The 57,671-nt window shown below is 73.2% G+C and carries 37 protein-coding genes, 2 tRNA genes and 1 pseudogene (1 of these 40 running past the window's edge); 22 read left to right on the top strand and 18 right to left on the bottom strand.

Annotated elements, in window-relative coordinates:
- Both GNZ18_RS44200 and GNZ18_RS24220 read left to right on the top strand, forming a co-directional pair.
- Positions 1 to 93: pseudogene (locus GNZ18_RS44200) on the top strand (IS982 family transposase); the annotation flags it as partial.
- Positions 94 to 163: 70 nt separating this feature from the next.
- Positions 164 to 358, top strand: coding sequence for a DUF397 domain-containing protein (locus GNZ18_RS24220; RefSeq protein WP_156218866.1), 195 nt, complete (start codon positions 164 to 166; stop codon positions 356 to 358).
- Between the two features lie 4 nt (positions 359 to 362).
- Here GNZ18_RS24220 and GNZ18_RS24225 read toward each other — a convergent pair whose 3' ends face one another.
- From GNZ18_RS24225 to GNZ18_RS24235, 3 genes are read right to left on the bottom strand one after another with little or no spacing between them, the layout of a single operon-like run.
- Complete coding sequence (locus GNZ18_RS24225; protein ID WP_156218867.1) at positions 363 to 620, bottom strand: hypothetical protein; 258 nt, start codon at positions 618 to 620, stop codon at positions 363 to 365.
- Between the two features lie 10 nt (positions 621 to 630).
- Positions 631 to 1,731: a hypothetical protein gene (locus tag GNZ18_RS24230; RefSeq protein ID WP_156218868.1), complete on the bottom strand. Its 1,101-nt coding sequence runs from the start codon at positions 1,729 to 1,731 to the stop codon at positions 631 to 633.
- A gap of 38 nt (positions 1,732 to 1,769) precedes the next feature.
- Entirely contained in the window at positions 1,770 to 2,207 is a 438-nt protein-coding gene (locus GNZ18_RS24235) for a YbaB/EbfC family nucleoid-associated protein (RefSeq protein ID WP_173390879.1), read from the bottom strand.
- Positions 2,208 to 2,660: 453 nt separating this feature from the next.
- On the opposite strand from GNZ18_RS24235, the gene GNZ18_RS24240 reads away from it, so the two are divergent.
- The 8 genes from GNZ18_RS24240 to GNZ18_RS24275 all read left to right on the top strand — a co-directional run bounded on the left by GNZ18_RS24240 (position 2,661) and on the right by GNZ18_RS24275 (position 11,909).
- The gene (locus GNZ18_RS24240) at positions 2,661 to 3,329 is read left to right on the top strand and encodes a DoxX family membrane protein (protein WP_156218870.1); all 669 of its coding nucleotides are present in this window, start codon (positions 2,661 to 2,663) and stop codon (positions 3,327 to 3,329) included.
- 107 nt (positions 3,330 to 3,436) lie between these two features.
- Entirely contained in the window at positions 3,437 to 4,021 is a 585-nt protein-coding gene (locus tag GNZ18_RS24245) for a sigma-70 family RNA polymerase sigma factor (RefSeq protein ID WP_156218871.1), read from the top strand.
- Positions 4,018 to 4,722, top strand: a complete 705-nt coding sequence (locus GNZ18_RS24250; RefSeq protein WP_156218872.1) for an anti-sigma factor — start codon at positions 4,018 to 4,020, stop codon at positions 4,720 to 4,722. The genes GNZ18_RS24245 and GNZ18_RS24250 overlap by 4 nt, the downstream gene beginning before the upstream one ends.
- A gap of 165 nt (positions 4,723 to 4,887) precedes the next feature.
- Positions 4,888 to 6,231 (top strand): CHRD domain-containing protein, encoded by a 1,344-nt coding sequence (locus GNZ18_RS24255; RefSeq protein WP_156218873.1) that lies wholly within the window; start codon positions 4,888 to 4,890, stop codon positions 6,229 to 6,231.
- Positions 6,232 to 6,306: 75 nt separating this feature from the next.
- On the top strand, positions 6,307 to 7,578 hold the full coding sequence (gene aroA / locus GNZ18_RS24260) for a 3-phosphoshikimate 1-carboxyvinyltransferase (RefSeq protein ID WP_156218874.1): 1,272 nt from the start codon (positions 6,307 to 6,309) through the stop codon (positions 7,576 to 7,578).
- A gap of 71 nt (positions 7,579 to 7,649) precedes the next feature.
- The gene (gene rsgA, locus GNZ18_RS24265) at positions 7,650 to 8,636 is read left to right on the top strand and encodes a ribosome small subunit-dependent GTPase A (protein WP_312874697.1); all 987 of its coding nucleotides are present in this window, start codon (positions 7,650 to 7,652) and stop codon (positions 8,634 to 8,636) included.
- 220 nt (positions 8,637 to 8,856) lie between these two features.
- The gene (locus tag GNZ18_RS24270; protein ID WP_156218875.1) at positions 8,857 to 10,407 is read left to right on the top strand and encodes a serine/threonine-protein kinase; all 1,551 of its coding nucleotides are present in this window, start codon (positions 8,857 to 8,859) and stop codon (positions 10,405 to 10,407) included.
- Positions 10,407 to 11,909 (top strand): FAD-binding oxidoreductase, encoded by a 1,503-nt coding sequence (locus GNZ18_RS24275; RefSeq protein WP_156218876.1) that lies wholly within the window; start codon positions 10,407 to 10,409, stop codon positions 11,907 to 11,909. The genes GNZ18_RS24270 and GNZ18_RS24275 overlap by 1 nt, the downstream gene beginning before the upstream one ends.
- Before the next feature lie 6 nt (positions 11,910 to 11,915).
- Here GNZ18_RS24275 and GNZ18_RS24280 read toward each other — a convergent pair whose 3' ends face one another.
- On the bottom strand, positions 11,916 to 12,767 hold the full coding sequence (locus tag GNZ18_RS24280) for a hypothetical protein (protein WP_156218877.1): 852 nt from the start codon (positions 12,765 to 12,767) through the stop codon (positions 11,916 to 11,918).
- A 126-nt stretch (positions 12,768 to 12,893) separates the two neighbouring features.
- On the opposite strand from GNZ18_RS24280, the gene hisN reads away from it, so the two are divergent.
- The 3 genes from hisN (at position 12,894) to lhgD (ending at position 15,254) form a co-directional block, all read left to right on the top strand.
- Positions 12,894 to 13,697 (top strand): histidinol-phosphatase, encoded by an 804-nt coding sequence (gene hisN, locus GNZ18_RS24285; protein ID WP_214616768.1) that lies wholly within the window; start codon positions 12,894 to 12,896, stop codon positions 13,695 to 13,697.
- 124 nt (positions 13,698 to 13,821) lie between these two features.
- On the top strand, positions 13,822 to 14,013 hold the full coding sequence (locus GNZ18_RS24290) for a tail-anchor membrane protein (RefSeq protein WP_156218879.1): 192 nt from the start codon (positions 13,822 to 13,824) through the stop codon (positions 14,011 to 14,013).
- A 32-nt stretch (positions 14,014 to 14,045) separates the two neighbouring features.
- Positions 14,046 to 15,254: an L-2-hydroxyglutarate dehydrogenase gene (gene lhgD, locus GNZ18_RS24295; RefSeq protein WP_308165932.1), complete on the top strand. Its 1,209-nt coding sequence runs from the start codon at positions 14,046 to 14,048 to the stop codon at positions 15,252 to 15,254.
- Between the two features lies 1 nt (position 15,255).
- Here lhgD and GNZ18_RS24300 read toward each other — a convergent pair whose 3' ends face one another.
- The 3 genes from GNZ18_RS24300 to GNZ18_RS24310 are packed head-to-tail and all read right to left on the bottom strand — an operon-like array spanning position 15,256 to position 19,967.
- Entirely contained in the window at positions 15,256 to 16,611 is a 1,356-nt protein-coding gene (locus GNZ18_RS24300) for a cytochrome P450 (RefSeq protein WP_156218880.1), read from the bottom strand.
- A 39-nt stretch (positions 16,612 to 16,650) separates the two neighbouring features.
- A complete protein-coding gene (locus GNZ18_RS24305; RefSeq protein WP_156218881.1) occupies positions 16,651 to 19,587 on the bottom strand; it encodes an AMP-binding protein in 2,937 nt (978 codons plus the stop codon).
- Between the two features lie 23 nt (positions 19,588 to 19,610).
- On the bottom strand, positions 19,611 to 19,967 hold the full coding sequence (locus GNZ18_RS24310) for a DUF3054 domain-containing protein (protein ID WP_312874698.1): 357 nt from the start codon (positions 19,965 to 19,967) through the stop codon (positions 19,611 to 19,613).
- Between the two features lie 733 nt (positions 19,968 to 20,700).
- Between GNZ18_RS24310 and GNZ18_RS24315 the strand changes: the two genes are divergently transcribed.
- From GNZ18_RS24315 to GNZ18_RS24325, 3 genes are read left to right on the top strand one after another with little or no spacing between them, the layout of a single operon-like run.
- Positions 20,701 to 22,347 carry a phospholipase D family protein gene (locus tag GNZ18_RS24315; RefSeq protein ID WP_156218882.1) on the top strand — a complete coding sequence of 549 codons (1,647 nt, stop codon included), beginning with the start codon at positions 20,701 to 20,703 and terminating at the stop codon, positions 22,345 to 22,347.
- 8 nt (positions 22,348 to 22,355) lie between these two features.
- Complete coding sequence (locus GNZ18_RS24320; protein ID WP_156218883.1) at positions 22,356 to 32,420, top strand: hypothetical protein; 10,065 nt, start codon at positions 22,356 to 22,358, stop codon at positions 32,418 to 32,420.
- 27 nt (positions 32,421 to 32,447) lie between these two features.
- A complete protein-coding gene (locus GNZ18_RS24325; protein ID WP_156218884.1) occupies positions 32,448 to 41,045 on the top strand; it encodes a LamG domain-containing protein in 8,598 nt (2,865 codons plus the stop codon).
- 251 nt (positions 41,046 to 41,296) lie between these two features.
- Here GNZ18_RS24325 and GNZ18_RS24330 read toward each other — a convergent pair.
- The 3 genes from GNZ18_RS24330 to GNZ18_RS24340 form a co-directional block, all read right to left on the bottom strand.
- Positions 41,297 to 41,370, bottom strand: a tRNA-Met gene (locus tag GNZ18_RS24330).
- A gap of 224 nt (positions 41,371 to 41,594) precedes the next feature.
- A complete protein-coding gene (gene pruA, locus GNZ18_RS24335) occupies positions 41,595 to 43,226 on the bottom strand; it encodes an L-glutamate gamma-semialdehyde dehydrogenase (protein ID WP_156218885.1) in 1,632 nt (543 codons plus the stop codon).
- Positions 43,227 to 43,243: 17 nt separating this feature from the next.
- Complete coding sequence (locus tag GNZ18_RS24340; RefSeq protein ID WP_156218886.1) at positions 43,244 to 44,158, bottom strand: proline dehydrogenase family protein; 915 nt, start codon at positions 44,156 to 44,158, stop codon at positions 43,244 to 43,246.
- 112 nt (positions 44,159 to 44,270) lie between these two features.
- Here GNZ18_RS24340 and GNZ18_RS41475 point away from each other — a divergent pair, with 112 nt between their 5' ends.
- Positions 44,271 to 45,383 carry a PucR family transcriptional regulator gene (locus GNZ18_RS41475; protein ID WP_216651439.1) on the top strand — a complete coding sequence of 371 codons (1,113 nt, stop codon included), beginning with the start codon at positions 44,271 to 44,273 and terminating at the stop codon, positions 45,381 to 45,383.
- 276 nt (positions 45,384 to 45,659) lie between these two features.
- Here the strand turns inward: GNZ18_RS41475 and GNZ18_RS24350 are convergent.
- The 4 genes from GNZ18_RS24350 to GNZ18_RS24365 form a co-directional block, all read right to left on the bottom strand.
- A tRNA-Met gene (locus tag GNZ18_RS24350) sits at positions 45,660 to 45,733 on the bottom strand.
- A 45-nt stretch (positions 45,734 to 45,778) separates the two neighbouring features.
- A complete protein-coding gene (locus GNZ18_RS24355) occupies positions 45,779 to 46,828 on the bottom strand; it encodes a YlbL family protein (RefSeq protein ID WP_156218887.1) in 1,050 nt (349 codons plus the stop codon).
- Between the two features lie 28 nt (positions 46,829 to 46,856).
- Positions 46,857 to 47,321, bottom strand: coding sequence for a molybdenum cofactor biosynthesis protein MoaE (locus tag GNZ18_RS24360; RefSeq protein ID WP_374225432.1), 465 nt, complete (start codon positions 47,319 to 47,321; stop codon positions 46,857 to 46,859).
- A 76-nt stretch (positions 47,322 to 47,397) separates the two neighbouring features.
- Positions 47,398 to 47,922: a PPA1309 family protein gene (locus GNZ18_RS24365; RefSeq protein WP_214616776.1), complete on the bottom strand. Its 525-nt coding sequence runs from the start codon at positions 47,920 to 47,922 to the stop codon at positions 47,398 to 47,400.
- Between the two features lie 117 nt (positions 47,923 to 48,039).
- Between GNZ18_RS24365 and GNZ18_RS24370 the strand changes: the two genes are divergently transcribed.
- The gene (locus tag GNZ18_RS24370) at positions 48,040 to 50,967 is read left to right on the top strand and encodes a UPF0182 family membrane protein (protein WP_156218888.1); all 2,928 of its coding nucleotides are present in this window, start codon (positions 48,040 to 48,042) and stop codon (positions 50,965 to 50,967) included.
- A gap of 41 nt (positions 50,968 to 51,008) precedes the next feature.
- Here the strand turns inward: GNZ18_RS24370 and GNZ18_RS24375 are convergent, their stop codons facing one another.
- On the bottom strand, positions 51,009 to 52,091 hold the full coding sequence (locus tag GNZ18_RS24375; RefSeq protein ID WP_214616778.1) for an NAD-dependent epimerase/dehydratase family protein: 1,083 nt from the start codon (positions 52,089 to 52,091) through the stop codon (positions 51,009 to 51,011).
- 89 nt (positions 52,092 to 52,180) lie between these two features.
- Here GNZ18_RS24375 and GNZ18_RS24380 point away from each other — a divergent pair, with 89 nt between their 5' ends.
- The 3 genes from GNZ18_RS24380 to GNZ18_RS24390 are packed head-to-tail and all read left to right on the top strand — an operon-like array spanning position 52,181 to position 54,302.
- On the top strand, positions 52,181 to 53,572 hold the full coding sequence (locus GNZ18_RS24380) for a zinc-dependent metalloprotease (protein WP_156218889.1): 1,392 nt from the start codon (positions 52,181 to 52,183) through the stop codon (positions 53,570 to 53,572).
- A complete protein-coding gene (locus GNZ18_RS24385; protein WP_156218890.1) occupies positions 53,569 to 53,745 on the top strand; it encodes a hypothetical protein in 177 nt (58 codons plus the stop codon). Before GNZ18_RS24380 ends, GNZ18_RS24385 begins: the two co-directional genes overlap by 4 nt.
- The gene (locus GNZ18_RS24390) at positions 53,742 to 54,302 is read left to right on the top strand and encodes an NUDIX hydrolase (protein ID WP_312874699.1); all 561 of its coding nucleotides are present in this window, start codon (positions 53,742 to 53,744) and stop codon (positions 54,300 to 54,302) included. Before GNZ18_RS24385 ends, GNZ18_RS24390 begins: the two co-directional genes overlap by 4 nt.
- Here the strand turns inward: GNZ18_RS24390 and GNZ18_RS24395 are convergent.
- The 3 genes from GNZ18_RS24395 to GNZ18_RS24405 form a co-directional block, all read right to left on the bottom strand.
- Positions 54,292 to 54,927 carry a hypothetical protein gene (locus GNZ18_RS24395; protein ID WP_214616779.1) on the bottom strand — a complete coding sequence of 212 codons (636 nt, stop codon included), beginning with the start codon at positions 54,925 to 54,927 and terminating at the stop codon, positions 54,292 to 54,294. The two genes, GNZ18_RS24390 and GNZ18_RS24395, sit on opposite strands and share 11 nt — an antisense overlap.
- Complete coding sequence (locus GNZ18_RS24400; protein ID WP_214617382.1) at positions 54,924 to 55,502, bottom strand: M48 metallopeptidase family protein; 579 nt, start codon at positions 55,500 to 55,502, stop codon at positions 54,924 to 54,926. The genes GNZ18_RS24395 and GNZ18_RS24400 overlap by 4 nt, the downstream gene beginning before the upstream one ends.
- Positions 55,503 to 55,688: 186 nt before the next feature.
- Positions 55,689 to 56,489: an enoyl-CoA hydratase/isomerase family protein gene (locus tag GNZ18_RS24405; RefSeq protein ID WP_156218891.1), complete on the bottom strand. Its 801-nt coding sequence runs from the start codon at positions 56,487 to 56,489 to the stop codon at positions 55,689 to 55,691.
- A 142-nt stretch (positions 56,490 to 56,631) separates the two neighbouring features.
- On the opposite strand from GNZ18_RS24405, the gene GNZ18_RS24410 reads away from it, so the two are divergent.
- Positions 56,632 to 57,671, top strand: the 5' portion of a protein-coding gene (locus GNZ18_RS24410; protein ID WP_312874700.1) for an ABC1 kinase family protein. It continues 352 nt past the right edge of the window; the window shows 1,040 of its 1,392 coding nt (coding positions 1–1,040); the start codon lies at positions 56,632 to 56,634; its stop codon lies off the right edge, out of view.

The raw sequence follows: 57,671 nt of genomic DNA on the forward strand, positions 1-57,671 counted from the left end.
TGCCAACGCATCTGCGCCCTCAACGCCGCGATCTGGCACAACTGGCTGACCCACGCCCCGATCAAACGATCACTGACCGCCTACGACCACTGACCAGACCACACCACAACCCCCATCAACGATCTAGCGCTTGTTTCACGGTGGTGCAGGGCATCTACCAGAGATGAAATCCATCGCGTGCACGGCACAGCCTGCCTGGCGCAAGAGCAGCCACAGCACCTCCACCGGAGGCGAGTGCGTAGAACTGACACGCCTTCGCGGGGGCGTCGCCGTCCGGGACTCCAGGGATCCGGACGGGCTCACGTTGATCGTCAGTCGTGACGACTTCGCCTCACTGGTGACCAGCCTGAAGCAGTAGCCCATCAGGTCCGCCAGGGGGACTTTCGCCAACGCCACCAGGCCCGGCCGACCGCAAACGCGCTCACCGGCAGGAGAACCGGCACCACGAGCACTGTCATCATGCGGTTGATAAAACCGAACTTCGTGGAAGTGTCAAAGAAAACACTGAGCACGACCATTGCGAGGCACAGCGCGAACACCAGTACAAAAGTGATCGATTCTCGTCGGAGTTCTTTTCGCAACACCTCTGGTTCTTTATATACCTTGCGATAGTGCCCCACGTCGCACCACCTACCCTTGAGGGAGTTCGCTCGGTTCGTCCCAGGTAATCTGCTTCGTGTCGACGAAAACGCCGCCCTGTGGGCTGACCTTGAGGCTGGCCCAGTCAAGCGAGCCCGAGATCATCAGGGCAGACCCTCCGGCCGCGACAGAAGCCAGGATGGCGAGCGTCCGAGCCACCGTAGCCCCTGTTCCGACTCCCAGAATAATGCCTTGAATCATGGTGAGTACTTTGAAGATGGGCCCTACGAACGGAAGGAACGAGGCGACATAGTAGGCGATGATCATGGCGAGGTTCGCGATCGCGAATCCGAAGGCGACGAGCTGCATGGTCAGCACCGCCTTGGTGAGCGTGTCGAGCGTCTCCTTATTCTTCGCCGCAGCGTCCTGGAGCTTCTTCGCGGCGGATTCGAACTTCGTCACCCATGCGTCGAATGCATCTTTCGAGCTTCCGCTCCAGCTCTTCTCTTCCTTGAAGGTGTCTTTGGTGTCCTCGCCGATACTGACCTTCTCTAGATGTCCGTGGGCAGCGTCCCACGCGTTGACCGACTTGATGAGCGCTTCGTCATCAGCCTCGGTCAGCAGCCAGATCACAATGGCGAGGATGGCCGTGGGCGCCATCGCCCTCGCGGAGGTCAGCGCGGTGAGCGTAGCGTAATGCCTGGGCTTCAGGGCCGGCAGCACAGGGAGGCTCCGGCTGAGAGGAACCGCCGCACCGATGCCGCCGACCGCCATCGCCTTGGCCTGAAGGCCGGAAAGCCCGGAGAGGGAACCGGAAGGAGTCTGATAGGAGAGCGCGGAGCTGGGAAACTTCGTGACCGAGCTCCTGTCGTCCGCACCGGCGAAGTTCTTGGCGACTGCGAGAAGGCCGTCGGAAGCGGCCTGCACGATGCTCGCCGCCTGCTTGGTATTGCTCGACACCGCGCTGCGCGAAGATTCGTAGGGGCCCGAGACCACGGCACCGAATGCCAGACCGAAGGCGTGGAACGGAAGCGGACAGTCCTGGTCGATATACTTCAACGCGGCATCCACGTTGGGCTTTGATCCGGCAAGAATCCTTCCACCTCCTTCCAGAATCTTGTCGCGATCCCCTTTGAACTGCCCTTCGCCCATTTACTCGTTCACCTTCCTGATCGACTCTAGGGGACCACCTAGAAGCGGTAGTTCGACTTCAGGTATTTGAGAGCGTCCTGGAGCGGGTCTCCGGACTGGCTGAGGTCGGGGACGGCGGATTGCATATCCGCGGAGACGCCCGGGAGGTTGCCGGTCATCATCTGGGCCAGATTCTCCCCGGCCAGAAGCGGCTCGGTCAGCTCATTGATCTTTTCCACGGCGTTCGCGGTCGCCGACCGCGTGGCATCGAGAATGGATTCCGTCAGGGCCTCGGCCCCCAGCCGCATGGCCTTCGGCTCAATGGCCAGTGACATCAGGTTGCCGGTCGGCCCCACGGTGGCCCTGACCTGTTCATCAGCCGCCGTCCCCTCCCCGGTGAGCTCCGCGAGCTGAGACTGGACATCCGTCGCATGCTGCAACTGCTCCTGGATGACCTTCATGTAGCGGTCGATTTCGGGGGTGCCCGTAGGTTCCATCGGAGCTCCAGAACATGACATCGCCGGAGGGTTCCAGCTCCGGTGGCGGCGGCAATTTCAGAGAAGGAATACTCTCACAGGCCGTTCCGAGTCGGACTCCCGACCTGCGCCGGCCCGCCTATCGAATAGTGAGCCGGATTGGGAATCAAGTTAGCATATTGGTTTGGGTCAAGTGGGCGTCAACCGATCTGAGGAGCGACGCATGTACCGTCCCACCTGGGGCGACGGACCGGAGGACGATATCTGAGGTCGATTTCGGTCTTTAGGAAGGCCGATAGAGGGCCGCAGGTCGGAGGATATAAACCATGGCACACCGCGCCATTCTTGGATTTTGGCCGTTATGTCGGAATGATCCATGGCGCGGGACGCCCACGGGGGCTGCCGGGGCGGTGGTCTTGGACGGGGTGGGGGTTGGTTTGCTTGAGGTGCGGTGCGGTGGGCATGTAGCGGAGCATGCGACCCATCACGACGTTGGCCCGTCCGTTCGTGGCGGCGCCCTTCATCATGTCCGGGCTGGACGCGCTGCGGGATCCGCGGGAGCGGGCCGAGCGGGTGGGCCCGGCGGTGAAGCCGCTCGCCGACCGGATCGAGTGGCTCCCGAAGGACCCCGAGGCGCTCGTCCGGCTGGAGGGGGCGGTGAGCCTCGGGACCGGCGCGCTGCTCGTGACCGGCAGGTTCCGGCGGCTGACGACGCTGCTGCTCGCCGCGCAGCTGCTGCCCGCGCTGGCGACCGAGCACCGGTACTGGACCGAGGACGACCCGGAGCGCCGCGCGAACGAGCGGTCCCACCTGCTGAAGAACGCGGGGCTGTTCGGGGCGCTGCTGATGGTGGCGGGCGAGCCGCGCCGGGCGCCCCGGCTCGCCGAGCTGCGGCGGCACGCGAGGGAGACCCAGATCAAGAGCAGCGCGGAGGCGAAGGCGCTGCGGCGGGAGGCCGCCGCGACGCTGAAGGACGCGCGGCGGGAGGCGGCGCGGCAGGTGCGGCAGGCCCGCGTGGAGGGGGCGCGCAAGGCGTCGAGGTCGGGCACCAAGGTGGCGAAGGGCGCGAAGGCGGCGCGGGCGGGCGCCACGGGGAGGGCCGCCAAGGCCGCCGCCAAGGGCAAGGCGCTGGCGGGGCGCTGACTTCCCGAAGAAAACCTTAAAAGAACCTCAAATCCGTTGAACCGCGCGTCGGTGTGGTCCCGTACTGCCCCCTGACCACACCATCGACGCGACGGAGACGCCCGGCCATGGCAGCACCCGGATCGACCGGACGCCGGACCGGCGGCCTGCGGAGCCTGATCCGCGGGCCCGTGACACCGGTGGACGACCACGACGCGGTCGTCGGCGCCTTGTACCGCGAGTACCAGCGGCCGCTGCTCACGTTCGTCTTACGGCTGACCGGCGACCGCCAGTGGGCCGAGGACGTCGTCCAGGAGACGATGATCCGCGCGTGGCGGAGCGCCGACCAGCTGGACGAGCGGGTGTCCCTGATGCCCTGGCTCGCCACGGTCGCGCGGCGCATCGTCATCGACAACCGGCGGCACCGGGAGGCCCGGCCGGTCGAGGTCGGCGACGGCCCGCTGGAGAACCTCCCCACGACGAGCGGGACGGACGGCATGGACGGTCTCCTGCGCAAGGTCGTCATCGCGGAGGCGCTCGCCTCGCTCTCGGACGCGCACCGCGAGGCGCTGACGGAGACGGTCCTGCGCGACCGGACGGTGAACCAGGCCGCCGAGGCGCTCGGAATCCCGGTGGGGACGGTCAAGTCCCGGGTGTACTACGCGCTGCGCGCCTTGCGCGTCGCAATGGAGGAAAGGGGCGTGACGGCATGAGCTCTCAGGTCGAGCACACCGATGTCGGCGCCTATGCGCTGGGCCTTCTGGAGGAGGCCGATCGCCGGGCCTTCGAGGAGCATCTCGGGGAATGCGAGGCGTGCGCGGCGGAACTCGGGCAGATGACGGGAATGGCCGACGCGCTGACCGGGATCGGTCCTTTCGTCGAGGCGGCCGAGGAGGGGCCGCCGGCGCCGGTCGTCGATCTGCGCCGGCGGCGGGCGGAGCGCCGGTTCCGGCGGGGGACCTACCTCATCGGCGTCGCGGCGGCGGGCGTGCTGCTGGCGACCGGGGTGACCATCGGGTCGGCGCTCGGGGGCGAGAGCCCGGGGGGCGATCAGCATTCCGCCCATTCTCCGGCGAGGGCCCTGGTCATCTGGGGTGAGCGCCATCAGGCGGCGAACCCGGGGACGGGCGCGTCGGGTGTCGTCGGGCTGGAGAGCAAGGGGTGGGGCACGCACGTCGGGCTGGAGTTGAAGGGCGTGAAGGGGCCGCTGAACTGCCACCTGGAGGCGGTGTCGCGCACCGGTGCGCGGAGCGTGGTCACCGGCTGGCGCGTTCCCGTCAAGGGGTACGGGGTGCCCGGTGCGCCCGATCCGCTGATCACCCACGGCGGCACCGGCATCGTGCGGGGCGATCTCAGCCGGTTCGAGGTGGTGGTGGACGGCGGTGGCCCGACCCTTCTCACCATTCCCGTCTGACCTTTCAAGCGACGCGTTTCCCGGCATGGCGCCCGCCATGCCGGGTCTTTTTTGCTGCACTCCAGGAAATGCGCGAAAAATGTTCTGGATCGGCTGAACCGTGCGGGGGCCCGCCGTCGTGCGACTGGGTGAAAGCACGATAAGAGCCGAGAATCGGAGCAGGACATGACCATTCGCAGAATCGCGATCCCGGCGGTCTCCGCCACCGCTCTCGTCGCCGCGGGGGCGACCGTGGCCGCCGCGGCGATGACCGGGGGCGCCCACGCGAAGGCGCCCGCGAAGCAGACGATCTTCCTGGCCGCGAGCCTGAACGGCGCCAACGAGGTGCCGGTCAACGGCGGGCCCGCCGCGGGCGACCGGGACGGGCGGGCCGTGGCGGTGCTGCGCGTCCAGGGCGACCGGCTCTGGTACGCGCTGCGCTGGCAGGACGTCGCGGCGCCGACCGCCGGGCACCTCCACCTGGGCGCCGCCGGGACGAACGGCGCCGTCAAGGTGCCGCTCTTCGCCGGGGCGCTGCCCGGAACGGCGAGGGCCGTGACGGGCACCGTCCGGATCACCGACAGGGCCACGCTGGACCGGCTCCGCGACGACCCGGGCGGCCTCTACGCCAACCTGCACACCGGCGAGTTCCCCGGAGGAGCCGTCCGGGGGCAGTTGCACAGGCTGAGCCGCCCCGTGGACCTGAACGGGGTGCTGAACGGGTCGGCGTCCCCGGAGCTGCGGTCGCTCGCGGACGGCGCGCAGGAGGTCCCGGCGGCGGACGGCAAGGCGACCGGCGACCCCGACGGCCAGGCGACCGGGTTCGCCCGCACCCGCGACGGGCTGCTGGCGTGGGGGTTCACGTGGTCGTCGATCGCGCCGCCGACGCTCGGTCACATCCACGAGGGCGCGCGGGGAAGCAACGGCGCGGTGGTCGCGGACCTGTTCGCGGCGCCGTCCGGGCTCCCCGCGCCGGTCACCGGCCTCGCCGGGGTGTCGCATGTCGAGCCCGGCGTCGCGGAGCGGATCGCGCGGCGGCCCGGCGGCTTCTACACCAACCTGCACACCGGCGAGTTCCCCGGAGGCGCGGTGCGCGGGCAGCTCGCCCCGGCCTCGGACCGTCCGGCCCGCGCGTTCGTCCGGCGGGTCGTCGCGGGCGCGCAGGTCTACCGCTGCACACCGCAGCCGTCCGGCGGCTACGCGTTCACCCAGGAGAACGTGGACGCGGTGCTGGAGGGCGGCATCCGGCACACGTTCGCGCGGCCGGGACCGGCCGGGCCGCCGCGCTGGGCCGCGGGCGACGGCAGCGCCGTGACCGGCACGGCCGTGGCGAAGACGCCGAACGGCGCGGGCAACATCCCCGAACTCGTCCTGGACGCGACCCCGACCGGCGACGGGCTGCTGTCGGGCACCGCGCAGATCCTCCGGCTGAACACCGCCGGCGGGGTCGCGCCGTCCGGGGCGTGCGACCCGTCCGCCACGCCTCTGGCCAAGGTTCCTTACAGGGCCGACTACGTGTTCCTGGGGTAGGCGTCACCGGGCCGGCGCGCCACGGGGTCACGCGCCGGCCCCGGCGTTCGGGGCGGGCCCGATAACCTTGTGAGCATGTCCTCACCGCACTGGCCGGCCCCGGTCGCGCACGGCCCCGTCGACGCCACGGTGCCGCTGCCCGGATCCAAGTCGATGACCAACCGGGCACTGATCCTGGCCGCGCTGGCCGAGGCGCCCGCGACCATCACGCGCCCGCTGCGCAGCCGCGACACCGAGCTGATGGCGGGCGCGTTGCGCGCGCTCGGCACCGGCGTCGGCGGGGACTCCGGAGACTGGCAGGTCGCCCCGGGCGAGCTGCGGGGCCCGGCGCGGGTGGACGTGGGGCTCGCCGGGACCGTCATGCGGTTCCTGCCGCCGGTCGCGGCCCTCGCGTCCGGCGAGATCGCGATCGACGGCGACCCGCGCGCCCGCGAACGGCCGATGGGCCCGATCGTCACCGCGCTGCGGGCGCTGGGCGCCGAGGTCGAGGACGCCGGACGCGGCGCGCTCCCCTTCACGGTGCGCGGGACGGGCGCGGTGCCGGGCGGGGTGGTGACGGTCGACGCGTCCGGGTCGTCCCAGTTCGTCTCGGGACTGCTGCTGGCCGCGCCGCGCTTCGAGAAGGGCGTGGAGGTCCGGCACGAGGGGGCGCCGGTGCCCTCCGCGCCGCACCTGGCGATGACGGTCCGGATGCTGCGGGACGCGGGCGCCACGGTCGAGACCGGCGAGAACGTGTGGCATGTCGCGCCCGGCGCCGTCCGGGCGCGGGAGTGGCCGATCGAACCGGACCTGTCGAACGCGGCGCAGTTCCTCGGCGCGGCGCTGGTGACCGGCGGCCGGGTGACCGTGCCGGGCTGGCCGCCCGAGACGACGCAGCCGGGCGACGCGCTGCGCGGGCTGCTCGGCGCGATGGGCGCCGAGGTGGCGCTCGGCCCGGACGGGCTGACCGTGCGCGGCCCCGGCGGGTTCGCCGGGCTGGAGGCCGACCTGCACGAGGTCGGCGAGCTGACCCCGGTGCTGGCGGCGCTGGCCGCGCTGGCGGACTCCCCGTCCCGGCTGACCGGCATCGCGCACCTGCGCGGCCACGAGACCGACCGGCTCGCGGCGCTGGTCACCGAGATCAACGGGCTCGGCGGGGACGTGCGGGAGCTGCCGGACGGCCTGGAGATCCGCCCGCGCCCGCTGCACGGCGGCGTGTTCCACACCTACGACGACCACCGCATGGTCATGGCCGCGGCCGTGCTGGGCCTCGCCGTCGACGGCGTCGAGGTGGAGAACCCGGCCACCGTGGGCAAGACTCTTCCGGGTTTCACCGATCTCTGGACGTCGATGCTGGCGAGCGGCTGACGCTCCACGACACAGACGGGACTGGACCACTGGCACGACGAACGCGCGACTACGACGAGGACGACGTCCGGGTGCGGCCCGGCCGCCGGGGGACGCGGCCGCGGACCCGGCGGCGCCCCGCGCACGAGGACGCCTCCACCGGGTTCGTCACCGCCGTGGACCGGGGCCGCTACCGCTGCCTGGTCGGCGCCGGGACGTCCGGCGAGCGCGCCGTCACCGCCATGCGGGCCCGGGAGCTCGGCCGCAAGGGCGTCGTCGTCGGGGACCGGGTCGCGCTGGTCGGGGACGTCTCGGGTGACGCCGACACGCTCGCGCGGATCGTCCGGGTCGAGCCGCGGACCTCCTCGCTGCGCCGCACCGCCGACGACACCGACCCGTTCGAGCGGATCATCGTCGCGAACGCCGACCGGCTGGTCATCGTGACCGCGCTCGCCGACCCCGAGCCGCGCCCCCGCATGATCGACCGGCAGCTCGTCGCCGCCTACGACGCGGGGATGGAGCCGCTGCTCTGCCTCACCAAGGCCGACCTCGCCGACCCCGCCGCGCTGGTCGCCGAGTACGCGCCGATCGGCGTCCCGTGGGTGGTGACGCGGCGCGGCGACGACCCGGCCGAGCTGCGCGAGCGCCTCGCCGGACGCACGAGCGTGCTGGTCGGCCACTCCGGCGTCGGGAAGTCGACGCTGGTGAACGCGCTGGTCCCGGACGCCGAGCGCGCGGTCAGCCACGTCAACGCGGTCACCGGGCGGGGGCGGCACACCTCCTCGTCGGCGATCGCGCTGGAGCTGCCCGGCGGGGACGGCTGGATCATCGACACCCCGGGCGTGCGGAGCTTCGGCCTCGCGCACGTCGAGCCGGAGCACGTGGTCAACGCGTTCGACGACCTCGCCGAGGGCGCCGCCGAGCGCTGCCCGCCGCACTGCGACCACCGGCAGAACGACTGCGGCCTGGACGGCTGGGTCGAGGACGGCCACGCCAGCCGCGCCCGCCTGGACTCCCTGCGGCGCCTGCTCGCCAGCCGCGACCCCGAGCAGCCCGGCACCCGCGCCGAGGGCGGCTAGCCGGCGCGTCAAGGCCCCGGCCCACCGCCCTCGCCTGGAGGCTTGTGCGGTGGAGGTGCCCAGGCGGGCGCGGCATCGTTTCGCGATCTTTCCGCCGCGGCCCGCCCCGCCGGTCGGCCACGCGCCCGCGTGACCGGTGAGGCCACTTCGACACACGCTTTGAGCCGCCGAACCGCCGGTACGCCCCGATCGCAGGCGGGACGTCGGTATCGTCCCTTGCATGGCCCAGGTGATCGCGACGCGTTACGAGCTGGTGGAGGTGCTCGGCCGCGGCGGGATGGGCGCGGTGTGGCGGGCCCATGACCGCACGCTCGACCGCGAGGTGGCGATCAAGGAGGTGGCGCTGCCGTCCGGGCTGGACGAGGCGCAGGTCGAGCGGTCCCACGCGCGCACGCTCCGCGAGGCGAGGTCGGCGGCGCGGCTCGACCATCCCGGGATCGTCACGGTCTACGACGTCGTGGAGGAGGACGGGCGGCCCTGGATCGTCATGCAGCTCGTCCGGGCGGAGGCGCTGGACGCCGTCATCGCGCGGGAGGGCCCGCTGCCTCCCCGGCGGGTCGCGGCGATCGGCCTGGACCTGCTGGACGCGTTGCGCGCCGCGCACGCCGCCGGGGTCGTGCACCGCGACGTCAAGCCGGGGAACGTGCTGCTTCCGCGCGGCCGGGCCGTCCTCACCGACTTCGGCATCGCGACGCTCGCGGGCGACGAGACGCTCACCCAGGCCGGGGCGATCGTCGGCTCCCCCGCCTATCTCGCGCCCGAGCAGGCCCGCCACCAGAAGGCGACCCCGGCGTCGGACCTGTGGTCGCTGGGCGGCACGCTCTACGCCGCCGTCGAGGGGCGCCCTCCCTACCGGCGCCCGGACATGTGGGGCCTGATGGCGGCGCTGCTGTCGGACGACCCCGACCCGCTGGAGCGCGCCGGGCCGCTCACGCCCGTCCTGCACGGCCTGCTCCACCGGAACCCGGACGAGCGGCTGCGGCCGGACGAGGCCGAGCGGCTGCTCCGCCAGGTCATCGACGCGCCCCCGGCTCCCCTCCCTTATGCGCTGCACGTTCCGCGTGATGTGACGCTCCCGCGGCCCGTCCCGCAGCCGACCCCACCGCCCGGTCCGGGCCCGCGGGGGACGCCGCCGCCGAGGCCCGCGCGCTGGGCGCTGATCATCCCGGCCGGGGTGTTCTCGGTGGCGCTGCTCGCCGCCGTCGTCGCGATCGTGGTCTTCGTCAACGGCGGGGGTGAGAGCGGGGACGGTCCGGGCGGGAGCCGCGCGTCCGGCGGTCCGCGAACCGGCTCGGCGGCGAGCGGAAGCGGCGTGCCCACCGGATACGAGCGGTTCCGCGGCTCGGAGTTCGTCGTCGCCAAGCCCAAGGGCTGGACGACCGACGGGTCCGGCGACGACGTCACCTTCAAGGACCCCTCACCCTCGGTGATCCGCGGCATCGCGATCCAGCGCCCCTCACTGGGCCTCGGCCAGAACAGCGACCCCGGGGACGCGCTGGCGACGACGGCGACCCAGTTCAAGAACGACTCCAGCAGCTACCCCGAGTACAGGCAGGAGAGCTTCACCCGGCACATCCCCTACCTGGGCGACCGGGCCGCCGAACTCCAGTTCGCCTTCACCAGGAACGGGAAGCCGGCACGCGCCCGGGTGCGGCTGTTCCGCCTCGACGGCGCGCTCTACCTGGCGCTCCTGGTGACCGAGCAGAAGAACTGGGACGCGAGCCTGCCCTATTTCGAGACGTTCCTGAGCACGCTGCGAAAGGCGTCCTGATGCGGAGGCGGACGGTTCTCAAGGCGGCGGTCCTGGCCCCCCTCGCCGCGTCGGGATGCGCGGACGGAGACAAGCCCGAGCCGAGAAGAAGGCCCACGCGGGCGGCCCGCCCCGCCGCCACGGCGACCCCCGCCGACTGGAACGCGCTGCCCAAGGACCTGGAGGGACGGCTCGTCCGCCCCTCCGACGACGACTACGACGAGGCGCGCCGCCTCTACATCCCCCGCTACGACTCCCGGCGGCCCCAGGGGATCGCCTACTGCGAGACGCCCGCCGACGTGAGCACCTGCCTGGCGTTCGCCGCCGCGCGGAGGGTCCCGGTCGCGCTGCGGTGCGGCGGCCACAGCTACGCGGGCTGGTCCACGGGCCCGGGGCTGGTCGTCGACGTCTCGCCGATGAACGCGGTGACGGTCGGCGGCGGGCGCGCGACCGTCGGCGCCGGCACCCGGCTGATCGACCTCTACGACCGGCTCGCCGCGCGGGGCGCGGGCGTCCCGGCGGGGAGCTGCCCGACGGTGGGGGTGGCGGGGCTGACGCTGGGCGGCGGCATCGGGTCGATGTCGCGCGCGTACGGGCTGACCTGCGACGTGCTGGAGTCGGTCGGCATCGTCACCGCGGACGGCCGCGTCCGGACCTGCGACGCGCACCGCGACCCCGACCTGTTCTGGGCGTGCCGGGGCGGGGGCGGCGGGAACTTCGGCGCGGCGGTCTCGTTCACGTTCCGCACGCACGAGGTGCACGAGGTCACGCCGTTCTTCCTGAGCTGGCCGTGGTCGCGCGCCGCCGAGGTGGTCCGGGGCTGGCAGGGGTGGACGCGGACCGCGCCCGACGAGGTCTGGACCTCGCTCCAGCTCCAGAGCGAGCCGGACGGGCCGACCCCGACCGTCGAGATCGCGGGGCTCGCGCTGGCGGACGCCGAACGCCACATCGGTCGGCTGACCGCCGCGATCGGCGCCGACCCCGTCTCCTCCACCGCGCGGAACCGCCCCTACATGGACGCGGTGCGGCTCTTGGGCGGCTGCTCCGGGCAGAGCATCGAGCAGTGCCACGGCCAGGGCACGCTCCCGGGGCTGCGCCCCGGCGGCGCCTTCCCCCGGACGGACTACGGCGGCAGGTCGCACGTGGCGTACCGGCCGCTACCGGACACGGCGGTCGCCGTCCTGCTGCGGCGGATGGAACTGGGCAACGGCGTCGCCGACCGGTCGGTGCTGATGGACGCGCTGGGCGGGGCGGCCGGGCGGGTCCGTCCGGGCGACACCGCGTTCCCGCACCGGGCCGCGCTGTTCTGCGTGCAGTACCTCGCGCCCGACCCCGCCTGGCTGGACGGGACGCACGGCGCGATGGAGCCCCACCTCGGCGGCACCGCCTACGTGAACTACATCGACAGCGGCCTGAAGGGCTGGGCGCGCGCGTACTACGGGCCCAACCTCGAACGGCTCGCCAAGGTGAAGGCGGCCTACGACCCGGACCGGCTGTTCGGTTTCCCGCAGGCGGTCGGCTGAGGCGGGCTAGTCCGAGGACGGCTCGCCGAACAGGGTCCGCGCCCTGGCCTCGGCCTCGTTCAGCGCCTTCACGTGCTCGGGCGCCAGCTCCTCGACGCAGCGGGTCATCTCCTCGGTGACCTGGCTGAACGCGCTCTCCTCCGCGCCGCGCAGCGCGGCCCGGACGCTGGCCGAGCGGGCGCCGAGCGCGGCCCACTCCAGCTCCAGCCGGGCGACGGCCTCGTCGAAGGCCCGCGCGGTCTCGGCGCCCGCGCCCTTCAGCTCGTCCGGAATCGGCCCCCGGCCCGCCTTGCGCGCGTGGCTGGACAGCGTCGAGATGCGGCTGGCCAGCGACAGCCCCTCGCGGGCCAGCGGCAGCACCTCGTGGATCAGGTCGGTCACCGCCTTGGCCAGCTCCTCGACCCGGGTCAGCAGCGTCTGCGTGGCCTCCTCCAGCGCCCCGGAGGTGCGCGCCGCGACCCGCTCGGCCACGTCCCGCTGCTGCTTGGACAGCACCGGCACGATGTCGTGGTCGAGGCGCCGCCGCAGCTCGCGCTCGCGTTCGGCGCGGTCGCCGGGGCCCGCGCGCTCGGTCCAGTCGGCCCAGACCCGCTCCATGCGCTCCTCCCCGGAGGCGGCGATCTCCGCCGTGATCTCCTCCAGGGCCTCCCCGGCGCGGGCCTTCAGCCGCTCCACCCGCCCGTACAGGGCCTCCCGTTTGAACGGGTCGTTCAGCTCGTTGAGCTGCGCCTGCAACCGGCGGGACACGTCGATGGCGTGCTCGGCGAGGGGGACGAGGCGGTCGGCGAGCTCGTCGAGCGTCTGGGCCCGGCGTGGGTCGGTCAGCTCGGCCACCCACCCGGGAAGGTCGTGCGCCATGGCCCCATGCTCCCATCCCGGCGCCCGCCGGACCGGTCGCGGCGCGCCCACCGGGACGACCGAAAAGCCGGAACCGCATGGGTACGTGTGTCGGCGCGCGGCGCGCTCAGGGTAGCGTTGCACGCCGTGGCGGGCTATTCCGATGACCTGCGTCTCGCGCATGTGCTGGCGGACGGGGCCGACGACATCACGACCAAGCGCTTCCGGGCGCTCGATCTGGAGATCGAGACCAAGCCCGACCTGACGCCGGTCAGCGACGCCGACCGCAGCGTCGAGGAGCAGATCCGCGGCACGCTGAAGCGCGCCCGCCCCCGGGACGCGGTGGTCGGCGAGGAGTTCGGCAGCACCGGCTACGGCAACCGCTGCTGGATCGTCGACCCGATCGACGCCACGAAGAACTTCGTCCGCGGCGTCCCGGTGTGGGCGACGCTGATCGCGCTGCGCGAGAACGACGAGATCGTCGTCGGGGTCGTGTCGGCGCCCGCGCTGAACCGGCGCTGGTGGGCGGCCCGGGGCGGCGGCGCCTGGACGGGCCGCAGCCTCACCCGCGCCACCCGCATGAACGTCTCGGCGGTGACCGAGCTGTCGGACGCGTCGCTGTCGTTCTCCAGCCTGAGCGGCTGGGAGGACCAGGGCCGCCTCGACCGGTTCCTCGACCTGACCCGCGAGGTGTGGCGGACGCGCGCGTTCGGCGACTTCTGGTCGCACATGATGGTCGCCGAGGGCTCGGCCGACATCTCCGCCGAACCCGAGGTGTCGCTGTGGGACCTCGCGGCGCTCCAGGTCATCGTGGAGGAGGCGGGCGGCATGTTCACCGACCTGTCCGGCGTCCCGGGGTGCGACGGCGGCAGCGTCGTGTGCACCAACGGCAAGCTCCACGCGGACGTCCTGCGCACCCTGGGCGGCGGCCAGCTCTCCCTCCGTATCTGAGAACCCCCTGCTCCCAGCGCTGTCATCCGCTTGCATACGAGATATATCGTGGATTGACGGCCGGACGCGGAACGACCGCGGAGCGGTGGCCGTTTCCTCGTTGAGAGCCCTCGGAGGTGCAGGGATGGGAAAGAAAGTCGTCTACGTCATCGGCGGAGTGGTGGTCTCGCTCATCGCCCTCAAGATCCTCGGCCCGCTGATCGCGCTGCTGATCGTGCTGGGCGTGGTCGCGCTGCCGGTCGTCGCGTACATGATGCTCGACCCGTCCCAGCGCAGGCGGGTGCGCGCCCAGGGCCGCAAGCGGCTCGGGAGCTGACCTCCGCGCACCGCCCCGCATAGGGTGCGGGTGTGGCGGAGACAGGAGCGGCGGCGGGGACGCGGACGGTCGGCGTGGTGGGCGCGGGGATCCTCGGGCTCGCCGTCGCGCGCCGGATCATCGAGACGCGCCCGGACGTGAAGGTGACGGTCCTGGAGAAGGAGGACCGGGTCGCCGCGCACCAGACCGGCCACAACAGCGGCGTCGCGCACGCGGGCCTGTACTACGCGCCGGGGTCGCTCAAGGCGACGCTGTGCCGGCGCGGGGCCCTGCTCCTCCGCGACTACTGCGCCGACCGCGACCTGCCCTACGAGGAGTGCGGCAAGGTCGTCGTCGCCCGCGACACCCGCGAGCTGGCCGCGCTGGAGGAGATCGAGCGCCGCGCGACGGCCAACGGCGTCCCGGGCCTGCGCAGGCTCAGCGGCGCCGGGCTGCGCGATGTCGAGCCGCACGCGGCGGGCGTCGCCGCGCTGCACTCCCCCACCACGGCGATCGTCGACTTCACCGCCGTCGCCCGCGCGTTCGCCGACGACGTGCGCAAGGGCGGCGGCGAGATCAGGCTCGGCTTCGAGGTCGTCCGGCTCCGCCCCGCGGGCGAGCGGGTCAGGGTCCTCTCCCGCGCCGGCGACCTGGTCGTCGACCGGCTCGTGGTCTGCGCCGGGCTCCAGTCCGACCGGGTGGCGCGGCTGGCGGGCGACTCCCCCGCGCCCGCGATCATCCCGTTCCGCGGCGAGTACCTCCGGCTCGTCCCGTCCAGGACGGACCTGGTCCGCGGCCTCATCTACCCGGTGCCCGACCCCCGCTACCCGTTCCTCGGCGTGCACTTCACACGCCGCGTGGACGGCGGCGTGGACGTGGGCCCGAACGCCGTCCTGGCGCTGGCCCGGGAGGGGTACCGGCGCCGCGACGTCCGCCCGGCGGACGTGTGGGAGACGCTCCGCTGGCCGGGTTTCCGCCGCCTGGCCCGCGCGCACTGGCGCACCGGCGTCCGGGAGATGTACGGGTCGGCGGTGCGGCGCGCGTTCGTGGCGGAGGCGCGGGCGTTCGTCCCTGAGCTGGCGGTGGAGGACGTGGTCCCCGCTCCCGCCGGGGTCCGCGCGCAGGCCGTGGACGCCGACGGCTCCCTGGTCGACGACTTCCGCATCGGCCGCCGCGGCCCGGTCACGACGATCCGCAACGCCCCGTCCCCGGCGGCGACGTCCTCGCTGGCGATCGCCGAGCACATCGTCGAGCGGCTTTGAGTCAGCGGTCTTCCAGCCGGTGCAGCCGGACGGGCAGGCCGTCCCTCGGCGAGGGCAGCGACGAGGTGTCCAGCGGCCATTCGTAGCGGCCTGGCACGCTCCAGCGGTAGCGCAGCAGAACCTGGTGCAGGATCGTCTTGACCTGCATGCCCGCGAAGTACAGGCCGATGCACTTGTGCGCGCCGCCGCCGAACGGCGACCAGGCGTACTTGTGGATCCGGTCCTCCCGCCGGTCGGGCGCGAACCGCTCGGGGTCGAACCGCTCGGGGTCGGGCCACCAGTCGGCCATGTGGTGGTTGGTCAGCATCGGCACGACCACGGTCGTGCCCGCCGGGATGTGGAAGCCGAGGATCGAGGTGTCCTTGACGACCCTGCGCGGCAGCGCCGGGACGGGCGCCACCATCCGCAGCGACTCCCGCATGACCATGTCGATACCGGTCAGCGCGTCCAGATCCCCGTGACCGGGACGGGACGTGCCGAGGGCGAACGACTCCTCGCGCAGGCGCTCCTGCCACTCCGGGAACTTCGCCAGGTGGTAGGCCATCGTCGACAGCGTGATCGTGGTGGTGTCGTGCGCCGCCATCAGCACGAAGATCATGTGGTTCACGACGTCGTCGTCGGTGAACCGGTGGCCGTCGTCGGTCTCGGCGGCGCACAGCGCGGCGAACAGGTCGTCGCCGCCGTCGCGGCGCTTGGCGGGCAGGTGGCGGCGGAAGAACTCCTCCAGCACACGGCGGGCCTGGAGGCCCCGGTGCCAGCGCAGCCCCGGGACGGGGAAGCGCACGTAGGCCGTCCCGGCCCGGACGGCGGCGATGAACGCGCCGTTGACCCGCGCGCGCTCGGCCGGGTCCAGCTCGACGCCCATGAAGGTGTCCACCGCGAGGTCGAGGGTGAGGCGCTTGACGTGGTCGTAGACCTTGAACTCGGGGCCGGGCTCCCAGGCGTCCACGCCCCGGGCGATGCCGGGGGCCATCACGTCCATATAGCTGCGGAGCCGCTCCGGGGTGAACGCCTGCTGCATGATCCGGCGGTGGTGCAGGTGCTCCTCGAAGTCCAGCAGCATCATGCCGCGCGCGAAGAACGGGCCGATGAAGTAGCTCCAGGCGGGGCCGTTCGCGAACGCCTTGTCCCGGTTGACCAGCACGACCTCGGCGGCCTCCGGGCCCTGCACCGTGACCGTCCGCTGGCCGAGCAGCCACCCCCACGCGACGGGCCCGAACTCCTCGTACCGGCGGCGCGCGTGGTGGAAGGGGCGGCGCATCACCTGGAACGTGTTGCCGATGTAGGGGATGCCCGGCACGCCGGGGACCGCCTTCAGGCCGCTGCCCTCCGGCGGCGGCGCGAGCACGCTCGTCATGGACCCTCCGGGGGGCGGCGTCGCTGAGTAAGTCCTAATTTACCGGGTGCCCCCCGGTCGAAGATCACCGGTCGGCGGACGGTACGCGCCGCCCCGCTCCCGGACGAAGGTGCGGCCGTCCCCGCCCGCGGGAACGCCCTGATCGCGGAGCGGCGCCGTGCGCGGCCTTCCCTCGGCGGTGACGGGGATCTCCTCCACCACGCGGACGATCGCGGGCCGCGCCGCCGGCTCCACCCGCAGCAGCGCCTCCGCCAGGTCGGTCGCCTTCAGCTCGGCGCCCTCGCGCAGCGTCACGGCGGCCGCGACCAGCTCGACCCCGCCGTCCGGGACGCCGTAGACCGCGACCGCGTCGATGGCGGGCAGGTCGCCGAGCGCGTCCCTGACCGGGCCGGGCGGGACGATGCCGTCCGCCGTGCGGATCAGTTCGGCGTCGCGTCCGGCGAGCCAGAAGTCGCCGTCGGCGTCGCGGCGGAACAGGTCGCCGGTGGCGGTCCAGGCGTCGTCGGGCGCGAACACGCCGCGCAGGACGCCGCGCGCCGCGCCCAGCGCCGACAGCCGGACGCGCGCCAGCAGCATCCCGGTCTCGCCGGGCCCGCACTCGACCGCGAACCCGTCCGGGCCCTCGGCGAGGCGGCCGCGCTCCAGGTCGTAGCGGGCCAGCCGGACGGCCCCGCCGCCCGGCATCGGGCGGCCCACCGAGCCCGGCTTGCGCCCGCTGAGGTTCACCAGGATCGTCTCGCCCTCGGTGGCGGCGTAGAACTCCAGGACCCGCGCCGGGGCGAACCGCTCCTCCACCCGCCGCCACAGCCCGCGCGGCATGCCCGACCCGATGAACAGCCGGACGGCGTGGTGCCGCTCCCCCGGGTGCGGGGGCGCGTTCACGAGGTCGCCCAGCAGCGTCCAGGTGTAGGACGCGACGGTCACGCCGTAGCGGCGCGCCTCGTCCCAGAACGTCTCGGGGTCGTAGGCGCTCGCGAGCGCGAGCCGGGCGCCGCCCGCGACCGCGCCGCCGAGGCTCATCAGCAGCGCGGACGGATGCTGGATCGGGGTGATGCTGAACACCGTGTCCGCCGGGGACAGCGCGGCGGAGGAGGCGGTCCCGAACGCCGACAGCGCCCACCGCCGGTTGGTGATCCGGTTCGCGCGCAGCGTGTCGCCCTCGCCGCCGAACACCACGAACGCGAGATCACCCGCGCACCCCGGATTGGGCCGGTACCACCCCGGCACCTCGACCTCGCCGGGGTCGATCAGCTCCATGTCGGGCAGGCCGCACTCCGCGCGCCCCTCGGAGCCGCGCCCGCCCAGCAGATGCGCCTGGACGCCCTCCAGGCGCGCGGCCTCCGCGGCGTGCTCGGGGTCGGCGATCACCCGGGCGACCCCGGCGAGCCGCGCCTCCGCCGCCGGGTCGCCGCCCGGACGCAGCAGCACCGCGACCGCGCCGAGCCTGCTGAGCGCGGCGACCAGCGCGAGCGCGGTCGGGCGGGTGCCCATCAGCACCCCGACGGCCTCGCCGGGCCGGACACCGATGTGGATCAGCCCGCGGACGACCGCGTCGATGCGGGACCTGGCCGCCTCGTGCCGGTGGGCGCGCCCCCGGTAGAGGAAGAACACCTCGCCGGGCATGCGCTCGGCCTGCTCGTCCAGCAGGAGGCCGAGGGACATGCGGGTGTCGGCGTGGATGCGCTCCAGCCTCGCGAGCCGGGGCATGTTCCGCGCCGCCTCGTCCGCGAACCGGCGGGTGCCGCGCACCGCCCGCGCCGCCGCCCCGGCCACCGACCGGGCGGCGCCCGTCCCGACGCCCATCGCGAGCTGGAGGCCGTAGCCCGCCGGCCCCCCGGGCAGGCCCGCGGGCGGGGCCTCCTCGTCGCCGGTGACGGGCCGGACGATCTCGGGGAGGTCGCCCTCGCCCTCCCGCCAGCGCGCCCAGGCGGCGACGGCGGGCCACGTCCGGCCGACCGCGAGGCTCCCGACGACCAGCCCGAAGTGCCCGGCGCGCAGCGACGCCTCGTACACCGGCGCGCGCGGCGCGGCCCGCCGGATGCCCCGGACCATCGGCGGCGCCGCGATCTCGTCCACCTCGCCGACGAACGCGAGCACCGGGCAGGTGATGTCGGCGAGCGTCACGAGCCGGTCGCCGATCACGAACCCGCCCGTGAGCATCCGGTTGTGCTGGACGAACTGCCGGACGAACTCCGCGAGCGCCGGGCCCGGCCACGACACCCAGCCCTCCCGTTCGAGGAAGCGCCGCTGCCGCTCGCGCTGGGCGAGCCGCTCCCGGTCGTGCAGTTGCAGGACGAACTCGACCCGCGACCGCACCGACTTCACCGGGCTGAGCATCTGGAACCCGATCCGGGTCACCCACCCGGGCACCGCGAACGCGCCGAGGAGCCGGTCGGGGATCCGCCCGGCGCCCTCGGTCGCGATCCAGCCCGGCAGCCCGAACGGCAGGCCCACGCTGGTGTCGGCGGGGCTGCCGAACGTCACGACCGACCCGATGCCCTCCCCGCGCCGGTACGCGGCGGCCTGGTAGACGAACATGCCGCCCTGGGAGTATCCGGCGAGGTGGACGTCCCGTCCGGTGATCGCGCGGATCCGGTCGACCGCGTCGCTGATCGCGAGGACGTGGTCGGTGATCGTCCGCTCCAGCCCGCCGGGCTCGCGCTCGGGCGCGCCGAAGTCCACCACCCAGGGGTCGGTGCCGAGCCGCCGCAGCACCGCGACCGCGCTGACCCGCGAGGAGATGTCGTAGACCTCCGCGGTGATCATCAGCGGCGGCACGAGCAGCACGACGGGCCCGGCGGCCGACTCGGGGAAGTAGTGCCGCAGCCGGTACACCCGCTGCTCGGTCACGACCTCGCTGGGCGAGGCGTCCTCGTCGGTGTCGAGCCCGCCGAACCGGGCGACCTCCAGGGCGTTCTGGGCGGTGGAGCCCAACCGGGCCCCCAGCCGGATCAGCGAGCGGGCAGGAGACGGCATCCTCGACCTCTCAGGGGGGGGCGTCACGTCCGTTGCGGTGCGAGCCGGGTGCCCACGGCCCGCCAGCCGAGCAGCACCAGCGCGAGGAAGGCCAGCGCGACCAGGACGAACGCGAACGCCGTCCCCTGCCCGGACACCACCCGCAGCACCATGCCCACCACGACCGTCGTCATCCACACCCCGACGCCGACGGGCGCCAGCCCGCCCGGCCGCCGCCAGGCGCGGACGACCCCCCACCCCGCCGCGAGCCCCACCAGGAACGGCCACGCGGTACCGGCGAACCCCGCCACGCTCCCGGCCTCCTCGTGGGAGGCGCGTCCGATGGCGACGAAGACGAGGACGCCGCACACGTCCAGCAGCCCGGCCACAAGATTCCGCACACGACAACAGTAGGCCCGCCCCGCGAGGGGGCGCCCACCGGGCCGAGACCAGAGCGTTCGACGGCGGAAGTGGAATTCAACGAACGCGCGGCCCTCGGCATTCGGCCGCGATCACCGGTGAAGGGACCCGTGCGAATCGACGATCACCCGGCGCACGGCGCCACATCGCTCGCCCGCGACCGCCTGGGCTCGGCCGCGCTGGTGTTCGTCGTCGGGGCACGGCGACAAGCCCCCATGCCACCTCGGCGGGTGCGATCTACACCTCCGTGTCCCGAGGTTTCGAAGGAGAATGACGATGCCTGACTCCCCCGGCCCTGAGCGAGGCGAAACCCCAAAAGCCCGGGGTGTTGACGCTCCCCCCAAGAACACCAAACAGGATAAATCATCACTAACTAGCCCAGGAAAGTAAAAAGTAGATCATCAACCGGCGACATCCGAGGCGTCCCCGATGATCAACAGAGCTCGGCGGATCCGCGAAACCGGCAACCGCCGGAGCCCGCCGCCGGTCAGAAAATCACGACGGCCCAGCACCGGAAGCCGCGCTGACCGGATTGGGCCTCGCAGTTGTCGGCGCGGCCTTCCCGGTGAGAGCATCGCTATGCCACACTCTTCAATGACGAGCCATTCACTCCTGAGCCCGATCGTCGTTCACAACCGGCGCTCGCCCGCTGTTCCACCAAGCGGAACGCTGAATTCCGTCATTTAGGTATATTTACCTTACGGGGGCCGACTGTTGGCCGATATCGACGCTCTGATAAAGAAGTACTTCGTCCAGCCCGACGACACCGTGCCCCCATCGGAGCCGATGCCGGCGACCTTCTCCGGCTGCCAGATCACCCCGCTGATCGACGGCACCACCTACTTCGACGAGCTCAAGACGCAGTTCGCCGGCGTGGGCACGGGGACGCCGAGCGAGAACGCCAACCAGTTCATCTACATCGCCGGCTGGCACCTGCACCTGATGGGCGGCAAGATCCTCCCCGCGCCCGGCTCGTCGGGCACCTACCTGCCGACGGTCGACCTGGAGAAACCGTTCTCACTCGACGGGCCGGGGGCCGCGGCCACGCTGATCGACCTGCTCAAGAAGAAGGCGAAGGCCGGAGTCGATGTCCGGGTACTGGGCTGGGCCTCGTTCGCCGTGATGGCCGACAATTTCGTCCAGACCAAGGCGGTGCAGAACGGGCTGGGCTCGATCCGCGATGTCAACCTCGCCACCTTGGCGTCCATCCTGGAGTTGCGCACCGAACCCGCGCTCGCCGAGAAGGCCTGGGTGAACATCCTGACCCACTCCGCGGGCGCCGCGCATACCAAACTGGTGATCGTCGGTAAGGGCGACAGCGCCGTCGGCTATACCGGCGGGCTCGACTTCGCGGGCGACCGCCACGGCTCCCAGCCGCACCCCGCCGGGCAGTGGCACGACGTGCAGGCGAAGGTCGAGGGCCCGGTGGTGCAGGCGATGCACGACTTCTTCCGCGACATGTGGAACGAGGTCAGGGGCCGCAACGTGCGGACGCTGCGCATGGGCTTCACGAACATCGCCAGTCACACGCCCGGCTCCCCCGCCCTGGGCCCGCGCCCCCTGTCGACCACGACGGTGGCCAAACATCGCGTCCAGTCGCTGCGCACCCTTCCCCAGTTCAACTACACGAGCACCAACCGGTTGCCCGAGAACGACAAGATCTCGTTCGCCCCGGCCGGCCTGTTCGAGATACGCACCGCCTGGATCAACGCGATCAAGGCCGCCGAGCGCTACATCTACATCGAGGACCAGCAATTCTGGTCGATCGAGCTGATGAAGGCACTGCGGGAAGGCGTCACGACCAAGCCCGAACTCAAGGTGCTCCTCGTCACCGGGCTCCGCGACCCGGCCGATCCGAAGTATCCGCCGTACACGTTGGTCGCGCTGACCCAGGGGCTGCTGAAGGGGCTGACTCCCCCGCAGCGCGCCCAGGTGGCGATGTTCTCCCGCAACGTGGTGGTCCACTCGAAGACCACCATCGTGGACGACCACTGGGCGATCATCGGGTCGGCCAATTTCGCCCGGCGGAGTCTCTACACCGACATCGAGCACTCGGTGGCCTTCCTCGACGAGGACGACGAGAAGGACACGGCGCTGGTGCGGCAGTACCGGGTGAAGCTCTGGAGCGACGCCTTCCGCCTCGACCCGGCCGACCAGCAGAAGATCATCGACATCAACAAGGCGCTCAACGTCTGGAACACCTCCTGGGGCACGCCGGGCAGCGGTGTCACCCTCCCGTCCAGCGTCACCCCCGTGGCCCTGCCCACCGCGGAGAAGAAGCTCTCTGACAAGGAGCAGGAGACGTACGACCTCTTCTCAGACGTCGACTCGAAAACGCCGTGGGGGGCTTGCTCGGTATGACGATATTCGTGTCCCTGAAGGACTACCTCGGCGAGAAGTGGCCGCCCTTCCTGCCCAGGCCGGCCGACCCCGCGGTCCTCGCGCACATCTGGATCGAGCCGCCGCAGACGACGGTCCAGCCCGACAAGGTCAATCTGGTGAGCCGCCTGCTCCTGGAGGAGGATCTCGTCCTGCCGCTGCCCGGGCTGGACGCGGTGAGCGTGGTGCTGAAGCGCGACAGCGGCGGAACCGATGATCCCCAGGGGCTGGGCCTGGAGATCGATTTCGTCCCGCACACGGTGCTGCGCGTGTCCGACGCTCCCGTGGCGCTGCGGTTCGGCCCGAAGCTGCTGCGCGCCATGCGCAAGGTGAGCGGCGGCGGCGACGCCCGCTACGAGCCCGATCCCGGACGCCCGTTCGTCGAGCTCGCGGTGCCGAAGCTCAGCGGGAGCGCCAGCAAGGACGGCATCGTCTCCGACACTCCGTTCAGCGCCCAGCTCCCCTACCCGGTGATGATCGGCGACACCGGGGTCGTGATCGACGGCGCCGCGGTCGGCTTCCACCAGTCGGGCGGCAAGGCGTGCCTGGTCCTGCAATGGAAGGAGGGCGCGCTCAACCGGCTGCTCGGCCGGTTCGTCCCGAACCTGGGCGACCGCAGCCCGGCGGGCGAGCAGCAGGTCACGCTGCGCATGATCATCGGCGCTGGGATCGAGGAGGTGCGGCTCGACTGGCAGGCGGCCGCGCCCGGCGCCGCGTTCGCGCTCCCCGGGCTCAGCGTGAACCTGCCGGCGAACAGCCGCTTCTCGCTGCTGCTGATGCGCCAGGGCGCGGGACTCGGCCGCGCCGCGTTCGTCGTCACGCTGCCGGGCACCGAACCCGTCACGGCGGGCAGCACGTTCGCCTGGGGCCGCGACGGCGACCGCGAGCTGCACAACGACGAGCCGCCGCAGCCTCCCGGCAAGCCGCTGTTCGCCGTCACGCTCAAGCCGGCGGACGGCCCGCGCAGCCTCGTCCTGCTGGACGTCGCGCTCGGCGCGCCCAAGCTGCCCGGCTTCTTCCGCCAGCTCACCACCCCGATCCCCCCGCTCGACCTGAACGACCCCGCCGCGCTCTGCAAGCCCGTCGTCTTCGACCCGGCCGACCTCCACGACGGCTGGACCGCCACGCTGAGCGTCAACCTCGACGCGGGGGGCGGGGCGTTCACGCTGCCCTTCCTCAAGCAGGGCCAGGGCGCGGACTCCCAGTTCCTCCAGCTCTACCTCCGCACGCCGCTCGACGGGCTGCCGATCACGCTGCCGCAGGGCGAGGTCGGTTTCGACATCGGGATGCGGCTGCGCGTCCTCAGCCTCAGCTTCGACCTGCTGTGCCGCCTGACCTTCAGCCTCAGCACCTTCGCCCTGAAGGTCGACCACGACCAGGGGATCGAGCTGCGCTCCCCGGAGGCCGAGCGCGAGTTCCCCGACCTGTTCGGGATGCGCTGGCGGTTCAAGGGCAGGCCGCTGGAGGACAAGACCTTCCACTACTTCACGATCGCGACGAAGGACTACCTCTACCAGATCCAGCAGCCCGAGGGCGCCGTGCTGGAACTGGACTTCACGCGGGCCAGCGAGGAGCCGATCACCTTCAGCGTGCGGGACTTCGCCCTCACGCCCAAGGGCGTCAACCTCGCCGCGACCGTCACCGACCGCCCGGCCCGGCTCAACGGGCTGCGCACCCGCTTCCGCTTCACCGACAGCGGCTTCACGATCCGCGAGAACCGCATCGCCGACTTCACGATCGCGGGTTCGGGCCCGCTGCCGCCCGACCTCGTGGGCGACGCGACGGCCGACATCGCGCTGCAGTTCGCCCAGCGCGACGGCGGCAACCTGACGCTCGTGCAGGGCGCCGCGAACCTGCGCGGCGTCAAGCTGCTCGACTGCAAGGGCACGCGCTTCCAGTTCTCGGTGGACGCCCTCGGCCTGCGGTTCGTCGACGACGGCGCCTTCCACCTGTACTTCACCGTCACCGGCTCGGCCCAGTTCGTCCTCGCGCCCGGCGACGACGCCGACGGGCCGCTGGCGCTGCTCGGCAGGACCCGCATCGACCTCGTCCAGTGCCCGCTCACCGGCGACGCCCGGGTGATCGGCAAGCACGTCAAGTTCCTGATCGAGCTGCCCAAGCCCAAGTCGTTCAACTTCCTCGGCTGCTTCGAGATGGAGCTGCGCGCGATCGGCTTCGTCCCGCAGTGCGAGTTCTTCGACGGCGACGGCGCCATGCAGGTGACCGGCCAGCTCAAGTTCGCGCAGGGCCCCGGCGACACCCCGGACTCGCGTCCCGACTACCACGAGCTGTTCATCGGCCTGCCCGCGCCGGGCGAGTTCGTGCCGCGCATCCACTTCACGCGCCTGGCGGTGAACCTGGCCATCGGCTCGGCGTTCCGGCTCCACGGCGCCGTCGACTTCGTCGACGAGCCCGACCAGACCGGGCTGATCGGCGAGGGCCTGGTCGAGATCCACGGCCTGCCCACCCTCGCGGCCAGCTTCGGCTTCCTGCGCGTGCGGCGCGGCGCGGGCTCGCCCTGGCTGCGGGCCTGGTTCCTGTACCTGGAGATCCGCCAGGTCAGCTTCATGATCCCGGTCATCCAGATCTACCTGCGCGAGATCGGGATGGGCTTCGGCTACCGCTTCACGATCGCCTCCATCAAGGCCGCCGACGCCGAGCACGACGTCAAGAAGCTCCTCAAGACGCTGGAGGGGCTCTCGCGCACCCAGGGCGACCTGTCCAAGCGCGACCGCTGGGCGGTGGACCTGGAGGAGGCCGGCCAGGACCCGCGCTGGACGATCGTGCTGCGCGCGATGATCTCGCAGACCTCCGCCTCGGCCTCGCCGCTGCGCTACGAGGCCGCCGCCGAGGCCGACCTCGCCTGCATCTTCCTGGTCGACGCGATCATCGCGTTCCGCAGCGACCTGACGTTCTTCATGGCGGTGCGCGGCTGGTTCAACACCAACTACGCCGACTACGTCAACAACGTCGACGGCGCCCGCGAGAACCCGATCCTGAGCGGCTTCGTGCTGCTCTCGCCGCGCCAGAAGCGCTTCCTCGCGCACATCTCCAAGCCCGAGGGCGGCAAGCCGGGCAAGCACCCGCCGCTGCCCGACTTCGTCCGCGACGCGATCGGCAACAGCCGCTTCTCGGCGACGCTGCTGATCGAGCCGGGCCTGTTCCACTACGAGCTGGGCTGGCCCAACATGCTGCGCTGGCACACCAAGCTCGGCCCGCTGGCGGTGGAGATCGAGGGCGGGTTCATCTTCCGCGTCTCGACCACGGAGATGGTGCTCGGCACGAGCTTCCTCGCCCGCGGCCGGCTCGAACTGAGCGCCGGTGTCGACCTCGGGCTGGTCGGCATGCGGATCAGCGCCACCGCGCGGGTCGCGTTCGGGGCGCGCTACATCGGTGTGATCGACTTCCGCGACCCCACGGGCGAATCGGCCGTCTACGGCGCGATCGGGCTGGAGGTGCAGGTCACCTTCGCGATCGAGTTCTGGATCAAGATCCCGCTGGTCTTCACCACGATCAGGCTCACGTTCCGCTTCAGCCTGGAGATCAGCTTCAGCGCCGGGCTGGAGATCGGGGTCAAGGGGCTGAGCATCCCCGGCGTGCGCGGCCACGGCACCGTCGGGATCTCCTGCTGCGGCCACAGCCTCCAGGCCAACGTCAAGGTCGCCTTCCAGGAGGACAACGTCCAGGCGGCCCTCGACCGGACCAAGCAGTTCCTGTCGCTGGGGCTGGAGGCCACCGAGGTCGATCCGGTGCCGGGCACCGAGGGCGCCCTGGGCGCCGCGCCGGACATCGCGCGCATGCTGCCCACGCCCCAGCACGTCCTGCCGCCGCGCGCGCTCGCGCCGCTGCTCGGCATGGCGCCCTCCGCCGAAGCCGATGTGTTCCACGTGCCCGGCTACGTCGTCTTCGTACTTCGGGACGCACCGGCCTGGGACGCCGAGCACAAGACCTACTTCGCGCTGCTGCCGCAGGGCGAGCGGCTGCACCGGGACGCGCAGGGACGGCTCGTCCTCGACGAGGAGGGCTTCCCGGTGGCCGAGCCCGAGCCGGGCTTCCTGCCGCCGCCCCCGGCCCAGAACACCGTGCCGACGAAGGACTTCGCGCTGCGCGTGCCGAGGCCGGCGGCGGGCGAGACCTACACGCTCCTGCACTACGAGCCCCTGCCCACCCCGCAGTTCGTGGACGTGAGCGGCGCGGTCACCGCCGGCCAGCCGATCAGCTGGGCGGTGGACTGGGCCGCGCGCCTGTACGCCGGCTCCACCGAGCGCCGCGTCGTGAACCCGACCACGGGCGAACCGGGCGGCCCCGATCCGCTGGGGGACGGGCTCAGCCTGGCGCAGCACGTCGCCAACGCCTTCAAGCAGCGCTACACCGGCAGCGGGGACACCGCGGTCGGCCACCCGGTCGGCGACCCCGGCGCGCTGCCCGGCTACCGGCCGCCGGTCAGCGACCCGAGGGTGCGCACCCCCTCCGACAGCTCGTTCGAGGCGGCCGTGCGCGGGGCGTTCGAGCAGTTCAGCGGCTCGCCCTTCCTCAAGCACGACACCCAGGAACTCTACGAGCAGCTGCTGGAGTCGGCCTTCAGCACGGGCACGACGATCTACGCTCCGAACGGCACCGCGCAGGACGACGGCGACCCCGGCACGGTCGGCGCGGCCCAGGCCGACCAGCAGGCCCACCAGATGCGCGGCGTGATCATCCACGACATCATCTCCGACCTGCGCGCCTTCCACGCCGAGAGCAGCCAGGCCGAGCGCGACAAGATCGCCGCCGGTTCGGCGGCCTTCAGGATGGGGCTGGTGTTCGCGGTGAAGTCCGCCGACGGCCGCCGCCCCTCCTGGCTCGACCAGGTCGCGACCGGGCCGGACGCCCAGCCGACGATCAGCCAGCGCGAGCGGCCCGAGGCGACCGACGTCGGCCCGAACAGCGAGGGCGTCCGCGCCTTCAACGTCGCCCAGGCCCAGTTCAGCCTGTTCCCGCCCGAGTTCGAGCAGGTGCGCCAGTACAGCGACGCGAGCACGATCGCCCTGTCCTGGGAGCTGGGCTGGCGGCGCCCGGCCGCGCCGGGGATGACCCGCGCGCAGAACGACCCCGACCACCACCTCGCCCACTACCTCGTGCGCAGGCGCGCCCTCGACGGCGACGAGGCCGAGCGCACCACCACGGTCAAGCCGGTGAAGGTGCTGCACCGGCACACGACCGACGTCCCCGGCGTCGCGGGGCCGGACGAGGCGGCGGGCGCCGCCACGCCGACCGACACGCTCTCGCTGCTCCAGCCGCGCTTCCAGGTCGTCGACCACTTCCCCGACACGGCGGAGGACCGCGCCGCGCTGCCCCGCGAGGGACGCGGCTACGTCTACACGATCACCCCGGTCGACTTCGCGGGCGGCTCCGGGCGCCCGCTGACCCTCATCGCGACGCGCTACCCGAACACCCCGCCGGCGGTGCCGGTGGACGGCGACCTCACGGTGAGCTACAGCATCGCCCCGACCGACCTGGAACCGGCGGGGAGCGCGGCGGCCCCCCAGGTGCTGCCGCCCCGCCAGGTCTACGTCGAGTGGAGCGAGCCCGCCGTCCAGAACGGGCCGCCGGTGCCGGTCCGCACGTACCGGCTGGTCTTCCGCCGCGAGAGCACCGTGCCGATCGGCTCCTACGGCCTGGACAGCACGACCCAGCGCGGGCGCACCACCGGCCTGCCCACCTCCAATGCCCGCCCGCTGCCCACCGACATCAAGGTCGACCTCGACCACGTCTTCGGGCCGCCCGGGGCGCGCGCGGCGGTGATCCCGGTCGCCACCCTGCGCGAGCGGGGCGTGCTGCCGGACGGCGCGTGGCGCCCCGAGGCGTGGCGGGTGTTCTTCCAGACGGTCTCCGACCGCGACGTGCCCTCGGCGCTGGCACCGGTGCAGCTCCTGCTCGCCGCCGAGGCGGTGGCCGCGCCGCCCGCCTCCCCCGCGCCGACCGACCGGATCGAGCACACGGGCGCCCCGCGCGAGGAGCGCCGCCCGGCCGAGCTGGAGTGGCTGCCGCGGCCGACCTCGTTCGCCGTGGTGCGGCCCGAGGACGAGCGGGCCGAGCCCGGCCTCGCCCACACCCCGATGCCGCTCGCGGCCACCGGCGGGCCCGGCGCGGACGCGGCCGGACCGGCCCCGTTCGTCTTCACCGGCGCGATCGGCGCGATCGTCGGGTTCCGGCCGCATCCCCTGGGGATCCGGGCGATCTGCTTCCGCTGGAACCAGGGCCCGAGCGGCGACGCGGGCTTCCCGCTCGAACTGAACGCGGGCTACCGGCTGTACGAGCTGAACATCGACGCGGCCACCACCGACACCTTCGCCAGCGCCGCCCGGCTCGCCGAGGAGCTGCGGCTCCGGCAGGAAGTCCAGATGCTCCCGGCCGACGACCTGCCGCTCGTGCCCGGCGACACGCTGAACACCAGCCAGTGGGAGGCGTGGTATCCGGGCGCGATCCAGCGCCGCCGCCGTCCCGATCCCACCGTCCAGGGCGTCCGGGACGAGCGCGGCCCCTGGTACTCCTGGCAGGACTCCTACCTGGAATGGCCCGCGTGGGAGGGCGTCACCCAGCCCGGCGGGCGGCGGAAGGCGGCGCTGCACCCGCTGCTCGAACGGCTGGTGGAGCGGCTGCGCGCGCTGCGTCCCGGCAGCGTCACCGACCCGCAGGGCCGGATCTCCGACGGCTACGCCGCCGCGATCCAGGTCAGCCCGCCGACGCTGCCGAACGACCTGGCCGCCTTCCTGGCGAGCTGCCCGCCCGGCGCCGACCGCTACGGCTGGGGCGTGCTCCAGCGCCTCGGCCTGGCGGTGACCTTCAGCCTCCACGACCCCGGCGCGGGCGCCCTGCGCGGCCCGAAGCTGCTGGAGCTGCTCCAGAAGCTGTTCGCGCTGCTCGGGACCGGCGGGGCCGCCGACCCCGACGCGACGGCCTTCGCCGCCTTCCGCCGCCACCTCCACGTCGAGCTGCTGTTCCAGCCGGGGCGCAGCGTCCAGCTCGGCGAGCGGGCGGCCGAGGGCGACGACCTGCTGGCGCTGGTGCAGCTCAGCCTGCGGCCCACCGTCCGGCAGCGGCTCCGCTACCGCGCCGTCACGATCACCGGACGCTCGAACGCCGACGTCGAGGTGCGCTTCACGCTCACCGCGCCGTGCAGCCTGGTCGAGCGGCCCGACGGCGGCAGCGGCCAGAGCGAGCTCGAACCGCAGCCCGCCCCGATCACCCGCGCGCTCAGGCTGCCGCTCGACGGCGCGGCGGCGCTGCTGCTGCGCGGCGCGGCGCTTCCCGCGACGGTCGAGGTGCGCCCCTCGGTGCGGCTGACCGGGGACCCGGGGCCCTTCGACCCGGCGATCGCGGCGCTGCTGACCTACGACCGGACCCGCAAGCTGCTCACCGCCCGCACCATGCTCAACGCCGACCAGATGAGGCTGCTGCGCCCCGCCCTCGCCCCGGCCGACCTCCAGGCCGCCGAGAACCTGGCCGGGACGGTGCGGACCGAGGACTTCGGCCCGACCGACGAGCGCACCCACCACTTCACGGTCGCGACCGGCGCGCTCGCCGCGCTGTTCGCCGCCCCCGACGACACCGTGCCCGAGCACGTCCAGTGGCTGCGGCTCAAGTACTACCTGGAGACGCTGAACAGCAACGACCCCAAGGTGCCCGACACCGGCAGGGTCACGCTGCCCACCGGGGAATCCGAGATCGCCAAGGTGCTGCCCGACGTGCTGGCCTGGACGGTGCGCTTCTTCGACGCGAGCGGCGCGGTCTCCGCCGGGCCGGACGGGCTGGGCGCGACGGGCACCGGCCCCTGGGCCGCCACGGCCTACCCCCGCGCGGGATCGCCGACGGTCGCCACGCCCGACGACGCCGGCCGCCTGACCTACACCCACCTGCTCGACGACCGCTGGGCCCACACACTGCGGTACTACTTCCAGCCCTACGGCCGCTACGACCTGCTGTGGCAGAGCCTGCGCCGCTCGCCGACGCTGTTCCCGGGCCGCGCCGCCGCCGAGGCCGGCGCCCCGGCCGTGAAGGTGGACCCCGCCGCCGGGGGCGTCGACGTGGTGATCGAGCGCACGCAGGCCGTGGACGCCCCGCTCATCCTCGGCTCGCGGCGGCTCGACGAGGCGGCCACCCCGGCGCGCCCGCCCGCGCCGGGCGCGATCTGGGAGGTGATCGTCGCCCGGCACCACGAGGAGGCCCTGGCCGAGCGCAACCAGACGCTCGCCCGCCAGCTCGCCTTCCGCCGGCTCGCCTTCACGCTGCTGCGCCGCTTCGGCTACACCGACTGGTACGACTGGGTGCTCGGCTTCGCCCACGACCACCAGCACGAGCTGCCCGTGCGCCTCGTCGAGGACGAGTACCCGGCGATCCCGAGCCATCTGCCGGACCGGCCCGACCACCTCGTCCTGGACGCCGCGGCCGACCGGGACGAGCTGCGCGGCCTCGACCTGCCCGAGCGCGTCGGCGACTTCTCGCGGGGCGTCCTCGCCCTCCAGTGGCGGGCGCTGCCGTTCTACTACGAGCACCGGCTGCTGCTGATCGCCCAGACCGACGGCACCGTCTCCCCGATCAACAGCGTCACCCAGCGGGACCTGACCTACCGCTCGCCCCTGCCGAACGCCACCGTGACCGGCGCGGACATCGTGTGGCACCGGCTGCCGCCCTTCCCCGCCGACGTCCCCGGCGGCGCCCAGCTCCAGGCCGACACGCGCGTGCGCAGCGTCACGATCCCGCTGCGCACGTTCTGGGACAGCCTGCCGGACGACGCCCAGGCGCGGTGGCCCGGCGAGAAGCCCGACCCCGCGACCGGCGCGGTGGACGGCGCGGTGGACGGCGCGGTGGACGGCGCGGTGGACGGCGCGGTGGCCGGTGCGGTGGCCGCGCGCAAGCTCGCCGCCCTGCCCGACCCCGAGGTCGTCTACCAGATCGTCGAGCTGTTCAGCGGCAACATCGAGGTGCAGGCCGAGTGCTTCTTCGACCCGGTCGCGGGCGCGTTCGCCCACCGCCAGCTCGGCAAGCGCTTCCTGGTGGCGCGGACGGCGCTGGCGCCCCCCGCGACCGCGCTCGGCGACTTCCCGCTGACGGTCGACCTCGTCCAGGTGAGCGAGGAGCAGCTCGGCCATGGCTACTCCACGGCGAACCTGCCGCCGGACACGCGCAACCGGGTCGCGATCGACGACCACGGCCGCCTGCTGTTCGCCGGGGTGATGACGCGGCAGGACCGCGCCGCCCTGCTCCAGCTGGTGAGCGACCAGGACGGGGAGAAGATCCGGCAACTGTTCGAAAGCTGGTACGTCACCGAGCCGGTGAGCACCCCGGCCGCGACCCTGCCCGCCAGGCTCGAACCGCTGATCGACTTCCTGGCCACCCAGACCCTGACCCTGGTCTGGCAGGGCCCCTCGGACGCCGCGGCGGCAGAGCTCCAGCGGCTCCCCGGCGACAGCGCCTTCACCGGGGCGATCGCGCGGATCGTCGCCCAGGCGGCGGGCGCGGGGCCGGACGCCGTCACCCGCGTGGAGATCCCCGTCGGGCCTGAGCAGATCCCCGAGGAGCTCCGGGGCAGGGTGGAGTTCGCGCGCAACGCGCCGGGCACGCGCTACACCACGATCGGGTGGACCGGCGCGATGACCGACGCGGACGCCGCCGCCCTCCGGCGCTGGGCCACGTTCCCCGAGTTCACCCAGGCCGTGGAGGCGCTGATCGCCGCGGTGCGCGGCGCGGGCGGCCCCGGCGCCGCGCCGGTCACGGTCCCCTTCGACGTGCCGGTGCGGCCCGTCCAGTCGGGGCTCACCGGTGCCGTCGCCGAGAAGCTGCTGCTCGGCGCCGTGCTGCTGCGCTACCACGGCATGATGCGCGCGGACGATCCGGTCGCGCTGCTGCCCTCCTACCCCGGACGGCCCGACCAGCTCGCGCTCAGGCGGTTGCACCGCACGAGCCAGGGCAGCGGCATGGCAGGACGGTCCCTGGTGGTCCGCGCCCGCCGCGGCAGTGCCACCCCGAGCGAGCAGCGGCCGATCGACCCCGCGGACGTGCGGGCGGACGCGTAGGACCCACGAGCGGACCAGGAGGAGCAGATGGCGGATCTCCCCGAGCTACCGAAGCTGAGGGTCGCGGGTCCCTTCTGGGCCGCCGAGACCGAGGTGATCCGGCTGGCCGACCCGGGCACCAACCTCGCGTTCCGCACACTGTTCGCGGACACGACACCGCGCGAGGCGGTCGGCGAGGACGACGTCCTGCTGCCGGGGACCCTGCTCGCGCTGGTCTACGTCACCAGCGTCACGATCAGCCCGACCAACGGCGGCACGCCGCAGTACGTGTGGAAGCGCGGCGGCGACAAGCCCGACGGCAGGCTCTCCCCGGCGGCGATCCGGGCGGCGATCAGCGCCGGGACCGTCAGCCTGCTCCTGCTCCAGGCCCCGGCCGACGGCTGGCCCGAGAACCCGGCGGGCAAGCTGCCCACCCTCACCTGCCTCGGCGGGGAGATCATCCTCGACCCGATGGCCGCCCAGCTCGGCGCGACCCAGAAGCTGTACACGGCGCTGGGGATCGAACCGGCGGCGATCACCCAGCGCACCGGCGCGGCCCGCCTGCTCGGCGCCCTCGCCGTCCACGCGGCCGGGCTGTCGGCCTTCGGCCAGGTCCGGCTGCTCTGGGACACCGCGCCGGTCAAGGCCGTGTTCCAGCTCGCCCGGGTCGTCCCCGACCCCCAACCGGCGCCGGGCGCGGGGGTGCGCGGCTTCCGGATGTCGATCGAGGCCGAGCGGCTGACGGACGCCGAGCGGGCGGCGCTCATCGCCTCCTGGCGCCGCCTCGGCCGCTACCTGAACCCGAACAACCCGCTGAACGGCCTGGTCCAGCCGGTGCCCGCACCGGAGTGGGCCACGCTGGAGCCGGCCGATCCGCTGGCCGTCCCGCGCCTGTTCTGGGAGATCGCGCCCTGGCAGGAGCAGCCCGGCACGCGCCCGATCAGCTTCGCGGGCGACGACTTCGGCGTGCTGCTCAGCGACCGCCGGCCCTACGACCGGTCGGCCCAGCCGGACACGCTCGCCCGGATCACGCCCGCGTCCGCGCGGCTGACCGCCGACGGCACGAAACTGCGCGTGGACGTGCGGGCGGGCACCACGCCCACGGGCTCCCCGGGCACGCTCGGCTACCAGGCCGTCCGCGACGGCACCGGGTGGAGCGAGCGGATCACGCTCGCCGCCGCCACGCTCGCGTTCGACCCGAACGAGGCCGCGCGCCGGCTCCGCGCGACGGCGGGAGAGCCCGAGCCGACCTGGAGCCCGGCCGCGGCGGGGGCCGCCGCCGAACCCGTCGCCCCGGCCGTGCTGTGGGGGTTCGCACCGCTGGACGACGGCTGGGCCCAGCTCCCGCTGCCCAACCTGTCCGAGCAGATCTACCTCGACGCGGGCGCGGCCCGGGCGGAGCCCGTCCCCGCTCCCCCCAACCTGCTCCAGGGCGCGGTCAGCTTCGGCAACGACGACCCGGCCGTGGCCGCCCAGGTCCCCGGCGAGCAGCCGTGGAGCCTCACGCTCGCGGCGACCCAGCGCATGACCGGCGCCTGGACGCTCGCGCCGAGCGGCCAGGAGTTCCAGCTCCAGTCGGCCGCGCTGACGCTGGAGGCGCCCGAGGTGTCGCTGGGCGGTATGTTCTGGCTGAGCACCGAGTCGCCGACCACGGCCGACGCCCTGCCCGGCCTGGACGACTGGATCGGCGGCCTGCGAACCCTGCCGCTGCACACCGTCACCGGCCGCGAACTGTTCCCGCCCCTCGTGCGGCTCGCTTTCGAGGCGATCAGCTTCGCATGGCGGAGCAAGCCGGCGCCCTCGGCGGCACTCGGTGCCTGGGCCTTCCAGTACGGCGTCGACCCGGTGCTGCTGCGGGCCCTGGTGCAGCGCGGCGCCCTGCCGCCCGACCTGCTCGGCTTCGCGCTGCCGCTCGTCTGGCGCCGCCACCCGACGCTGCCGATGGTGCAGGCGCTCGCGCTCACCCAGAGCCTCACCCCGCCCAACGTGCCGATCGGCGGACGGCAGCTCGTCCCCTTCGAACTGCCGGTCACCCGCCAGGACGGCGTGGACCTGCCGGTGGGCTGGCGCTTCGCGGCGGACGGCGCCGCGGGCTGGCCGCGCTACGGCGGCGGTGCCCTCGCACCCGCCCGCGAATGGCTCGGCGCGGACACCGCGAAGCTGTTCGACCTGCCCCTGCTGGCGCTCTCGCTGCCCGGCCTGGTGCTCGACCCGCGTCCCGACGGCGACCCGCCGCAGAGCGACGCCTCGCTCGGGCTGCCCGTCCAGTACCGCTACGACCTGCCCTACACCGACGAGGTCCAGGCACTGGCCCAGCTCCCGAGGATCCCCACGGACCCGCGCGAGAGCTCGCCGCTGCCCGACACGGCGGCGCCCGAGCCGCCGCGTCCGCTCACCCGCGTGGACTACGCCGCGCACTGGCGGCGCCTCGCCGAGCGCGCCAACCTCGCCGCCGCCGACGACGTGGCCGCCTTCGGCCGGCGGGACGGCCAGCCCGTGTTGGGCGACCTGGCGTCCGTCCACCCGTGGCCGGTCAAGACCGCCTTCGCCCTGGACGGCTACCCCGGCGAGCTTCGCCTGGACAACGCCGACCCCGCCGCCCCCGGCGCCCCGCTGGTGTTGAAGGGCGAGACCGCCCTCCAGGGGGTCGACGGCGACTTCGCCGACGGGACGAACGCCCTGCGCCGCCTGCCGGCGGGATCGCCCCCGGACGCGGCCCGGTACCGGGTGACGGCCGGGAGCATGGCCGCGGCGGCCGGGACCGGCGGCTACACCGACCAGCGCGGCCTGGTCCGCGGCGCGAGCGTGCCCGCGGCCAACCTGATCAGGACCCCGCTGAGCCACCCCACCGCGGGCGATGTCCAGCTGACGACCACCCGCCTGCCGCTCACGCTCGCCCACGGCACGGCGTCCTGGCGGCTCTGGTTCCGCGACCTGCCCGCCCAGGGCACGGCGTTCGGCAAGGCGTCCGCCCGCTCGCCCAAGGCCGTCGAACTCGACCTCGACGCCAACGACCCCGAAGCGCGCAGCAGCGACTACGAGCACCGCACCGGATACGAGTGGCGGCTGCGCCCGCTCGACGACGATCCCGACAAGCCCGTGCCCGGCCTCGACCTGTTCGGCCTGCGCTTCTTCCCGCTGGTGCTCGACCGGGTGGTCTTCGCGGGCGACGGCGTCGCCACGGTCGAGGTGATCGGGCGGCTGCAACTCCCGCTGGCGGGCGCGGCGAGCGAGCAGGCCGAGCTGAGCAACTGCGCGCGGCTGACCTTCACCGGGACCGGCACCGAACTGCGCCTCAGCGCCGTCGCCCTCGACGGCCCCCCGCTGGAGTGGCCGCTGGCCACCACCGCCGGCGAGGCGGGCGACGCGCCGCGCCTGCGGGTCGGCGGGATCGCGCTGGCCGCCGGCGGCACCGGCCTGACCGTCCAGCAGGTGCGGCTGTACTTCCACCTGTTCCAGGTGGAGTGGGCGGTCGGGCTGCCGCCGATCGGGTTCCCCAACCCCGCCACGCCGCCCTTGACGCTGCCCGGCGCGAACGGCCCGGCCCCGATCGTCCCGCAGCGGGTCGCCCTCGGCCTCGACACGGCCGGCGGCGAGCACACGCTGAAGCTCACCCTCGCCGTGCGGGTCGGCAGACCGCCCTCGGGGCTCCAGGCCCTCTACCGGTTCGACGAGGGCAGCGGCGCCACCGTCCACGACACCTCCGGGACGGGTGAGCCGCTGGACCTGAAGGCCGCCTCGTCGCAGGGCATGAGCTGGGGCGCCGACGGCCTGACCCTGACCCAGGCGCGGCTCATCCGCTCGGGCGCGCCGGCCAGGAAGCTGATCTCGGCGGTGAAGGCGAGCGACGAGATCAGCATCGAGGCGTGGGTGAAGCCCGTCAGCGGCGGCCTGCTGAACGCGCAGTACAACATCGTCACCGTCTCCGCCGACGTCCAGCACCGGAACGTGACCCTCCAGCAGCGCAAGGGGCTGCTGACCTCGTCCGCCGCGGACGCGTGGCTGCGCACCAGCACCACGACCGAGGAGGGCGTCCCCGACCTCGCCACCCCGACCGGCTCGCTCAGCACCGCCCTGACCCATCTGGCCTACACCCGCTCCGCCGACGGCCGCACCCGGATCTACATCAACGGGCGGCTCGCGGCCGAGCAGACCGTCGCCGGAAGCCTCGACACCTGGGACGACCGCTACGAGCTGGCCCTCGGCGACGAGATCACCGGCGGCCGGGCGTGGCTCGGCACCTACCGCATGCTCGCCCTCTACGACCGCGCGCTCAGCCCCGAGGAGGTGGCCGCGCGCTCCGCCGCCGGTCCGGCGACGGCACCGACCACGGCCCGGGGGCAGGCGATCTCGGCCGCGCTGACCTTCGACCTGATGGCGGCGGGGGCGGACCGCTTCACGCTCGACTCCGCGAACCTCTTCGGCGACCTCACGCTCGCGGTCACGCTGCCCGACGGATCGCCCGCCGCCCTGGCCGGCGACACGGCGCTCCAGTTCGGCTGGAACGGCTACGGCGCCCCGCAGCCCGACGGCCTCCAGTTCCTGCCCGGCATGCGCCTGGCCGACGCCCGGACGCCCGGCCTGGGCGAACGCGCCGCGCCGGGCTTCGCCACCGTCACCTTCCGCGCGACCGCCCGTCCGGACGACCTCCCCGAACTGCCGCTGACCGGCGCCTTCGTGGAGGCGCTGCTCATCGCCCACTGGGGCCGCTCGTTGCAGGACCCCCGTCCGGCCCGGAGCGCCGAGGCGGCGGAGCTGTACGGCTCCTCGTCCGGCGACGTCGTGATCGGCTACACCTCGCGCCTCCAGGGCAAGGACTGGCAGGAGGGCTTCCTGCTCAACGGGATGCTGACCGCGACCAACCTGGTCTCCTGGCCGCAGCGGCTCAGCTACGACGCGGCCAACGCGCGCATCACGCTCCCGGCGGCCCGCGTCGCCGGGCCCCCGCCCCTGACGCATCTGCGCCACACGATCCGCGTGCTGCTGAACCAGCACGAACTGCCCGGCTCCATGCTGACCGCCGCCGACGGCCCGCTGCTGTTCACGTTCGCGCAGGGCCAGAGCTGGCAGACGCCGGCCGTGGTCGAGCACCAGCTCGTCGAGGTGACCCCGGCGGCCAACGGCGGCGGAACCCTCGGCGAGGAGGCCCGCTGGACGACGCTCCAGGAGGTGCGCCTGCTCACGCCCCGGCGCGCCGCGCGGTTCCTGCGCTCCCTGGCCGCTCTGAAGGCCATCGACCCGGCCGACGACGTCGGCCCGCTCGGCACCGTGGGCGGCGGCTACCTGGGCGCCGGCCTGTCCGCCCTGCTGGCCGACCCGGGCGCGGCGCTGGACGCCCTCCCGCAGGACACGCTGCTCGTCGAGGCGAGCGCCCACCACATGATCGGGCTCACGCCCGTCGCGGAGGGCACGGCCACCACGCTCCACTTCCTCCCGACCGGCAGCCAGGGCGCCCTGCTCGGCAGCCCGGCGGACTACGCGCCCACCGACCCGACCGACCCGCGCTGGCTGCTGTTGACCATGCCCTTCCTCGGCAGGCTCCAGGACACGGCCCGCGACCTGGCCACCCCGGCCGGGCAGCCCAGCCCGCTGCAAACGGACCCGGTGCTGCTGATCGGCCGGCTGCGCGCGTCGGCCCCCACCGCCGTCCTGCCCGCCCTGGCCCTCGCGCTCTGCGGCTGGGCCGACGGCGCCCCGCTGAACATCACCCTCGCCAGCCTCGACACCGTGGTCGGCCGCGCCTTCGCCCGGCTCGACCCGCTCGCGCTGGAGGAGAGCTGGTTCCGCGCCCAGAACCCGGCGCCCGAACCGGAGGGCGCGTCGCCGCAGAGCGTCCTCGCGTCCCTCCCCGAGACACCGGCCCGGCTCAGCCGCCCGACCGCGCTGCGCCAGGCCCTCGACCCGCGCCGCCCCTTCTACCCGCCGCGAACCGACGGCCTGCCCGCGCTACCCGAACCCTCGCCCTACGCCGACCCCGTCTGGCGCGAGGACGGCCTGCTGCTCACCCCGTCCGTGAGTACGCTGACCCCCGCCACCAAGCCCCCCTACGGCTGGACGCTCGCCGCCGCGCTCATCGCGAGCAGCGGCCTGCTCACCCGGCCGCCCACCGGCCAGGGCCCCCGCCGCTATCCCGCGGCCACCCTCATCCCCGCGCCGCTGACGCTCGACGGAGCCGCCAACCCGCGCCCGCTCAGCCTCGTCGTCAGCCCGTACCAGGGCCTCCAGTGGCGACCGGCCCCGGCGGTCCCGCAGGGCGCCCCCTCACCACTGCGAACCCGACTGCTGCTGGCCGAGCTGCTCTGCCTCTCCCCCAGCACCATGGAGCTCCAGCCGGTGGCGAGCCGCATGTGGAGCGTGCGCCCCGACACCCCCGACCTGGCCGACGAGGGCAGGCTGCGCGCCCAGGCCCAGGGGTGGGCCGTCCAGTCCCAGCGCCTGCTGGCCCCGGAGTCGCCGATCGCGGTGCTGCGCTACCGGATCATCAGCGACAACACCCGTCCCGACAACCTCGGCGAGGCGGCCCTGACCACCGGCTACGCCTTCGCCCTCGTCCGCGTCACGGCCGCGTCACCGCTCGCGAAGCGGCTGTTCCGCATCCGCCCGGAACTCACCGGCCTGCGCTACCGCGAAGGCCAGTGCAACATCGCGGCGATCCCCGCGAGCCCCCACGACTTCGAACTCGCGCCGCCGCAGACCGTCGGCGTCCAGCCGCTCCACCTCACCCGGCGCCCGGTGCGCACGGACCTGCCCGCGTGGCCCTGGGGCCTCAGCGCGCTGCGCGTCAGCGTGCACTACACCGAGGGCCAGCAGGGCGCCGTCGGCGCGGCCTCCCCCGGAGCGGCGGGCCAGACGCTGTGGTGGCAGACCGTCCAGCGGACGGTGCAGTTCCGCTCGGCGCTGCACACCGACCGGCCGACCGGCGGCCTGCCCCGCCGCTTCCGCGCACCGGCGGTCAGCACGCTCCTCCCCGCGCCGCCCGACCCGCCGCTCCCCGTGCTGACGGGCGCGGTGTTCGACCAGCCCGCCCTCCCCGTGGCGGACGGACCGGCCCTGGAACGCTGGCAGCCGGTCCTGCCCGGCGGCCTGCGCTACCTGGTGACCGGCGCGCGTCCGGGAGTGTTCGTCACCGTGCGCCACCAGGTCCTGCGCCAGAGCGGCATCACGCTGACGGGCGAGCACGCGCGCCCGCGCGGCCTGGCGATGCTCTCCGGCGGGCTCCCGGTGGAGCACCGCACCCCGCGCCCGGTACCGCTGCCGCCCAACGACGACGGCCGGCAGGACGTCGCCCTGCGCACCTGGGCGAGCCACTTCGACCCGGAGGCCCTGGCCCTGGTCACGGCGTCCCCGACCGACGAAGCCTTCCGCGCCGCCCTCGACGACCCGAAGTTCCGCCAGACGGCCCTGCGCCTACGGCTGCGGCTCGCCGCCGTCGAACGCTCCACCCTGGACGTGAGCTGGGACGGAGTCCTGACCTTCGTCTACCGCACGGACGGCAGCATCACGCTGGTCAACGGCCAGAAGCCGGAGACACCGGAGACCGGCATACGCGACTGGTCCCTGACCATGGACCTGGTGGACGCGGAACACGTCACCCCCCTGGAGGACATCACCACCCCCACCCTGGCGCTGACCCCGGCCCTCCGGGCCCAGCTGACCGCGGCCGGACTGACCCTGCCGGACGTCGACACGATCGACACGGCCGAGTTCGCGATCCGCCGCTTCGGACTCACCGGCGACCCGAAGACCCGCGCCGACCGGGCCCGCGTACTGATCGCCGCCCTGCCCCCCGGCGCGTCCCTCGACGCACGCGTGAAGGCGCGGTTCGTCCCGCACCAGCCCGGCGCGGAGCCCTACCACGACGGCTATGGCCACGTGCTGCGCTTCCCGCTGCGCGTGGCCGACCCGAACGCGTCCTACCTGCCGCTCGTCCCGCGCTACGTCCACTTCGAGGACCCCGAGTACAACCGGCGGCTGGCCTCCCCCTCCGCCCACGCCGGCGTCTCGGTGCAGTTCCCCAAGCAGCCGTCGGACACCACGAGCCCGCAGCGCGCGGTCACCCTCTCCGCCGAGCGCCGCGAGTGCGACCCGACCAGCACGCTCGCCATCCGCTACGACTGGGACGAGCCGCCGCCCGGCGCCCCGGTGGCCACGCTGGCCCTCCAGAAGATCGACCTGGACCAGACCCCGCGCGACCTCCTGGACCCCGCCGGCGGCCCGCCGAGACTGGACCCGGGCAAGCTGCACGAACTCTCGCTGGCGTCGATCCAGAAACTGAACGGCCCCTTCGCCCCGGGCGAACGCCTACGCCTGACCCTGCACATCGACGGCGGCCCGGTGAAACCGACCGCGGTGCGCCTGGACATCACGATCGTCGAGAACCCGGTGATCCCCGCGACCGAAGCGGCCTACGCCCTGCTGCGCGAACGGACGGCAGGCGGCCACACCCAGGTCGAGTGCCGCCGCTTCGCCTGGGGCCCGCAAGCACAACGCGTAGAGCTGGTGAACCCCGCCGACCTGCGCACCGAGGTGGTCCGCCGCCGCGCGGTCTTCCAGTTCACGGATTCGACCCGTCCCGCCCAGCAAGAGACCTACACGATCCAGAAACTGGGCCAGACAGGCTCAACCCACATCCCCCTGACCGACTGACCCAACCCCAAACCACCACAGGAACCAAAGGGGGCAAGGGGCGAAGCCCGGGGGCAAGGGGCGAAGCCCGGGGGCAAGGGGCGAAGCCCGGGGGCAAGGGGCGAAGCCCCAAAAGCGCGCGCAGCGCGCGTCCGGGGGCGTGGGGGCGCAGCCCCCACACCGGGGGGTCCGGGGGGGCGCCCCCCCGGGAATGGCGAAGGGGCCCGCGGGAAGTGCGCCAAAGGCGCACGACCAGCGGACCCCAGGATCCGTAGCGGGGGCAGGATTTGAACCTGCGACCTCTGGGTTATGAGCCCAGCGAGCTACCGAACTGCTCCACCCCGCGGTGATGTCTTAACTCTATGGGGATGGAGTTGCTTGCGCAAACCGATGAAGAACCAGGCGTGAACCCGCCCCCGGACGTGCCTCAGCCGTCGCGCGGGCGCGTGGCCGAGCGGTGGGGCCGACGCCGGAGGCGAGGCCCCACCGCGAAGATCGCGAAGCGATGCCGCGCCCGCCCAGGCGCGGTCACGTCCCGAGCCGCCAGGCGAGGGACGTGGGCCGTGACTCTTAAGCCATGTGCGGGTAGTGGTAGTCGGTCGGGGGGACGAAGGTCTCCTTGATGGAGCGGGGCGACGTCCAGCGCAGGAGGTTGAGGATCGAGCCGGCCTTGTCGTTGGTGCCGGACGCGCGGGCTCCGCCGAAGGGCTGCTGGCCGACGACGGCGCCGGTCGGCTTGTCGTTGATGTAGAAGTTCCCGGCGGCGTAGCGGAGGACCTCGGCGGTGCGCGCGACGGCCGCGCGGTCGTTGGCGACGATCGCGCCGGTGAGCGCGTAGGCCGAGACCGACTCCATCTGGGCGAGCATCTCCTCGTACCGGTCGTCGTCGTAGACGTGGACGCCGAGGACGGGCCCGAAGTACTCGGTGCGGAAGATCTCGTTCTCCGGGTCGTCGGAGACCAGGACGGTGGGCCGGACGAAGTAGCCGACGGAGTCGTCGTAGGCGCCGCCGACGACGATCTCGACGGACGGGTCGTCCTGCGCCCGGTCGATGGCGGCCTTGTTCTTGGCGAACGCGCGCTCGTCGATGACCGCCCCCATGAAGTTGGACAGGTCGGTGACGTCGCCCACGGTCAGCCCGGAGACCTCGGCGACGAGGGCGTCGCGGAGCCCGCCGTCCCAGATCGAGCGGGGGATGTAGGCGCGGGACGCCGCCGAGCACTTCTGGCCCTGGTACTCGAACGCGCCGCGGACGAGGACGGTCTTCAGGATCGCGGGGTCGGCCGAGGGGTGCGCGACGACGAAGTCCTTGCCGCCGGTCTCGCCGACGAGCCGCGGGTAGCTCCGGAACTTCTCGATGTTGGCGCCGACGGTCTTCCACAGGTGCTGGAAGGTGGCGGTGGACCCGGTGAAGTGGATCCCGGCCAGGTCGGGGTGGGAGAGCGCGACGTCGGAGACCGCGAGCCCGTCACCGGTGACCAGGTTGATCACGCCCGGCGGCAGCCCGGCCTCCTCCAGCAGGCGCATGAGCAGGACGGCCGAGTAGGTCTGCGTCGGGGAGGGCTTCCATACGACGACGTTGCCCATGAGCGCGGGCGCGGTCGGCAGGTTCGCGGCGATGGCCGTGAAGTTGAACGGGGTGATCGCGTAGACGAACCCCTCCAGCGGCCGGTGGTCGGACCGGTTCCACACACCCGGGCTGCTGATCGGCTGCTCGGCGACGATCCGCCGCGCGTAGTGGACGTTGAAGCGCCAGAAGTCGACCAGCTCGCAGGGGCTGTCGATCTCGGCCTGCTGGACGGTCTTGGACTGCCCCAGCATCGTGGCGGCCAGCAGCCTCTCCCGCCACGGCCCGGCCAGCAGGTCGGCGGCGCGCAGGAAGATCGCGGCGCGGTCGTCCAGCGACAGCGCGCGCCACGCGGGGGCGGCCTTCAGCGCGGCGGCGATGGCGTCGCGGGCGTCGTCCTCGGTGGCGGTCCCGAACGTCCCGAGCACGGAGGCGTGCCGGTGCGGCTGCACCACGGCGACCTTGGCCCCGGCGCCGAGCCGCCGTTCCCCGCCGATCGTCATCGGCAGGTCGACGGGCGCCTGCGCGGTCAGCTCGGCGAGTTCGGCCTCCAGCCGGGCCCGCTCGGCGCTGCCCGGGGCATAGCCGCGCACCGGCTCGTTCACCGGCGTCGGAACGTTGGTCACGGCGTCCATGAAAGGGACCCTCCTGGTCAGCGAGAGACGAACGAACGGAGAAAGAAGACGAGGTTGGCGGGGCGCTCGGCCAGTCGCCGCATGAAGTAGCCGTACCAGTCGACGCCGTAGGGGACGTACACACGCATACCATGCCGCTCCGCGAGGCGCCGCTGCTCGCCGGCACGGATCCCGTAGAGCATCTGGAACTCATACGACCCGACCGGGCGCCCGGCGCGCACGGCCAGCGCCTTGGCGATCTCGATCATCCTCGGGTCGTGGGTGGCGACCATGGGGTGGCCTTCCCCGTCCATGAGGACGCGCAGGGCCCGCACGTAGGCGCGGTCCACCTCCGACTTCCCCTGGAACGCGACCGAGGCGGGCTCGGCGTAGGCGCCCTTCACCAGCCTGACCCGCGACCCCTCGTGGGCGAGGTCGCGCAGATCGTCCTCGCTGCGCCGCAGCATCGCCTGGACGGCGACGCCGACCCACGGGAAGTCGGCGCGGAGCTTGCCGAGGATGTCGAGCGTGGAGTCGACCGTCGTGTGGTCCTCCATGTCGAGGGTGACGGTCATCCCGAGCCGCGCCGCCTCGGCGCAGACCGCGCGCGCGTTGTCGAGCGCCAGCCCGCCGTCGAGCGCCTGCCCGAGGGCCGACAGCTTGAGCGACGCCTCGGACCCGCCGGTGAGGCCCTCCTCGTCCAGCGCGGCGAACAGCGCCAGGTAGGCGTCGCGGGTGGCGTCGGCCTGGCGGCGGTCGGTGGTGTCCTCGCCCAGGTGGTCGAGCGTGACCTTGAGTCCGGACTCCCGCAGCTCCCGGACGGCGCGGATCGCCTCCTCCAGCCGCTCTCCGGCCACGAACCGGTCGACGACGTTCCTGGTCAGGGGCACGGACGTCACCACACCGCGCATGCGGGCGCTGCGCCCGGCCGCGAGCAGAAGGGGATTGGGCATCGAGACCTCCAACCAGGGACGACACCCCGACGGTAGGAGCGACCGGCCACGCTCACGTATAGTCAAATGCCACTTTCAGGCAGCCAATCCTTCATACAAACGTAGGACGGTCATGGCACTCGACCTTCAGGAGATCGCCGAGCTCGCGGCCGACCTCCTGGGCGCCCCGGCGACCCTGGAGGACCGCGACTTCCACCTCGTCGCCTACGCGGCCCACGGCGACACGATCGACCCCGTCCGGATGGAGTCGATCCTGCACCGCCGCGCGACCGAGGCAGTCCGCACGCGCTTCGAACGCCACGGCATCGCCCGCGCGACGGGCCCGGTCCGCATCCCGGCCGACACCTCGGTCGGCCAGCTCGGGCGTCTGTGCCTCCCGGCCCGCTGGAACAACGTCACCTACGGCTACCTCTGGCTGCTGGACGACCAGGAGCGCATCACCCCCGCCCAGGCCGCGCAGGCCATGCCCCTCTGCGAACGCGCCGGCCTCGTCATGGCCCGCCAGGCCCGCGAGCGCGACGACCTCGGCTACAAGGTCGCCGACCTGCTCTCGGCCCAGCCCGACGTCCGCGCCCAGGCGGCCAACGAGCTGGCCGAGGCCGACCTGGGCACGCCCCTGGCGGTCGCCGTCCTGCGCACGCAGACCCCGGAGCCGCTCAACCCGTGGCTGCTCCCCCACTCCGTCCTGTCGACGGTCTGGCAGGGCGACCACGTCCTCGTGCTGCCCGCCGCGTCCCCCCGTCCCGCCGTGGACCGCGCCCGCCGCCTGCTGGAGGAGCGCAACACCCCCGTCCAGGCGGGCCTGCACACCCCGTGCCCGACCCTCGACCACGTCCACGAGGGCTGGCTGCGCGCCCGCGTCGCCGCCCGCACCGCCGCCCCCGGCGAGATCCGCGACTGGACGTCCCTGGGCGTCCTCCGCCTCCTGCGCTACGCGGGCGACGCGTCCCTGACCCAGGCCACGAAAACCCCCGGCATCGACCGCCTCCTGGAAAACCAGGCCCTCACAGAGACGGCCCGCACGTACCTAGACCATGCGGGCAACATCCAGCGGACCGCCAAATCCCTCAACATCCACCGCCAAACCCTCTACCACCGCCTACGAAGAATCGAAGAACTGACCGACCTCGCCCTGACCGACGGCCAATCCCGCCTGACCCTCCACCTGGCCCTGACCCTCACCCCCCACCTGGACCAAGACGCCCGCCAAGAGACCCCCACCTGAACGCCCGATTCTCGACCCCCGCCCCATCTCAAATAAGAAGCCGTTCAGCGAAGCTCAACCCGCAGAGGCCGGGAAGCGCGAAGCCCCGGGGGGGCACAAGGGGCGAGGCACCGGGGGGCAAGGGGCGAAGCCCCAAAAAGCGCGCGCAGCGCGCGTCCGGGGGCGTGGGGGCGCAGCCCCCACACCGGGGGGTCCGGGGGGGCGCCCCCCCGGGAATGGCGAAGGGGCCCGCGGGAAGTGCGCCAAAGGCGCACGACCAGCGGACCCCAGGATCCGTAGCGGGGGCAGGATTTGAACCTGCGACCTCTGGGTTATGAGCCCAGCGAGCTACCGAACTGCTCCACCCCGCGGTGATGTCTTAACTGTATTGCATGCCGGGGGGTGGATCGAACGGTTTACTTCGTGCACGCGGGGACGGCGCCGTTTCCGCTGGTGAGGGCGTTGATGGATTCGACGGCGCCGTGCAGGGTGTCGGCGCGGACGAGGCGGAGGCCGTCGGGGCGGGCGGAGAGGGCGTCGGAGCAGTTGTCCTTGGGGGTGAGGAAGACGGTGGCGCCTGCGCGGCGGGCGGCGATCATCTTCTGCTGGATGCCGCCGATGGGGCCGACCTCGCCCTCGGGGGTGATGGTGCCGGTGCCGGCGATGAACTTGCCGCCGGTGAGGGCGCCGGGGGTGAGCTTGTCGACGATGGCGAGGGAGAACATGAGGCCGGCGCTGGGGCCGCCGATGTCGCCGACGCTGATGTCGATCTTGAAGGGGAACTTGTAGCGGTCGCCGAGGACGATGCCGACGACGGGACGCTTGCCGGTGGGGTCGGCGACGGTGGTGAGCGTCTGCTTGCTCTCCTTGCCGCCGCGGACGATCGTGAGCGTGACGGGGTCGCCGATCCTGCGCTTGGCCATCGTGCCGGTGATCTGCGCGACGCTGGTGATCTTGGCGCCGTCCAGGGCGGTGACCTCGTCGCCGGGGCTGAGCTTGCCGTCGGCGGGCCTGCCCTTCTGGACGCCGTCGACGACGACCTGGGTGGTGATCGGGATCTTCAGCTCGTGCAGGGCGGCGGCCTCGGCGCTCTCCTGGGAGTCCTGCATCTGGCGGGTGTTCTCCTCGTCCACCTGCTTCTGCGACTCGTCCTTGGGGAAGACGGTCTCCTCGGGGACGATCGCGGTGTCGCCGTCGAGCCAGCCGCGCAGGGCGGTGAACAGGTCGATGCGCCCGCCGGGGCCGCCCCGGTAGGTGACGGTGGTGAAGTTCAGGTGGCCGGTGTCGTCGTAGGTCTGCCGGCCGTCGATCCTGATCAGCGGCTGGCCCTTGTCGTTGACACCGAGGGTGTTGCTCGTCGGGCCGGGCATCAGCGCGACGTACGGCACGGGCATGAGGGAGCCGACGAGGGCCAGCGCGAGGACGAGCACGCTCGCGACGGTGAGCGTGGCGGCACGACGAGACATGGCGGAAACTCTATGCGGCGCGGGGCCCTCAGCAGGCCCCGACCCACTCGTCGCCGCCGTCGGCGAAGGTCTGGTGCTTCCAGATCGGGACGGTCGCCTTGAGGTCGTCGATGAGCCTGCGGCAGGCGTCGAACGCCTCGCCCCGGTGCGGGCAGGACGCGGCGACGACGACGGCGATGTCGCCGATCTCCAGGTCACCGACGCGGTGGAGCGCGGCCAGGGCGCGGACGGGCAGGTCGGCGGCGACCGCCTCCATGACGGCGCGCAGCTCGCGTTCGACGGTGGGGTGGGCGCTGTAGGACAGCCGCCGGACGGCCCGCGCGTGGTCGTGGTCGCGGACGGTCCCGACGAAGACGGCGATGCCGCCGGCGGCGGGGTCGCCGACGGCGGCGTACACCTCGTCCACCGACAGGGGCGTCTCGCGGACGCCGATCAGGCGGATCACGTCCGGGGTTCCGGAGGCGACGCCGGTGGATGCGCTGACTTCGGTCACGTCCCGCAGGCTACCTCCGTTCACCCGGGGCCCCTTATGGGGGATCCCCCCGGAATCGGCACTCCACAGGATGCCGCTAGTGGCCGGGTTCGTCCGGTTCGAACGTGGCGGCGAGGGCCTCGGCGAGGGCGGGGACGAGGTCGGGGCCGGTGAGCACCTCGTCGTCGGCCTCGTGGCGGCGCAGCCGGACCGCTGCGTGGCGGGCGCCGTCGCGCAGGACGCCGACGACCATGCGCACGTCCTCGCGTCCGGGATGGGAGGCGGCGTAGGCGGCGGCCTCGTCCTCGTCCTCGGGGATCTCCGCCTCGGCCTCGGGCGGCAGCACGACCCGCTCGATGACGAGCGCGCAGCCCTCGACCGCCTCCGGCCAGGCGATGGAGGCGAGGGCGTCCTCGACGGCGTCCTGGTCGGGCAGCTCGGGCTGTTCGAGCGCGGCGAGGGTCTCGGCGCCGGGCTGGAGGCCGAGTTGGTCGGCGAGGTCGGGTTCGGCCTTGCGCAGTTCCGTGCTGCGCACGAGCGCGTAAAGGCAGGGGGGCGCGTCCCACTCCTTTCCGGCCCAGTGACGTTCGAGGTCCAGTACGACTTCTTCCAGAAGACTCACGGGGCCATCTTTCCCTCAATCAGCTCGGGGAAGTGCGGGAACCCCCGTCCCAGTCGGTAAGTTGCTTAGACAGCACCGGCGGGCGGCCGGTGGGCACGATCTCGATCGGAGGGGCCCTTGACCTTCCGGACTCCCGGCTTCGGGCGCAGGCTCGGAAGCGGGCGGACCCGGCTGGTGCTACCGGTGCTGGTGGCGCTCGCCGCGCTGCTGGTCGCGTACCTGGTGTTCACCTCGGTCTACACCAACTGGCTGTGGTACGACTCGGTCGGCTTCGAGACCGTGTACACGACGCAGATGCGGGCCAAGCTCGAACTGTTCTTCGGCGCGGGCCTGTTCATGGCCCTGGTCGTCGGCGCGAACGTGTGGACGGCGTACCGGCTGCGGCCCGCCTACCGTCCGCTGTCGGTGGAGCAGCAGGGGCTGGAGCGGTACCGGACGGTGATCGACCCGCGCCGCCGGCTGATCTCGCTGACGCTGCTGACCCTGCTCGGGGTGCTGACGGGCTCGTCGGTGGCCGGGCGGTGGGCGGTGTGGCTGGCGTTCCTCAACCGCACGCCGTTCGATATCGAGGACCCCCAATTCCACAAGGACGTGTCGTTCTACGTCTTCACCTACCCGTTCCTGCGGCTGGTGCTGGGCGTGGTGTTCGCGGCCGTGATCCTGTCGATCCTCGCCGCGGTGATGGTGCACTACCTGTACGGCGGGCTGCGGTTGCAGGGGCCGGGCGACAAGGCGAGCCCGCCCGCCCGCGCGCACCTGTCGGTGCTGGTGGGGCTGTTCGTCCTGCTGAAGGCGTTCGCGTACTGGTTCGACCGGTACGGCCTGGTGCACTCGGAGCGGGGCGTGACGACCGGCGCGTCCTACACGGACGTGAACGCGCTGCTGCCCGCCAAGACGATCCTGGCGATCATCGCGCTGATCTGCGCGGTGATGTTCGTCAGCAACCTGCTGCGGCGCGGGATGATGCTGCCGGGCGTGGGCTTCACGCTGCTGGTGCTGTCGGCGATCCTGCTCGGCGGCGTGTACCCGCTGCTGATCCAGCAGTTCCAGGTGAAGCCCGACGAGCTGGCCAAGGAGCGCGCGTTCATCCAGCGCAACATCGAGTTCACCCGCAAGGCCTACGGGGTGGACGGCGCGCGGGTCGTCCCGTACGGGTCGCAGCCGGTGACCGACCCCGCCAAGCTCAAGGCCGAGCGGGAGAAGCTGGACGGGGTGCGGCTGCTCGACCCGAACGTCCTCGGCGACACGTTCCTGCGGCTCCAGCAGATCCGCCCGTTCTACCGCTTCCCCGACACCCTCGACGTGGACCGCTACACGATCGACGGCAAGACCATCGACACGGTCGTGGCGCTGCGCGAGACGACGGGGGCGCCGCCCGGCGAGCACAGCTGGGTCAAGGACCGCCTCTTCTACACGCACGGCTACGGGTTCGTGTCGGCCTACGGCGACCGGTTCACCCCGGCCAAGGTCCCGGAGTTCATCACCGGCTCGATGCCGGTCTCCGGGCAGCAGAAGATCAGGGTGGACCGGCCGGAGATCTACTTCGGCGAGCGGTCCTCGCGCTACTCGGTGGTCGGCGGGCGGGGCCAGCAGGAGCTGGACTACCCCGACGGGTCGGTGCAGAGCGGGCAGCGCACCAACACCTACGGCGGCCGGGGCGGCGTCAAGATCGACTCGCTGTTCCACAAGCTGCTGTTCTCGACGCGGTTCCAGGACAAGAACCTCCTGCTGTCGGGCGCGATCAAGAAGGACGCCCGGATCCTCTACAACCGCCAACCGCGCGAGATGGTGCACCGCGCCGCGCCCTGGCTGCGGCTGGACGGCGACCCCTACCCGGCGGTGGTGAACAACCGGATCGTGTGGATCGTGGACGGCTACACCTCCTCCAGCGGCTACCCGTACTCGGAGGAGATGAGCCTCGGCGAGGCCACCCGCGACACGATCACCGACACGCGGTCGGCGGTGGCGCGGCAGGCCAACGACCACATCAACTACATCCGCAACTCGGTGAAGGCGACGGTGGACGCCTACGACGGCACCGTCCACCTCTACCAGTGGGACGAGGACGACCCGATCACGAAGACGTGGATGAAGGTGTTCAAGGGCACCGTCCAGCCGCGCTCGTCGATCCCGCCGGAGCTGGAGGCCCACTTCCGCTACCCGCAGGACCTGTTCAAGGTGCAGCGCAAGATCCTGTCGAAGTACCACGTCACCGACCCGGCGGCGTTCTTCAGCGGCGAGGGCTTCTGGGAGGTGCCGGAGGACCCGGGCGCCAAGGGCAAGCGGCAGCCGCCCTACTACCAGAGCCTGCGCATGCCGGACGACCCGTCCCGCAACTTCGCGCTGACCACGGTGTTCAACCCGCGCGGGAACCAGCAGCTCGCCTCGTTCATGTCGATCGGGTCCACGCCGGGCAGCACCTACGGGCAGATCAAGATCCTGGAGATGCCGCGCAACGCGCAGCCGGACGGCCCGAGCCTCGTGCAGGGCTCGTTCGAGGCCGACGCCCAGGTGAAGGGCGAGCTGTACACGCTGAGACAGGGCGGCACCAAGACGGTGCCGGGCAACCTGCTGACGATCCCGTTCGCGGGCGGGCTGCTGTACGTCGAGCCGATGTACGCCGCCAAGGCGACGAACAGCGACAAGGAGCAGCAGTACTCCTTCCTCGGGAAGGTGCTGGTCCGCTACGGCGGGACGATCGCGGCGGCCGACACGCTCGACGAGGCGCTGCGGCAGGTCCTCGGCGGCGCGGCGGCGCCGGTCCCGGGCGGGGCGGGCGGCGCGCTGACCCCCGAGGCGCAGAAGGCGATCACCGAGCTGCGGCAGGCGGTGGACGCCTACGAGAAGGCGCAGAAGGCGGGCGACTACCCGGCGATGGGCCGCGCGTGGGAGGAGATCAAGAAGGCGCGGGACGCCCTGGAGGGGGCGCAGGCCAAGCCGAAGGGCGCGCCGGCCGCGACGCCGTCGCCGGGGACGGCCCCGGTGCCGGCGCCCGGGTCGTCATCGCCGCCGGCGCCGTCGGCCACGCCCACCTCGTCGGGCTGAGCCCCGGCGGGCCCGGGGGCGGGCCTCAGCGGCGGCGGGCCTCAGCGGCGGCGCTTGCGGGCGCGGCGGATCGCGGCCGCCGCGCCGATCGCGGCGACGGTGGCACCGGCGGCGGTCGCCATCGTGGCCTCCTTGCCGCCGACGCGGCGCCCGACGACGGCGTGCCGCCCGGCGGTCTCCTCCATCACCGTGCGCAGCGCGGAGGCGTTGTCGTGCAGCGGCTTCCATCCGGCGGCGCGCAGCCGCGCGCAGTCGACGACCCACGGGTAGGCGACGTAGTGCAGGTCGGTGGCGGGCGCCGGGGTCATCCCGAGCCGGTGCAGCCGCTGCGCCATCCCGAACGTGAGCGCGGCGGGCAGCTCGAAGCCGCGCTTGCCGGTGATCTCGCTCACCTCCTCGGGGCCGAGCCAGCCGTCGCCGCCGACCGCGAGGGGCCCGGCGACGTTCTGGACGACCACGACCTCCAGCGCGGACGCGAGGTCCTCGATGTGGCAGAACTGCCAGCCGGGGGTGCTGCCCTTGACCGACAGCAGCCGGGGCGCCTCGAAGTGCCGGGTGACGACGGTGTCGACGCCGGGCCCGACGAGCGCGGCCGGGCGGACGACGGTGACCTCCAGGCCGGGGTGGGTGAGCGGCGCGTTGGCGGCCAGCTCTTCCATCTCCAGGAAGTCGCCCGCGATCGAGGCGTTGGCCTCGGCGCCGAGCGGCGCGTCCTCGTGCAGGGGCACCTCGTTGCCGGGCTCCGCCCCGTACACCATGGCGCTGGTGACCAGGACGACGCGGCGGACGCGGGCCGCGGCGGCGGCGGTCACCACCGTCTGAGCGCCCCGGACGTTGTGGGTGCGGCGCTCCTTGGCGTCCGCCTCCGGGGAGTGCTCGACGTCGAGGTTGACGATCACGTCCACGTCCGAGAGCCGGTTGGACAGCAGCGGATCCCTGATGTCGACCACGCGCCAGGTGACGCCGGGGACGTCGCCCCGGTGCCCGTCGATGGCGACGACCTTGCGGATCTCTTCCCGTTCGGCGAGCCGGGCGGCCAGCAGCCGCCCCGCGCCGGAGGCCGCGCCGGTGACGGCGACGACCGGGCCCTTGCTACGCCGAGGGCGAACCTTGCCCGTTGCCACGGGGGTGCCCCCTTCCTTGTGTACGCGACCTGGCCTGGACCGGCTAACGTTGCGGATATGAGCCCATCATGCATCCCAGGGGCAAACCGATGAACGACACTCCGTTCGGCTTCAACCGTCCGGGCGACGGCGACGACGACCGGCCCCAGGATCCATTCAAGGGCATGGGCGGCGACATGGCGCAGTTCGCCGACATGCTGCACCGGTTCGCCGACATGATCGGCGCGCAGGGCGCGGGCGGCGCGGCCGGCGGTCCGCTGAACTGGGATCTGGCCAAGAACATCGCCCGGCACGCGGTGGTCGAGCAGGGCGACCCCTCGGTCGTGGACGCCGAGCGCCGCCAGGTCGAGGAGGCGCTCCGGCTGGCCGACCTGTGGCTCGACGAGGGCACGACGCTGCCCGCCGGCATCCGGACGCCGAAGGCGTGGAGCCGGTCGGAGTGGATCGAGCAGACGCTCCCCGTGTGGTCCACGGTGTGCGACCCGATCGCCGAGCGCATGGTGGAGTCGATGGGCGGCGCGCTCGGCGGGCCCGGGGAGATCCCCGCCGACATGCAGGCGATGGCGGGCCCGCTGATCGGGATGGTCAAGCAGATGGCCGGGGCGATGGTCGGCGGCCAGGCCGGGCAGGCGCTCGGCGCGCTGGCCCGCGAGGTGACCGGCTCCGCCGACGTGGGCCTGCCGCTCGCGCCCGACGGCGTGGGCGCGCTGCTGCCCGCGGGGGTCGAGGCGTTCGGGGCCGGCCTTGAGGTCTCCGAGGACGAGGTCCGGCTGTACCTGGCGCTGCGCGAGGCCGCCCACCAGCGGCTGTTCGCGCACGTCCCGTGGCTTCGGTCGCACCTGCTGGGCGCGGTCGAGGAGTACGCGCGCGGCATCACCGTCGACCTGTCGGGCATCGAGCAGGCCGTCCAGGGGCTCGACCTGAGCAACCCCGAGGCGCTCCAGGAGGCGCTCGGCGGCGAGATCGCGCTCCAGCCCGAGGAGACCCCCCGGCAGAAGGCGGCGCTGGCCCGGCTGGAGACCACGCTCGCGCTGGTCGAGGGCTGGGTCGACACGGTCGTCAACCAGGTCGCCGAGGGGCGGCTGCCCGGCTCGGTGAAGCTGGCCGAGGCGGTGCGGCGGCGCCGCGCCACCGGCGGCCCGGCCGAGCGGACGTTCGCGACGCTGGTCGGCCTGGAGCTGCGGCCCCGGCGGCTGCGCGAGGCGGCGGCGCTGTGGCGGACGCTCACGCGGGAGCGCGGCAACGACGGCCGCGACGCGGTCTGGGGGCACCCCGACCTGCTGCCGAGCGCGTCCGACCTCGACGACCCCGAGGGCTTCGTCCACGGCCGCGACGAGATCGAGGGCCTGACCGACCTCGACATCTCCAAGCTGACCAGGGGCCACGACGACGAGAAGCCGGACGAGCCGCCCACCGGCGAGAACGGCGGCGAGAACGGCGGCGAGGGGCCGGGGGACGGCGGCGAGGGACCGCGCCCGTGAGCCGGACGCACCGGACGTGGGCGAGCGGCTGCCGGTACGAGCCCGGCTCGTCCACCAACGTGATCAGGCGGCGGATCGCGCGGGCCACGCTGTGCTGGCACCGCCCCCTCGACCAGGAGCGGCGGCGCCGCCACCCGGCCAACTCCCGCTACCCGCGCGTCGGCCGCGCGTGAGCCCCGGCTCCCCGGGCCGGAGCGCCCTGTACGGCGACGCCGTGCGCGTCCTGGAGTCGTGGCGGGCGCCCGACCCGGAGCAGGAGCGGGTGCGGGCCGATTTCCTGCGGCATCTGGAGCGGCATCCGGCGGACGGGATGTGGCGGGAGTGCGCGGCGGGACACATCACCGCGAGCACCGCCGTCCTGGACTCCGCGCGGTCGCGCGTCCTGCTGACCCTGCACGCCAAGATCAAGGCGTGGCTCCAGCTCGGCGGGCACTGCGAGCCGGGCGACGCGACGCTCGCGGCGGCCGCGCTGCGGGAGGCGGGCGAGGAGTCGGGGATCGCGGGGCTGCGGCTGCTGCCGGGCCCCGTCCGGCTCGACCGGCACGCGGTGCGCTGCCATCCCGGGGGAAGCTGGCACCTGGACGTCCAGTACGTCGCGATCGCCCCGGACGGCGCGCGCCACGCGGTCAGCGAGGAGTCCGACGACCTCCGCTGGTTCCCGGTGGACGCGCTGCCCGAGCCGACCGACGACGTCGTCCGCCGCCTGGTCGCCCGCGCCCTCAGAAGCTGAGCGGGTGCCCCTCCAGCAGCGCGCGGGTGTTCTCCCAGCCCTCCAGGCCGGGGTCGAGACGGCGCAGGTCGGCGGGGGTGCGCAGGCGGTGCCAGCCGGGTCCCTGCGGGACGAGGCCGGGGCGCGGGGCGGCGGCGCGCAGCCGGGCCAGCGCGTCCGGTGCGTCGAGGCCGGTCTCGGCCAGCGCGGCGGCGAGCCAGCCGGGCAGCGGGAGCCGGGCGGCGAGCGCGACCAGCCCGTTCCCGTCGGCGGCCTGGCAGGCGGCGGCGGGCGCGTCGCCGAGCGCGCGGAACAGCTTGCCGATCAGCAGCGGCGGCAGGTCGGGGGCGTCCGCCGCGACCAGCGCGGCCTCCGCGGAGCCGAGCCGGTGCAGGGCCGCGAACGCGCCGGGCAGGGTCGCCTCCCTGATGATCTCCGTCCCGGGCCAGGTCACGGCCTCGGCGTCCGGCTGCGCGGGCGGGTCCAGGACGAGCGCGGGCGTGACCAGTCGCAGCCCGGCGACCACCTCGTAGGTGTCCTCCAGCAGGGCGAGGCGGAACTCGCCCGGGTCGGTGCCCGGCGGGCCGTGCGGCGCGGAGGCGGGGAGCGACAGGACCGCGGCGTGGCGCGCCGCGGCCGGGCTCACCCTGCGGCCTCGCGGGCGAAGCCGCCCGGAACGTCGTTCCCCGGATGCATGCCGTCGATGCGGTGCAGGTCGTCGCCTCGGTGCAGGTCGTCGGCGGGCTCGACGCCCGGCGCGTCCGCCTCGATGGGCAGGTGCGCGGCGGCGGCGACGCCCTCCAGGTAGCCGCGGGCCCGGTCGGCCTTGGGGTAGTTGCCCACCAGCTGCCAGAAGTCGGCGCCGTGCCCGGGGATGAGGAGGTGCGCCAACTCGTGCACGAGGACGTAGTCGACGACCCAGCCGGGCATGCCGCGCAGCCGGGTCGACAGCCGGATCGTCCCGTCGTCGGGTGTGCACGATCCCCAGCGGCTGCGCTGGTTGGCGACCCAGCGGACACTGACCGGGTCGGCGCGTCCGGCCAGGTAGCGGCGGGACAGCTCGCGGGCGCGGGTCTGGAGGTCGGCGTCGGAGGGGCGCCGGCGCCGCTCCCGCTCCGCGAGCCGTTCCAGGATGGTGGCGATCCACTGCTCCTCTTCGGCCTTGCTGAGCCTGGACGGAACCATCACCACCACCTTGTCCCCGTCGCGGTAGGCGGACACGGTTCGCCGCCGTCGGCTGCTGCGGCGGACCTCAACGTTAGGGGGCACGCCAGAACCGTACCCAAAATTTTGCGTCCTCCACAGGGGGTGTTTGACGTTATCCCAGGTCAACCCGCGTGTTTTTCGCCGTCCCAGCGGGGTTTCCACAATCTTTGGACGCTCGCCCCCGGCCCCTGTGAGGCTGGTTCACTCCCCGGTGAATCGAGGGGCTCGGCCCTCCCGCCGCGCCGCGATGCCCTCGGCCATGTCCCGGGTGGTCATCGTGACCGGTTGGGCGAGCGACTCCCAGCGCAGCGCCGCGTCCATGTCGGGGTGGCCGCCGCCCGCCAGCGCGACCTTGGTGAGGCGGGTCGCGACGGGGGCCTGCGCGGCGACCCGCTCGGCCGCCGCGAGCGCCTCGGCGAGCAGCCGGTCGGCCGGGAACGCCTGGTTGACCAGGCCGTACGTCGCCGCCTCGGCGCCGGTGAGGACGCGTCCGGTCAGCAGCATCTCGCGGGCCAGCGGCAGCCCGGCCACCTCGGGCAGCAGCCAGGTCGCGGCCATGCCCGGGTGCAGGCCGAGCGCGGTGAAGGGGGCGAGCAGCTTCGCGCGCTCCGCCGCGTAGCGCAGGTCGCAGGCGAGGGCGAGGCACAGCCCGGCGCCGACGGCGGGCCCGTTGACGGCGGCGATCGTGGGCACTTCGAGATCGCGGATGGACAGCCACGTCCGGTAGAAGTCCAGCATCCGGTCGCGCAGCGCGGGCACGGTGCCGGCGTTGCCGCCCGCGAGCCAGGACAGGTCGCCGCCCGAGGTGAACGCGCTCCCGGCCCCGGTGACCACGACGCAGCGCAGGTCCCGGTCGGCGCGCAGGCCCGCGACGGCCGCCTTCCAGGCGGCGGTCATCTCACCGGACATCGCGTTGCGGCGCCCCGGGTCGTTCAGGGTCAGGACGGCGATCCCGGCGGCGCGGCGCTCGACCAGCAACGGCTCGGAGGGCTCCTCAGGCATGGCCCGCAACCTACCGCGTGGCGTGAGAAAGCGCACACTTACTCCATTATCGCAGGTCAACGAGACGCATCTCATCCGCTGTCCGGGATCGGCTCAGGGCGGTCGTAGCGCGAACGAGAGCCGATCACCGACAATGGACGTCGTGAGCGATCTTCCCCGCCGCGCGGTGACGCGGTCAGCAAAGCTGGCGTCCCTCCCCATCGGCTTCGCGGGGCGCACCGCGCTCGGGCTCGGCAAGCGCACGTTCGGCCGGCCCGCCGAGGCGGTCGCGATGGAGATCCAGGCCCGCACCGCCGAGCAGCTGTTCAAGGTGCTCGGCGAGCTCAAGGGCGGCGCGATGAAGCTCGGCCAGATGCTGTCGATCTTCGAGGCGGCGCTGCCGCCGGAGATCGCGGGCCCCTACCGCGCCACGCTCACCCGCTTGCAGGAGGCCGCTCCCCCGCTGCCCGCCGCCACCGTCCACACGGTGCTGGCCGAGGCGCTCGGCCCGGACTGGCGCGACCGCTTCGAGTCCTTCGACGACCGCCCCGCCGCGGCGGCCTCGATCGGCCAGGTGCACCGCGCGGTCTGGGCGGACGGCCGCGCCGTCGCCGTCAAGGTCCAGTACCCGGGCGCCGGGAAGGCCCTGGTCAGCGACTTCAACCAGCTCTCCCGCCTCGGTCGGCTGTTCGGCGTCCTGATGCCGGGGCTGGACGTGAAGTCGATGCTGGCCGAACTGCGCCAGCGGGTCGTCGAGGAGCTGGACTACACGATCGAGGCCGAGTCCCAGACGATCTTCCACGACGCCTACGCGGACGACCCCGACTTCGCGATCCCCGCGGTCATCGCCCAGTCGGGCGACGTCCTGGTCACCGAGTGGATGGACGGCACACCGCTCTCGCAGATCATCGGCTCCGGCGACCAGGAGACCCGCGACCACGCGGCGCTGCTGTACTGCCGGTTCCTGCTGTCGGGCCCCAAGCGCTCGGGCATGCTGCACGGCGACCCGCACCCCGGCAACTTCCGCCTCCTGGAGGACGGGCGGCTCGGCGTGCTGGACTTCGGCGCCGTCGACCGGATCCCCGGCGGCTTCCAGAAGCGGCTCGGCCTGCTCCTGCGCATCGGCACGATGGCCGACATCGGCGAGATCGAGGAGGCGCTGCGCCGGGAGGACTTCATCCGCGAGGGCGTCGAGATCGACGC

Origin of the sequence: Actinomadura litoris, assembly GCF_009733595.1 — a bacterium.
In the GTDB taxonomy this organism is placed as follows: domain Bacteria; phylum Actinomycetota; class Actinomycetes; order Streptosporangiales; family Streptosporangiaceae; genus Spirillospora; species Spirillospora litoris.

Excerpts from the sequence above, each read along its gene's own strand:
- GNZ18_RS24240 (WP_156218870.1), top strand. The coding sequence starts at position 2,661 with ATGCGACCCATCACGACGTTGGCCCGTCCGTTCGTGGCGGCGCCCTTC.
- GNZ18_RS24250 (WP_156218872.1), top strand. The coding sequence starts at position 4,018 with ATGAGCTCTCAGGTCGAGCACACCGATGTCGGCGCCTATGCGCTGGGC.
- GNZ18_RS24245 (WP_156218871.1), top strand. The coding sequence starts at position 3,437 with ATGGCAGCACCCGGATCGACCGGACGCCGGACCGGCGGCCTGCGGAGC.
- GNZ18_RS24325 (WP_156218884.1), top strand. The coding sequence starts at position 32,448 with ATGGCGGATCTCCCCGAGCTACCGAAGCTGAGGGTCGCGGGTCCCTTC.
- GNZ18_RS24290 (WP_156218879.1), top strand. The coding sequence starts at position 13,822 with ATGGGAAAGAAAGTCGTCTACGTCATCGGCGGAGTGGTGGTCTCGCTC.
- GNZ18_RS24270 (WP_156218875.1), top strand. The coding sequence starts at position 8,857 with ATGGCCCAGGTGATCGCGACGCGTTACGAGCTGGTGGAGGTGCTCGGC.
- GNZ18_RS24235 (WP_173390879.1), bottom strand. The coding sequence starts at position 2,207 with ATGGAACCTACGGGCACCCCCGAAATCGACCGCTACATGAAGGTCATC.
- GNZ18_RS24220 (WP_156218866.1), top strand. The coding sequence starts at position 164 with ATGAAATCCATCGCGTGCACGGCACAGCCTGCCTGGCGCAAGAGCAGC.
- GNZ18_RS41475 (WP_216651439.1), top strand. The coding sequence starts at position 44,271 with ATGGCACTCGACCTTCAGGAGATCGCCGAGCTCGCGGCCGACCTCCTG.
- GNZ18_RS24305 (WP_156218881.1), bottom strand. The coding sequence starts at position 19,587 with ATGCCGTCTCCTGCCCGCTCGCTGATCCGGCTGGGGGCCCGGTTGGGC.
- GNZ18_RS24300 (WP_156218880.1), bottom strand. The coding sequence starts at position 16,611 with ATGACGAGCGTGCTCGCGCCGCCGCCGGAGGGCAGCGGCCTGAAGGCG.
- GNZ18_RS24355 (WP_156218887.1), bottom strand. The coding sequence starts at position 46,828 with ATGTCTCGTCGTGCCGCCACGCTCACCGTCGCGAGCGTGCTCGTCCTC.
- GNZ18_RS24230 (WP_156218868.1), bottom strand. The coding sequence starts at position 1,731 with ATGGGCGAAGGGCAGTTCAAAGGGGATCGCGACAAGATTCTGGAAGGA.
- GNZ18_RS24255 (WP_156218873.1), top strand. The coding sequence starts at position 4,888 with ATGACCATTCGCAGAATCGCGATCCCGGCGGTCTCCGCCACCGCTCTC.
- GNZ18_RS24405 (WP_156218891.1), bottom strand. The coding sequence starts at position 56,489 with ATGCCTGAGGAGCCCTCCGAGCCGTTGCTGGTCGAGCGCCGCGCCGCC.
- GNZ18_RS24280 (WP_156218877.1), bottom strand. The coding sequence starts at position 12,767 with ATGGCGCACGACCTTCCCGGGTGGGTGGCCGAGCTGACCGACCCACGC.
- GNZ18_RS24380 (WP_156218889.1), top strand. The coding sequence starts at position 52,181 with ATGAACGACACTCCGTTCGGCTTCAACCGTCCGGGCGACGGCGACGAC.
- pruA (WP_156218885.1), bottom strand. The coding sequence starts at position 43,226 with ATGGACGCCGTGACCAACGTTCCGACGCCGGTGAACGAGCCGGTGCGC.
- aroA (WP_156218874.1), top strand. The coding sequence starts at position 6,307 with ATGTCCTCACCGCACTGGCCGGCCCCGGTCGCGCACGGCCCCGTCGAC.
- GNZ18_RS24340 (WP_156218886.1), bottom strand. The coding sequence starts at position 44,158 with ATGCCCAATCCCCTTCTGCTCGCGGCCGGGCGCAGCGCCCGCATGCGC.
- GNZ18_RS24275 (WP_156218876.1), top strand. The coding sequence starts at position 10,407 with ATGCGGAGGCGGACGGTTCTCAAGGCGGCGGTCCTGGCCCCCCTCGCC.